General features: G+C 71.4%; 50 protein-coding genes and 1 pseudogene (1 of these 51 only partly in view). 29 read left to right on the top strand and 22 right to left on the bottom strand.

Going from position 1 to position 57152, the window contains the following annotated elements; translation table 11 throughout:
* The 8 genes and pseudogenes from AB0C16_RS02670 to AB0C16_RS02635 form a co-directional block, all read left to right on the top strand.
* Positions 1-532, top strand: partial view of a nitrite/sulfite reductase gene (locus AB0C16_RS02670; RefSeq protein WP_357678119.1) — the 3' end only. 1142 nt of this gene lie to the left of the window's left edge; 532 of the gene's 1674 nt are visible here — the last part of the coding sequence; its start codon lies beyond the left edge, outside the window; its stop codon occupies positions 530-532.
* Complete coding sequence (locus AB0C16_RS02665; protein ID WP_357678117.1) at positions 529-672, top strand: Insertion element protein; 144 nt, start codon at positions 529-531, stop codon at positions 670-672. Before AB0C16_RS02670 ends, AB0C16_RS02665 begins: the two co-directional genes overlap by 4 nt.
* Positions 669-1397, top strand: coding sequence for a phosphoadenylyl-sulfate reductase (locus tag AB0C16_RS02660; RefSeq protein WP_357678115.1), 729 nt, complete (start codon positions 669-671; stop codon positions 1395-1397). The genes AB0C16_RS02665 and AB0C16_RS02660 overlap by 4 nt, the downstream gene beginning before the upstream one ends.
* On the top strand, positions 1379-2230 hold the full coding sequence (locus AB0C16_RS02655; protein ID WP_357678114.1) for a sirohydrochlorin chelatase: 852 nt from the start codon (positions 1379-1381) through the stop codon (positions 2228-2230). The genes AB0C16_RS02660 and AB0C16_RS02655 overlap by 19 nt, the downstream gene beginning before the upstream one ends.
* A gap of 201 nt (positions 2231-2431) precedes the next feature.
* Positions 2432-5679 (top strand): annotated as a pseudogene (locus tag AB0C16_RS02650) (S8 family serine peptidase).
* A 191-nt stretch (positions 5680-5870) separates the two neighbouring features.
* Positions 5871-6479 (top strand): RNA polymerase sigma factor, encoded by a 609-nt coding sequence (locus AB0C16_RS02645; protein WP_357678112.1) that lies wholly within the window; start codon positions 5871-5873, stop codon positions 6477-6479.
* Positions 6472-7605 (top strand): CU044_5270 family protein, encoded by a 1134-nt coding sequence (locus AB0C16_RS02640; protein WP_357678110.1) that lies wholly within the window; start codon positions 6472-6474, stop codon positions 7603-7605. The genes AB0C16_RS02645 and AB0C16_RS02640 overlap by 8 nt, the downstream gene beginning before the upstream one ends.
* 10 nt (positions 7606-7615) lie before the next feature.
* Complete coding sequence (locus AB0C16_RS02635) at positions 7616-8476, top strand: hypothetical protein (RefSeq protein WP_357678108.1); 861 nt, start codon at positions 7616-7618, stop codon at positions 8474-8476.
* Between the two features lie 143 nt (positions 8477-8619).
* On the opposite strand, the gene AB0C16_RS02630 is transcribed toward AB0C16_RS02635, so the two are convergent.
* The 3 genes from AB0C16_RS02630 to AB0C16_RS02620 form a co-directional block, all read right to left on the bottom strand.
* Positions 8620-9345, bottom strand: a complete 726-nt coding sequence (locus tag AB0C16_RS02630; protein WP_357678106.1) for a hypothetical protein — start codon at positions 9343-9345, stop codon at positions 8620-8622.
* Position 9346: 1 nt separating this feature from the next.
* The gene (locus tag AB0C16_RS02625; protein WP_357678102.1) at positions 9347-9850 is read right to left on the bottom strand and encodes a SigE family RNA polymerase sigma factor; all 504 of its coding nucleotides are present in this window, start codon (positions 9848-9850) and stop codon (positions 9347-9349) included.
* A 234-nt stretch (positions 9851-10084) separates the two neighbouring features.
* Positions 10085-10744: a DUF1707 domain-containing protein gene (locus tag AB0C16_RS02620; protein ID WP_357678100.1), complete on the bottom strand. Its 660-nt coding sequence runs from the start codon at positions 10742-10744 to the stop codon at positions 10085-10087.
* A 146-nt stretch (positions 10745-10890) separates the two neighbouring features.
* Here AB0C16_RS02620 and AB0C16_RS02615 point away from each other — a divergent pair, with 146 nt between their 5' ends.
* Complete coding sequence (locus AB0C16_RS02615; protein ID WP_357678098.1) at positions 10891-12240, top strand: ankyrin repeat domain-containing protein; 1350 nt, start codon at positions 10891-10893, stop codon at positions 12238-12240.
* A 31-nt stretch (positions 12241-12271) separates the two neighbouring features.
* Here AB0C16_RS02615 and AB0C16_RS02610 read toward each other — a convergent pair whose 3' ends face one another.
* The 3 genes from AB0C16_RS02610 to AB0C16_RS02600 form a co-directional block, all read right to left on the bottom strand.
* Positions 12272-12607: a hypothetical protein gene (locus AB0C16_RS02610; RefSeq protein WP_357678096.1), complete on the bottom strand. Its 336-nt coding sequence runs from the start codon at positions 12605-12607 to the stop codon at positions 12272-12274.
* 82 nt (positions 12608-12689) lie between these two features.
* A complete protein-coding gene (locus tag AB0C16_RS02605) occupies positions 12690-13865 on the bottom strand; it encodes an ATP-dependent DNA ligase (RefSeq protein WP_357678094.1) in 1176 nt (391 codons plus the stop codon).
* A complete protein-coding gene (locus AB0C16_RS02600) occupies positions 13858-14583 on the bottom strand; it encodes a pyrimidine reductase family protein (RefSeq protein WP_357678093.1) in 726 nt (241 codons plus the stop codon). The genes AB0C16_RS02605 and AB0C16_RS02600 overlap by 8 nt, the downstream gene beginning before the upstream one ends.
* A 146-nt stretch (positions 14584-14729) precedes the next feature.
* On the opposite strand from AB0C16_RS02600, the gene AB0C16_RS02595 reads away from it, so the two are divergent.
* Positions 14730-15134: a hypothetical protein gene (locus AB0C16_RS02595; RefSeq protein ID WP_357678091.1), complete on the top strand. Its 405-nt coding sequence runs from the start codon at positions 14730-14732 to the stop codon at positions 15132-15134.
* A 6-nt stretch (positions 15135-15140) separates the two neighbouring features.
* Here the strand turns inward: AB0C16_RS02595 and glgX are convergent, their stop codons facing one another.
* Together glgX and AB0C16_RS02585 are read right to left on the bottom strand one after the other, a co-directional pair.
* A complete protein-coding gene (glgX, locus tag AB0C16_RS02590; RefSeq protein WP_357678089.1) occupies positions 15141-17264 on the bottom strand; it encodes a glycogen debranching protein GlgX in 2124 nt (707 codons plus the stop codon).
* A gap of 33 nt (positions 17265-17297) precedes the next feature.
* Entirely contained in the window at positions 17298-17723 is a 426-nt protein-coding gene (locus AB0C16_RS02585) for an OsmC family peroxiredoxin (RefSeq protein ID WP_357678087.1), read from the bottom strand.
* Between the two features lie 156 nt (positions 17724-17879).
* Between AB0C16_RS02585 and AB0C16_RS02580 the strand changes: the two genes are divergently transcribed.
* Both AB0C16_RS02580 and AB0C16_RS02575 read left to right on the top strand, forming a co-directional pair.
* Positions 17880-18431: a sigma-70 family RNA polymerase sigma factor gene (locus AB0C16_RS02580; RefSeq protein WP_357678085.1), complete on the top strand. Its 552-nt coding sequence runs from the start codon at positions 17880-17882 to the stop codon at positions 18429-18431.
* The gene (locus tag AB0C16_RS02575) at positions 18431-19375 is read left to right on the top strand and encodes a maleylpyruvate isomerase family mycothiol-dependent enzyme (RefSeq protein WP_357678231.1); all 945 of its coding nucleotides are present in this window, start codon (positions 18431-18433) and stop codon (positions 19373-19375) included. Before AB0C16_RS02580 ends, AB0C16_RS02575 begins: the two co-directional genes overlap by 1 nt.
* 469 nt (positions 19376-19844) lie before the next feature.
* Here AB0C16_RS02575 and pgeF read toward each other — a convergent pair whose 3' ends face one another.
* The gene (gene pgeF / locus AB0C16_RS02570) at positions 19845-20552 is read right to left on the bottom strand and encodes a peptidoglycan editing factor PgeF (protein WP_357678083.1); all 708 of its coding nucleotides are present in this window, start codon (positions 20550-20552) and stop codon (positions 19845-19847) included.
* A gap of 160 nt (positions 20553-20712) precedes the next feature.
* Between pgeF and AB0C16_RS02565 the strand changes: the two genes are divergently transcribed.
* Together AB0C16_RS02565 and AB0C16_RS02560 are read left to right on the top strand one after the other, a co-directional pair.
* Entirely contained in the window at positions 20713-21645 is a 933-nt protein-coding gene (locus AB0C16_RS02565) for an HNH endonuclease (RefSeq protein ID WP_357678081.1), read from the top strand.
* 513 nt (positions 21646-22158) lie between these two features.
* On the top strand, positions 22159-23562 hold the full coding sequence (locus tag AB0C16_RS02560) for a hypothetical protein (RefSeq protein ID WP_357678079.1): 1404 nt from the start codon (positions 22159-22161) through the stop codon (positions 23560-23562).
* A 421-nt stretch (positions 23563-23983) separates the two neighbouring features.
* Here the strand turns inward: AB0C16_RS02560 and AB0C16_RS02555 are convergent, their stop codons facing one another.
* On the bottom strand, positions 23984-24973 hold the full coding sequence (locus AB0C16_RS02555; RefSeq protein WP_357678078.1) for a hypothetical protein: 990 nt from the start codon (positions 24971-24973) through the stop codon (positions 23984-23986).
* A 406-nt stretch (positions 24974-25379) separates the two neighbouring features.
* Here AB0C16_RS02555 and AB0C16_RS02550 point away from each other — a divergent pair, with 406 nt between their 5' ends.
* From AB0C16_RS02550 to AB0C16_RS02540, 3 genes are all read left to right on the top strand, one after another.
* Positions 25380-25490, top strand: a complete 111-nt coding sequence (locus AB0C16_RS02550; protein ID WP_357678076.1) for a TipAS antibiotic-recognition domain-containing protein — start codon at positions 25380-25382, stop codon at positions 25488-25490.
* Positions 25491-25661: 171 nt separating this feature from the next.
* A complete protein-coding gene (locus AB0C16_RS02545; RefSeq protein ID WP_357678074.1) occupies positions 25662-26552 on the top strand; it encodes a tetratricopeptide repeat protein in 891 nt (296 codons plus the stop codon).
* A gap of 70 nt (positions 26553-26622) precedes the next feature.
* Positions 26623-28686 (top strand): acyl-CoA dehydrogenase, encoded by a 2064-nt coding sequence (locus AB0C16_RS02540; RefSeq protein WP_357678073.1) that lies wholly within the window; start codon positions 26623-26625, stop codon positions 28684-28686.
* A 377-nt stretch (positions 28687-29063) separates the two neighbouring features.
* Here the strand turns inward: AB0C16_RS02540 and ligD are convergent, their stop codons facing one another.
* Complete coding sequence (gene ligD / locus AB0C16_RS02535; protein WP_357678071.1) at positions 29064-30074, bottom strand: non-homologous end-joining DNA ligase; 1011 nt, start codon at positions 30072-30074, stop codon at positions 29064-29066.
* A gap of 329 nt (positions 30075-30403) precedes the next feature.
* Between ligD and msrB the strand changes: the two genes are divergently transcribed.
* The gene (gene msrB / locus AB0C16_RS02530) at positions 30404-30805 is read left to right on the top strand and encodes a peptide-methionine (R)-S-oxide reductase MsrB (protein WP_357678069.1); all 402 of its coding nucleotides are present in this window, start codon (positions 30404-30406) and stop codon (positions 30803-30805) included.
* A gap of 380 nt (positions 30806-31185) precedes the next feature.
* On the opposite strand, the gene hemQ is transcribed toward msrB, so the two are convergent.
* Positions 31186-31887 carry a hydrogen peroxide-dependent heme synthase gene (hemQ, locus tag AB0C16_RS02525; protein WP_357678067.1) on the bottom strand — a complete coding sequence of 234 codons (702 nt, stop codon included), beginning with the start codon at positions 31885-31887 and terminating at the stop codon, positions 31186-31188.
* 4 nt (positions 31888-31891) lie between these two features.
* Positions 31892-33283 carry a protoporphyrinogen oxidase gene (hemG, locus tag AB0C16_RS02520; RefSeq protein ID WP_357678229.1) on the bottom strand — a complete coding sequence of 464 codons (1392 nt, stop codon included), beginning with the start codon at positions 33281-33283 and terminating at the stop codon, positions 31892-31894.
* Between the two features lie 134 nt (positions 33284-33417).
* On the opposite strand from hemG, the gene AB0C16_RS02515 reads away from it, so the two are divergent.
* On the top strand, positions 33418-34428 hold the full coding sequence (locus tag AB0C16_RS02515) for a DUF4349 domain-containing protein (protein ID WP_357678065.1): 1011 nt from the start codon (positions 33418-33420) through the stop codon (positions 34426-34428).
* Here the strand turns inward: AB0C16_RS02515 and hemE are convergent.
* On the bottom strand, positions 34416-35438 hold the full coding sequence (hemE, locus tag AB0C16_RS02510) for a uroporphyrinogen decarboxylase (protein ID WP_357678063.1): 1023 nt from the start codon (positions 35436-35438) through the stop codon (positions 34416-34418). The genes AB0C16_RS02515 and hemE overlap by 13 nt on opposite strands.
* Before the next feature lie 586 nt (positions 35439-36024).
* On the opposite strand from hemE, the gene AB0C16_RS02505 reads away from it, so the two are divergent.
* From AB0C16_RS02505 to AB0C16_RS02485, 5 genes are all read left to right on the top strand, one after another.
* A complete protein-coding gene (locus AB0C16_RS02505; RefSeq protein WP_357678061.1) occupies positions 36025-36621 on the top strand; it encodes a DUF3000 domain-containing protein in 597 nt (198 codons plus the stop codon).
* Between the two features lie 45 nt (positions 36622-36666).
* On the top strand, positions 36667-37893 hold the full coding sequence (locus tag AB0C16_RS02500; protein ID WP_357678059.1) for a ribonuclease D: 1227 nt from the start codon (positions 36667-36669) through the stop codon (positions 37891-37893).
* Positions 37894-37982: 89 nt separating this feature from the next.
* Complete coding sequence (locus tag AB0C16_RS02495) at positions 37983-39128, top strand: Gfo/Idh/MocA family oxidoreductase (RefSeq protein ID WP_357678057.1); 1146 nt, start codon at positions 37983-37985, stop codon at positions 39126-39128.
* Entirely contained in the window at positions 39125-40288 is a 1164-nt protein-coding gene (locus AB0C16_RS02490) for a dihydrodipicolinate synthase family protein (protein ID WP_357678055.1), read from the top strand. The genes AB0C16_RS02495 and AB0C16_RS02490 overlap by 4 nt, the downstream gene beginning before the upstream one ends.
* Positions 40285-41202, top strand: coding sequence for a sugar phosphate isomerase/epimerase (locus AB0C16_RS02485; protein WP_357678053.1), 918 nt, complete (start codon positions 40285-40287; stop codon positions 41200-41202). Before AB0C16_RS02490 ends, AB0C16_RS02485 begins: the two co-directional genes overlap by 4 nt.
* 203 nt (positions 41203-41405) lie before the next feature.
* On the opposite strand, the gene AB0C16_RS02480 is transcribed toward AB0C16_RS02485, so the two are convergent.
* The 5 genes from AB0C16_RS02480 to AB0C16_RS02460 all read right to left on the bottom strand — a co-directional run bounded on the left by AB0C16_RS02480 (position 41406) and on the right by AB0C16_RS02460 (position 47564).
* Entirely contained in the window at positions 41406-44015 is a 2610-nt protein-coding gene (locus tag AB0C16_RS02480; RefSeq protein ID WP_357678051.1) for a PEP/pyruvate-binding domain-containing protein, read from the bottom strand.
* An 80-nt stretch (positions 44016-44095) separates the two neighbouring features.
* Positions 44096-45019 (bottom strand): alkaline phosphatase family protein, encoded by a 924-nt coding sequence (locus AB0C16_RS02475; protein WP_357678049.1) that lies wholly within the window; start codon positions 45017-45019, stop codon positions 44096-44098.
* Complete coding sequence (locus AB0C16_RS02470; protein ID WP_357678047.1) at positions 45016-45798, bottom strand: sugar phosphate isomerase/epimerase family protein; 783 nt, start codon at positions 45796-45798, stop codon at positions 45016-45018. Before AB0C16_RS02470 ends, AB0C16_RS02475 begins: the two co-directional genes overlap by 4 nt.
* Positions 45799-45814: 16 nt before the next feature.
* Entirely contained in the window at positions 45815-46807 is a 993-nt protein-coding gene (locus AB0C16_RS02465) for a LacI family DNA-binding transcriptional regulator (protein ID WP_357678045.1), read from the bottom strand.
* 112 nt (positions 46808-46919) lie between these two features.
* Positions 46920-47564, bottom strand: a complete 645-nt coding sequence (locus tag AB0C16_RS02460; RefSeq protein ID WP_357678043.1) for a hypothetical protein — start codon at positions 47562-47564, stop codon at positions 46920-46922.
* Between the two features lie 18 nt (positions 47565-47582).
* Between AB0C16_RS02460 and AB0C16_RS02455 the strand changes: the two genes are divergently transcribed.
* Positions 47583-47885, top strand: coding sequence for a hypothetical protein (locus AB0C16_RS02455; RefSeq protein WP_357678041.1), 303 nt, complete (start codon positions 47583-47585; stop codon positions 47883-47885).
* A gap of 109 nt (positions 47886-47994) precedes the next feature.
* Here the strand turns inward: AB0C16_RS02455 and AB0C16_RS02450 are convergent, their stop codons facing one another.
* Positions 47995-48552, bottom strand: coding sequence for a TetR/AcrR family transcriptional regulator (locus tag AB0C16_RS02450; RefSeq protein ID WP_357678039.1), 558 nt, complete (start codon positions 48550-48552; stop codon positions 47995-47997).
* Between the two features lie 83 nt (positions 48553-48635).
* On the opposite strand from AB0C16_RS02450, the gene AB0C16_RS02445 reads away from it, so the two are divergent.
* From AB0C16_RS02445 to AB0C16_RS02430, 4 genes are all read left to right on the top strand, one after another.
* The gene (locus AB0C16_RS02445) at positions 48636-49367 is read left to right on the top strand and encodes an SDR family oxidoreductase (protein WP_357678037.1); all 732 of its coding nucleotides are present in this window, start codon (positions 48636-48638) and stop codon (positions 49365-49367) included.
* Between the two features lie 306 nt (positions 49368-49673).
* Entirely contained in the window at positions 49674-50837 is a 1164-nt protein-coding gene (locus AB0C16_RS02440; protein WP_357678228.1) for an acetyl-CoA C-acyltransferase, read from the top strand.
* Between the two features lie 29 nt (positions 50838-50866).
* Entirely contained in the window at positions 50867-52963 is a 2097-nt protein-coding gene (locus AB0C16_RS02435; RefSeq protein WP_357678226.1) for a 3-hydroxyacyl-CoA dehydrogenase NAD-binding domain-containing protein, read from the top strand.
* A 135-nt stretch (positions 52964-53098) separates the two neighbouring features.
* Positions 53099-53509, top strand: coding sequence for an SSI family serine proteinase inhibitor (locus AB0C16_RS02430; RefSeq protein ID WP_357678035.1), 411 nt, complete (start codon positions 53099-53101; stop codon positions 53507-53509).
* A gap of 42 nt (positions 53510-53551) precedes the next feature.
* On the opposite strand, the gene AB0C16_RS02425 is transcribed toward AB0C16_RS02430, so the two are convergent.
* Both AB0C16_RS02425 and dxs read right to left on the bottom strand, forming a co-directional pair.
* Positions 53552-55018, bottom strand: coding sequence for an amino acid permease (locus tag AB0C16_RS02425; RefSeq protein WP_357678033.1), 1467 nt, complete (start codon positions 55016-55018; stop codon positions 53552-53554).
* 186 nt (positions 55019-55204) lie between these two features.
* Entirely contained in the window at positions 55205-57085 is a 1881-nt protein-coding gene (gene dxs / locus AB0C16_RS02420; protein ID WP_357678224.1) for a 1-deoxy-D-xylulose-5-phosphate synthase, read from the bottom strand.
* Positions 57086-57152 lie beyond the last annotated feature (67 nt).

Below are 57152 nucleotides of genomic sequence, written 5' to 3'. Positions count from 1 at the left end.
CACGGTCGAGCAGAAGATGGTCATCCTCGACGTCGCGCCCGACCGGGTCGACTCGCTGGTCGCCGAGCTGGAGGCCCGCGACCTGCAGGTCAACCCGTCCACGTTCCGCCGCCAGACCATGGCCTGCACCGGCATCGAATACTGCAAGCTGGCCATCGTCGAGACCAAGGCCAGTGCCTCCAACCTGATCGACGAGCTGGAGAGGCGGCTGCCCGGCTTCGCCGAGCCGCTCACCATCAACGTCAACGGCTGCCCCAACTCCTGCGCCCGCATCCAGGTCGCCGACATCGGGCTCAAGGGCCAGCTCGTGGTCGACGAGAACGGCGAGCAGGTCGAGGGCTACCAGATCCACCTGGGCGGCTCGCTCGGCGTCAACCCCGGCTTCGGCCGCAAGGTGCGCGGCCTGAAGACGACCGCCACCGCCCTGCCCGACTACGTGGAGCGTGTCGTGACCCACTACGACACCCAGAAGAAGGAAGGCGAGTCCTTCGCCGACTGGGTGCAGCGCGCCGACGAGGCGGATCTCCGATGAGCGCGCGGGCCGTTCCGTTCCACTGCCCCTACTGCGGCGACGAGGACCTGGAGCCGTACGAGGGCGACGGCGGCTGGTACTGCAGGGCCTGCTCCCGCGCCTTCAAACTGAAGTTCCTCGGAATCGGAGTGACGATATGACGCTGGTGGACATCGAAGTCGGTTTAAGAGAGCAGCGTGGCACGCTCGACCTGCAGGACATCGTCGACTCCGCCGCGATCTTTCTTGAGGAAGCCTCTCCCCGCGAGATCATCCGGTGGGCGGCGGCGACGTTCGGCGACCGGCTCTGCCTGACCTCCTCCATGAGCGACGCCCTGCTGATCGACCTGGTCAGCCGGGTCAAGCCGGGCGTGGACGTGCTGTTCATCGACACCGGCTACCACTTCGCCGAGACCGTCGGCACGCGTGACGCGGTCCGCCAGGTCTACGACGTCAACGTGATCGACGTGAAGCCGTCGCGGACGGTCGAGGAGCAGGACCGCGAGCTCGGTCCCCGGCTGTTCGGCCGCAACCCCGACCTGTGCTGCTACCTGCGCAAGGTGGAGCCGCTCAACCGGGCGCTGGAGCCCTACCTGGCGTGGATCTCCGGCATCCGCCGCGACGAGTCGCCCACCCGCGCCGAGACCAAGGTCGTCGAGTGGGACGCCAAGCGGCAGATGGTCAAGGTCAACCCGATCGCGCGGTGGACCCAGGACGACGTCGACAACTACATGGCCGACAACGGGGTGCTGGTCAACCCGTTGCACTACGACAACTATCCCTCGATCGGCTGCGCCCCCTGCACCAGGCAGGTCGCGGACGGCGAGGACCCGCGCAGCGGCCGCTGGGCGGGGCTGGGGAAGGTCGAATGCGGCATTCACCTGTGAACCCCGGCGTGTGGCCCGCCCCGTTGGCAGGCGGGGCGGGCCGTGACGTGCCCCTGGTGGCGGTGGCGCACGGGTCCCGCGACCCGCGTGCCGCCGCCACCGTGGAGGCGCTCCTCGACTCCGTGCGACGGGCGCGGCCCGGGCTGCCGGTCCGGACCGCCTACCTGGACCACGCCACCCCGTCGCTCGCGCAGGCCCTGCACGGGCTCACCGAGGCCGTGGTGCTGCCGCTGCTGCTCACCGAGGCCTACCACTCGCGGGTGGACCTGCCCGCCGCCCTCAACGAGGCGCGGGCCCGCGACCCGCGGCTCAGCGTGCGCCACGGGTCCACGCTGGGGCCGCATCCGCTCCTGTTGCCGGCGCTGGAGCGGCGGCTGGCCGAGGCCGGAGTGCGGCCCGCCGACCCCGGCACCGCCGTCGTGCTGGTCTCCGCCGGTTCGAGCGACGCCCGCGCCAACGCGGTGGTCGCCCGGATGGCCCGGCAGTGGGGCCGCGGCGGCCGCCTGCGCCCCACCGGCCGTCCCTCCGGCGCGCGCTCCGCTCCGGTTCGGGGCGCGGGCTGGTGGGCCGCGACGGCGGCCTACGCCTCTGCGGCGTCGCCCACCCCCGAGGAGGCGGTCGCCGAGCTGCGGCGGGCCGGCGCGCCCCGCGTGGCCGTGGCGCCCTACCTGCTGGCGCCCGGCCACTTCGCCGACAAGGTACGCCGCGACACCCTGGCGGCGGGGGCCGACGTCGTCGCCGACGTGCTGGGCCCGGCGCCCGAGCTGACCGAGATCCTGCTGGAGCGCTACGTCACGGCCACCCGGGTCCGGGCGGGGGCCGCCGCGTCCTGACCGCCGGCGCTCGGAGCGTGTCCGGAGGTGCGACCAGTGCTGCGCGCCTCCCGCCGCACCTCCGTGCGGACGCAGCTGAGCAGGAGGCTGCGAGCCCCCAGGCTCTGTAGCCCATCGGGAGCTTGGATCGATCGCCCCTGAAGGAAATGGGCGGCTTCGGTGGATAACCGTCAGAGTTGTCTCATCGAAGTATGGGTGAACATGAAACGCGAAATCTTATCCCTCATGTCCGCGTCGTTCCTGGTGATGAGTGCGTCCTCAGGTATGGCGAACGCAGCCAATACGTCCCCTCTCGCCGCCGTCGAGGAACACCGTAGGACGCCCTTCATCCCCGCGTCGACCGGCAGGGCCGGCACGGTCACGCTGATCACCGGAGACAGGGTCACGGTGGACGGGCGCGGTCGCGGCGTCATGCTCCAGCGGGGCGAGGGCCGGGAAAAGGTCTCATTCGTCGTCGACCGGTCGGAGGGCCGGCTGCACGTCGTCCCCAGCGATGCCGCGGCGGCCTTGAACGCCGGCACGTTGGATCGCGACCTCTTCGATGTGACCGGGCTGATCGCCGCTGGATACGACAAGAAGGCGGGCGAACTCCCGCTCGTCGTGACCTATCGAGACGGGGATGCGGCGAAGGGCCTCCGGTCAGCGATGGCGAGCGCCGCGACCGTGGTTCGGGACCTGCCCGCGGTCAATGGCCTGGCCGTACGAGCCGGCAGTGAGAAGCGCGCCGCTTTCTGGCGGGAACTCTCGGCGCTGATCCGAAGCACCCGGTCCCCGCAGGTGTGGCTGGATCGGTTGAACAAGCCGTTGCTCACGAACAGCGTCAAACAGGTCGGTGCCCCCACCGCCTGGGAGCGTGGACACACCGGCGACGGGGTGAAGGTCGCCGTCCTGGACTCTGGGATCGACACGACCCATCCCGACCTGGAGGGCAAGGTGGGCGTTCAGGCGAACTTCACCGAGACCTCGGACGGACGTGATGTGAGCGGCCACGGCACGCACGTGGCGGCTACGATCGCCGGCGACGGCCAGCCAGAGGCGTCGCGCCCGGGGCCGTCCTCTTGGACGGCAAGGTGTGCGACGGCTACGGATGCCTGACATCGTCGATTCTGGCGGGAATGCAGTGGGCTGTGGATCACGGCGCCAAGGTGATCAACCTCAGCCTCGGCTCTCCAGACAGGGAAGGACCGGACCTCCTGGAGCAGGCGGTTCAGGACATCAGCGATCGCCATGGCGTACTGGTTGTGGCCGCCGCCGGCAACATTGGCGGCGATCGCGCTCTGAGCTCGCCGGCCACCGCCGACGCCGCACTCGCCGTGGGGGCGGTGAACCGATCAGACGACATGGCACCGTTCTCCAGCCGGGGCCCGCGGGTGGGCGACTCCGCGCTGAAGCCTGAAATCACCGCGCCGGGCACGGATATCGTCGCCGCGCGCAGCAAGGATTCCGGTGGCGACGGCTCGTATGTATCGATGTCGGGCACCTCGATGGCGGCCCCTCATGTCGCCGGAGCGGCCGCGATTCTCGCCGGTCAGCACCCTGACTGGGATGGCCGGATGCTCAAGGCGGCGTTGATGGCCGCTGCCAGACCGAACCCGGATGCGACGGTGTTCACCCAAGGGGCGGGACGGCTGGACGTGGCCAGAGCCTCCACGCAGTCGCTGACCAGTGATCCGGCCGCCGTCAGCTTCGGCCTGCAACCGTGGCCGCATGGTGACCGGCCGGTGGAGCGGCGGATCACCTATCGCAACGACGGAGCCACACCCATGACGCTCGCACTCGCCATCGAGCATGATGCTCACGCGGTGTTCAGGGTGACCCCCTCCTCTCTCGTGGTGCCGCCTGGTGGCGTGGCGCACGCGGTCGTCACGGCGGACGTTTCCACGTTGGCCACGGACAAACCGGCGGGCGGCTACCTGTCCGCCGACGGCGACAACGTGAGCATCAGCACGCCGCTCGGCATAGAGAAGGAGAGCGAGAAGTACCCCCTGACGATCGGGTACGTGGATCGGAGGGGACAGCCGGGCACGGGCAGTACTCAACTGCGGAGGCTCGACGATCCCGCCCAGCGGACACGCGCGATCGTCCTCGACCAAGCGGGCAGCGAGGTCACCGTCCGGTTGGCGAAGGGAGTCTGGGAGGTCAGGACCTATGTGCGCGAAGGCGAGCACACCGCCTACTTGGTCCACCCCGCGCTCGAGGTGAAGGGGGCAGGAACCGTGATCATGGACGCGCGGACCGCCAGGCCCATCAAGGTGGTCGTCCCAGCCTCGGCCAACCCGCAGTGGGTATCGGTGAATTACGGTGGACCACTTACTCAGCACGACAGCGCCGGCGGGGAGCTGATCGCCGAGCGACCGGATCAGATCTCGACAGGACAGGTGGGTTCCAACCTCTTCCCCGGCGAAACAGTGACCAGAATCGATGGGCAGTGGCAGGGAACCGACGGCGTGTACCGCCTGGCCTGGTCACACCGGGGAGGCATGGTCACCGGATTCCAGCGGAACGTTCAACAGCGGCAGCTGGCGACCATCCGCGCCGACTATGCCGCGCATGTCCCAGGAGCACGCGGCATCTGGGTCAGCGATGCGCAGTTGCCGGACCTCCGCCTCGACTCCTTTCCCATGAGCACTCCGGTGTCCCTCCCCTCGACTCATAAGCTCCACGTCAACTCTGATGGCGACATGGGGTGGCGGAAACTCTTCTTCGAGATCATTCCCGGCGGAAAGGCACAGGTCTCCTTCGAAAGTCATGAATCCCGATACGAGCCAGGGCGCCACTACGTCGAACACTGGAACCGGGGCGTGTTCGCCCCCATCCTTTCGCAGGACGAGCGCGACGAGACGGCGAGCGCCTGGCGCGAAGGCAACACGATCACAACAGTAGGCGCTCCCTTGAGCGACAGCGCCGGTCGGATAGGTAGCACGACATACGCCTCAGCGCGCACCACGCTCTTCAGAGACGGTGCCCTCCTCGGCGAGACGGCATCGGCCGACGCTTCGTTCGACGTCCCGGAGGGCGAAGGCTCGTATCGGCTGGTCCTGGAATCAGAGCATCGTCAACCTGCGGCGCTGTCCTCCCGGACCTCGACCGCTTGGACGTTCCGTTCCGCCGGCGTCGACGGAACGGCGAGGCGACTGCCTCTGTCCATCGTCCGCTTCAAGCCCCCTCTTGACTCCGGCAACGCGGCGCCGAGCGGCCGGCCTTACCAGATCCCGGTCAGCGTCGAACGCCTTGCGGGCTCGGATGCGGGCAGGCCGCGCTCCCTCGAACTGCACGTCTCCTTCGACGACGGAGCGAACTGGACACGCGCGAAGGCAGCCGGAGGGCTTATGAGAGTCAGTCATCCCGCCACGGACGGATTCGTGTCGCTGCGCGCCAAAGCGACGGATACGCGCGGGAACACCGTCGAGCAGACCATCATCCGCGCCTACCGGACGCTCGCTCGATGACCCCTCCTGTCGCATGCACGGCGATGCCTCTCTCCGGTCAGTGAGGTGCTCCCGGGACGGCCTCACGGAGGCCGTCCCGGGAGCGAGCCCGCACGACCGCCCGCTTCGGCTTGTCACGTGCCGCCATCCCGTGAAGGGATACGGCGCGAGCGGCGGAGTAAGGCATGTGAACGACAGAAAGGACACTCCGCATGGCCGCTCCACCAACGGTGGGCGATCCCCCGACGCGGGCCGGCGATGACGCTATGGTCATCACCACCTCCGTGCGAGAGCCGGAGCGGTTCGCGATCCTCTACGACCGGTACTTCGAGGAGATCTACTCCTACCTCTCTGTACGGCTTGGGCCGGAGGCCGCCGAGGACCTGGCGGCGGAGACATTCCTCACCGCTTTCCGCAAGCGGCACACCTTCGCCCCAGAGCGAGGCGCCGTACGGCCCTGGCTGTACGGCATCGCGACCAACCTCGTCGCAGGCCGGCGACGCACGCTGGCCCGCATGCTGGCGGCCTTCCGCCGGGCGCCTTCCGCCAGGGAGATCGAGGAGGGGATGGAGGACAGGGTCACCGCCCGCCTGGACGCGGGCCGTGCTCGAGGACCGCTGGGGATGGCGCTGGCCGGTCTGTCCAAGGGCGACAGAGACGTGCTGCTGCTCGTCGCGCTGGCAGGCCTGACTTACGACGAGGTGGCCAAGTCGCTGTGCATTCCATACGGAACGGTCTCCTCCCGGCTCAACCGGGCGCGCAGGAAGGTGCGGGCCGCCCTCGAGAATGTCGACCCCATGAACGGAGACTCAGATGGATGACCTGTCCGCGGTACGGCAGCAGTGCGCCGTACCAGGGCCCTCGGCGGAGACGGTCGCCCGCGGTCGGGCTCGGCTATGGGCGCTGGTCGAGGAGGAGCGCGCCTCGACCGCTCCCAGTAGTAGTCAGGTGGACGGCCGGCGTGCCCAGCCGCGCTCGGCCGGTCGGTCGGCGCAGGGCAAGTGGTGGCCGGCGTTCGGGCTGGGGCTGACTGGGGCGGTGGCGGCCATCACTCTGCTGCTGCCCCAGGCCGCTCAGCCACCCACTCCGCCATCCACGCGGCCGAACCCTCAGCAGATCCTGCTCGCCGCCGCCACCTCGGTCGCCAAGCAGCCGGCCGACGGCGACTGGTGGGGCATCAAGCTGATCAAGGGCCTGAGGATAAGCGAGCCGCGCGGCCGGTACGAACTACAGGTCACCGCGGCCGAGGAGACCTGGATCCAGGTCGCCGAGCAGGACGACTCCCACTGGACCGTACGGCGCTATCACGGTGCCCGGCCCGCCACACCCCAGGACGAGCAGGCATGGCAGGCCGACGGTTCGCCCACAACCTGGAGCTACCAGGATGGCGGTGCGGGCCGTGCGCCATTGCTCGGCGCGGATCCCGAGCGGCTGGCGGCGGCGCCAGGTACGGCCCGCTCGGACGAGTCGGCCGACGTGAACTGGCGCCTGATGCTCGCCGGCAAGCCGCTCACGAGAATGGATGACCTGCCGGAGGACCCCGAGCGGCTCCGTGCTCTGCTGGAGCCGCCCGCCGGTGACACCACCGATCTGCTGAACAACCTTGCCACTCTGATCGTCCACGTACCTGTCAGCCCGAAGGTGCGGGCCGCCGCCTACCAGCTGATGGCTTCGCTCCCCGCTGTCACCGCACAAGGCCAGGTCACCGACCAGCTCGGGCGTACCGGACAGGCGGTTGTGTACCCACGCCCGGATCACCAACGCTCCGGCCGGGAGGTGCGGACGCGACTGATCGTGGACCCCACGACCGGTGCCCCCCTGGCGCTGGAGACGCTCACCCCGGACAGCCTCGAGATCGTCGAGTTCACCGCGGTCGAGTCGACCGTCTGGACCGACCGGAAACCGGACCTGCCCAACCCCCACCCTCTCGATGAGAAGACCCAGTGAGGAACCCGAGATGCGCAAGCCTATGATGATCGCCATTGCCACGCTCGCCCTGACGGCGACGGCGGTGCCCTCCTTCGCCACCACGGACGCCTACGCGCCCGGCTCCGCCGCCGTGACGGCGGAGTCCCAGTACTGGTACGTCAAGACAGTTCAGCTCCGGACGCACGAGCGGCAGGTGGGCGGCAAGGAGAAGTACTGGGTCGTGCAGCAAGAGGCGAACGAGGAGTGGACGGACCGCGAAGGCCGGAGTTGGCGTGCGCACCGGTCGCTCGGTGTCCGACCGAAGAGCGCTGCCGACATGGCGGCATGGAAGCGCGATGGATCACCGCAGCAGTGGAGCTACCGGACCGAGGGCATGCTGGTGAAGCTGTCGGCGACGCCCGGCAAGGCCGTCGTTCGGCCGGTCAAGAACACGGGCTGGTGGCTCGGCGAGCGAAAGCTTTCCTTCCAGGACATCCAGACACTGCCGGCTACCTCGAAGGAGCTGGAAAAGTGGCTGGCGAAAGCGTCCGCCGAAGGAGACGATCCCGTACGACCGGAGAACTTCGATGTCTGGGTGAAGGGCGCCTACACGAGCCTCCTCTACAAGCTGCCCGCGCCCAAACCCGTACGCGCCGCTGCGTACAAGGCGTTGTCCGGCAAGCCGGGAGTCAAGAGCACCAGTCAGGGCCGTGACCTGGTGAGGCTCACATACACAGAGAAGGACGCGAAGAGCCAGGCGACGTTCGGCGTCGACGTGGACACGGCGGCCATGACGGTGAAGCGCACCACGCTCGCCACCATCCACAACGGCCAGCCGCTGCAGGGCAAGTCGTGGACCATGGAACACTCGGCGAGGTGGACCGGCACTCTCCCATCGGCCGCTTCCTGATCGACTCGTGGGCGCAGTTCTGAAGCGCTCCGACTTCGGTGGAGGCTTTGGTGTCCCGGGGACGCGCGGGCCCCCCGGGTCCGGGCGGGCGCCGCCGCGTCGTGACCCCGGCGCGGGGTCACGACGGGGGCCACGACGCGGGGTCAGTCGAGCGGGCAGATCCAGTGCGGGGCCTGGCCCGAGCCAGGATCGACGACGACCTCCTTCTGCTCGCAGCCGGCCGAGAGGGTCTGCACCACCTGGATCGACCAGTCGGCGGGGTACGGTTCCGTCCGGGCGACCACCCCGCCGGCCCACTCTTCGGCCGCCATGTCGTTCCCCGCCGAGGCGGCCGGGATGACGACCGAGACGACCTCGTTCTCGCCGTCACGGGTGGGGAACGCGCCCGCCAGTAGCGCGGACGGCTCCGGGCCCGACGTGCAGCGGCCGTTCGCCACGAGGTCGCCGTTGAGCCAGACCAGGGCGTAGTCGTCCGGCCCGCAGGTGACCCTGAACCCGATCCGGTCGACTCCCGTCCAGAAGGTGAGGCGTTCGCGCGTGCCTCCCCGTTCGTAGGTCCCGGTCACCACGGTGTCGAGGCCGCCGATGACCACGGTCGGGGTGGGCCGCGCCAGGACGCCGGTCCAGACGTCCTGGGGTGACGATCCCGCCTGCCCTACCTGTCCCTGCTGCCCCGGTTGCCCCGGTTGCAGGCCGACCGCGGTCACGACCGCCAGGGCCATGACCACCGCCGAGCCCGCCGCCCGGCCTCGGTGACGGCGGATCCGGCGGACCCGGCCGTCGACGTCGGCGACGGTCACGCCCCTGTGGGGACCGTCCTGGCTGTCCCGTTCGAGCAACTCGCGCAGGTCCTGTTCGGTGACGCCCACCTCAGCCTCCGATCTCTATGGCGGCCCTGGCCGCGGGGTCGAGCCGCAGCTTGGCCAGCGCCCGGCTGGCCTGGCTGCGGACGGTCGGCACCGAACAGCCGAGGATCCCGGCGATCACCGGGTCCGGCAGGTCCTCGAAGTAGCGCAGCACGATCACGGCCCGCTGCTTGGCGGGGAGTGCGACCAGGACGGCCCTGAGGGCGTCACGGGCGCCGATCTCGGAGCCGGTGTCCCCGCCACCGGCCGCCCGGTCGGGAACGTCCTCCGTGGGCACCTCGTCCCGCCAGCGACGCCGCCACCAGGAGGCGTGCGTGTTGGTCAGGATGCGGTAGACGTAGGGGTCGGGGTTGGCGCCCACCCGCCGCCAGGCCAGCCAGGCCTTGGCCAGCGCGGTCTGCACCAGGTCCTCGGCCGTCGCCCAGTCGCGGCAGAGCAGGTAGGCCGTCCGGAGCAGGCGGGCCGAGCGTTGCTCGACGTAGCTCTCGAAGTCGGCACGGTCCCGCATCGGGGGGTCCTCACTGTTCGGTGTCGGTCACCGATCACTACGCCCCAGGAGCCTCCATACGTTGCACCGTGCGGTCCACCATGTGGTGCATCCTGTGGTGCTCCGTGCGGTCGACCGTGCGCCGCGCCCTGCGGTCCATCTTGTGGCACCGTGCGCTCGACCGTGCGCCGCGCCCTGCGGTCCATCCTGTGGCACCGTGCGGTCGACCGTGTGCCGCGCCGTGTGGTGCGGGCGTCAGCCGCGTTCGAGTCGCCGGCGGCCGTCGCGCCAGTCGTCGCCGTGGAGCCGGCGCCAGTGGTCGCGCCAGCCGGCCAGGCCGCGCTTGAGCGGCTGGGCCCGCGAGTCGCCGATCACCTTGATGTCGCCCATCACCGCGTAGGCGTGCACCCTGACGACCGGGACGTTCATGCCCGGCGCCGCTTCGAGCACGTCGACCCGCTTGTCGCCCATGATGGCCATCCCGTCGAGGTCGACGCTGATCCCATCGGGCACGATGATCTTCACGTCGCCCATGACCGAGACGGCCGTGATCTCGACCAGGTCGGTGCGGACCTCCGCCTCGCGCAGGTCGAGCAGCACGTCGCCCATCACGGCGACGGCGCCGAGCTCCTGGTCGATCCGCCAGCTGCCGCGCCGCTTGGTGTCACCCATGATGCCGACGAACCACCGCCGCTTCCTGCCCTCGCGTGGCCGGATCGGCGCGGGCGCCGCCCCGGCGGGCAGGTCCTGGGTGAGCACGGCCAGTTGGGCGTGAGTGGTCGCGGTATAGGCCGCCTCGGTGCGGTCGGTCAGCTCGGCGAGGGTGAGACGGCCGTCCACGGAGGCCACGCGGAGCTGCTCGACCACGGCTTCACGTTCGGCGTCGGAGGCGCGAACGTCACCAGCGTCAGTCATAGTCGCAACATATCGCGTTTCCGGTTGACACGGCTCCCCTCATAGGATGAATAGCCATAATCCGTACAATTCATCTGTCCTTTCGGCACGGCTGACACGCCCCTCCCTGGCCCGGCCGGCGGCCGGATCACGTTAGGGTCCCAGTCATGCATGAGGAACAGCTCTACCGGGCAGCGTTGAACGGCGAGTCGCAGACCGTGAGCGAGCTCATCGCCGCCGGCACCGACCCCAACCAGCCCAGCGAGGGCGAGGATGAGGGGCTGCCGCTGTGCGCCGCCGCCGCCTGGGACCGAGCCGAGGTCGCGACCACGCTGCTGGCCGCCGGAGCCGATGTGAACGCCCGCGAGAACGGCGGCTGGACCGCGCTGCTCTGGGCCGCGGCCAACGGCCACGCCGACGCCGCCAAGGTGCTGATCGAGGCGGGAGCGGGGATCGACGACACCAACGACGACGGTGACACGCCCTTGACGCTCGCCGCCCGGAGAGGCGCGCTGGGCGTGGTGCGGCTGCTGCTGGAGCACGGCGCCGACGCGGAGAAGTACGACGGCGACGGCGACAGCGCGCTCGACATCGCGGTCGACTGGGTGGGCGTGCATCTGGAGACGGCGCTGCTCGACCAGATCGCGCAGGAAGGCTGGGAATACGTCGTCGGCCGGCAGTTCGCCAAGGACGGCACCGAGCTGGTCACGGTCGCGGGCCGCTCCGCCGACGGCTCCGAGTCCGAGCAGGTCCAGGCGCAGCGCGGGCACGCGGCCATCGCCACCCTGCTCGAGGACGTCGCGGGCACCCACACCCCCTTCGAGCAGTTGGTGGCGCGGGCGCTGGCACACCGCGACACCGACGAGGACGCCGAGACCTGGTGGATCGTGGCCGACACGCTGGGCAGGCGGGCCGACGACGAGACCTACGAGGCGCTGGCCAGGCTCTGTGTCAGCGAGGACGCCAGGGAGCGCGAGTTCGGAGTCGACACGATCGCCCAGTTCGGGGTGACCGAGGACGAGCGGCCCTACCTCGACCGGACGCTGCCGCTGCTGCAGAAGATGGCCACCACCGAAGGCAACCCGCAGGTGCTCCGCTCGGTGCTGGCCGCGCTCGGCCACCAGGGCGACCCCCGGGCGCTGCCGCAGGTCCTCGACATCATCGAGCGGCCCGGCCACCGGCGCACGATGACCGACGCCATCGCCCTGGCCGACGTGCTGCCGCCGGACCACGCCGAGGGTCTGGCCCTGCTGATCTCCATGACCGAGGACACCGACGAGGAGGTCCGTGACTGGGCCACGTCCGGTCTGGCCTCGCTGGCCGCCGACACGCCGGAGATCCGCCAGGCCCTGGTCGCCCGTCTGGACGACGCCGACCTGCGCACGGTCGCCGAGGCCACGCGCGGGCTGGCGGAGCGGGGAGACTCCCGGGCCGCCCAGGGGGTCAAGCGGGTGCTGGCCGACAGCGACGACGACTACGCCCGCGAGCTGGTGACGGAGGCTTCCGCCAAGCTCTGACCGGCCTCGGCGGGGGCGGCCAGGCCCTTGCTCAGTCGCGGCCGGTGACGCTGAAGACCACGTTGACCAGGACGATCCCGAACCAGATGACCGGGATCACCCACAGGTCGGCCGAGGTGATGGCCAGGGCGACGGTGGCGAGCGTGCCGAGGCTCAGCGAGACGATCGCCAGGGCCAGCCGCTGGCCCTGGCTCACCGTGCTCCGGCCGGTCGCCTTCTTGCCGGTGACGGCGAGGCGCTCGTCCACTCGCCGATCGACCTCCTTGCCCATCTTGTCGAGGAAGGACTCGACGATCGCGTCCTCGAAGTCGGGGCCGAGGTCGCGGCGCGCGGACACGGCGGCTCGTAACTCATCACCTGTGCTCATAAGACGAGATATAGCGCGATAACCGACTCTGCGCAAAGCCGCGTCCGGGCCGGGACACCGGACGCGCCGGCGGCGAGCGGGCTCAGCGGGCCAGGATGTCGTCGAGGTTGTACGAGATCGGCCGCTCCAGCTGTTCGTACGTGCACGACTCGGGGGTGCGGTCGGGCCGCCAGCGCCGCCACTGAGCGGTGTGGCGGAACCGGTCGCCCTCCATCTGGTCGTAGGCCACCTCGATCACCAGCTCCGGCCGGAGCGGGACGAACGAGAGGTCCTTCTTGGCGTTCCACCGCGAGATCGCGCCGGGCACCCGCTGGCCACCGGTCGCGGGACCGGCCGCGGGCTGGCCGAGGTTGGCCGCCGCCTGCTCGGCCCAGTGGCCCCACGGATGCTCGCCCAGGCCGGCGACGTAGGGCTTGAGCTCCTCCACCAGCTCGGCCCGGCGCGCCATCGGGAACGAGGCCGCCACGCCCACGTGGTGCAGCCTGCCGTCGGCGCCGTAGAGGCCGAGCAGGATCGAGCCCACGATCGGCCCGGTCTTGTGCTCGCGGTAGCCGGCGATGACCACGTCGGCGGTGCGCTCGTGCTTGACCTTGAACATCGTCCGCTTGTCGGGGGCGTAGGGCTGGTCGCCGGGCTTGACGATGATGCCGTCGAGCCCCGCGCCCTCGAACATCTCGAACCACTCGGCCGCCTGCTCGTCGTTCTTGGTCACCGGGGTCAGCCGCACGGAGACGCCGGCCCCGCCGAAGATGCCCTCAAGGCGCGCGCGACGCTCGGCGAACGGGGCCTCCATCAGCGACTCGGAGCCGAGCGCCAGCAGGTCGAAGGCGACGAACGAGGCCGGCGTGCGCTCCGACAGCATCGAGACCCGCGAGGCCGCCGGGTGGATGCGCTGCTGCAGCGCCTCGAAGTCGAGGTGCGAGCCACGCGGCAGCACGATCTCGCCGTCGACCACCACCCGGTCGGGCAGCTCGGCCCTGACCGCCTCGACCAGCTCGGGGAAGTAGCGGGTGAACGGCCGCTCCTTGCGGCTGCCCAGGTAGACCTCGTCGCCGTCGCGGAACACGATGCAGCGGAAGCCGTCCCACTTCGGCTCGTAGAACAGCGTGCCGTCCTGCCGGGGCATCGCCTTGACCGGCTTGGCCAGCATCGGCGGCACGGGCGGCCGCACCGGCAGGTTGGGCACCGGCTCCGGCTCGGCGACGGCCCCGCCGACCGCCTCGGCGACGGCCTCGCTGACGGCCTCGGGCTCAGTCATGACTCAACTCCCTGGTGTAGCGGCAGAAGAGGACGCCTTCCTCCTCCAGCACCTGGCCGAGCTCCAGCCTGACCTGTGCCGTCTCTCCGTTGACGATGCGCGCCGCGTCGCCTCCCACCAGCAGCGGGCTGATCGACAGGCAGAGCTCGTCGAGCAGCCCGGCCGCGGCCAGCTGGGCGTTGACCCGGGGCCCGCCCTCGCACAGCACCTTGGTCAGGCCGCGTTCGTGCAGCTCGGCCACGGCGCGGGCCAGGTCGACCCGGACGTCGCCCGCCACGATCACGTCGGCCACCTCCGCGGCCTGCCTGCGGCGCTGGAGCGGCGCGGCCTCGCAGGTGATGACGATCGTGCGGACGGCGGCCTCGGTGAACAGCGGGCTGCCGAGGTCGAGGTCGAGGCCGCGGGTGAGCACCGCGATGGGCGGGGCGGGTGTCCGGCCGGCGCGCAGCGCCTGCCACGACTCGCGGGGCTTGGCGGGGCCGTAGCCCTCGGTGCGCACGGTGGCGGCGCCGGCGAGGACCACGTCGGCCAGCCCGCGCAGCACCCCGAAGACGCGCCGGTCGCCCCGGCTCGACAGGCCGCCCGACAGCCCCTTCAGCCACGCGGCCCCGTCGGCGCTGGCGACCATGTTGGCGCGCAGCCACGGCCGGCCTGCCGGGTAGGCGTAGGCCTGCGCGATGTCGGGATCATCCTGCATGTCCGGGTAGATGCGACGCACTCCTCTACCTTGGCACACGCCTCCGACAGACTGCCTGCGCAGGTGCCTTTGACCGAAGAGATAGCGCTTTGGTGTATCGGATGGCATACGTGGCGTGATGTACATAACGTGTCCGGCAGGCGTTCGGGGACTCCGGGGAGGTCAGGATGGGTCTGATCACCGCTGCGACGTGGGCGTTCACCGCGCTGATGGGGATCTACCCGCTCTACCTCTGGCTGGCGGGCGGCGGGCTGCGGCGGCAGGCCGCCAAGGTCACGCGCTTCCCGGTGACGCTGCTCGTCTCACATCCCGCTCTGGCGCTGTCGGCGCTGGCCTGCTGGGTGGGCTACCTGCTGACCGGCGACCGGGTCCTGGCCTGGGTCGCGTTCGGGGTGCTGGCGCTGGCCGCGCTGCTGGGGTTCGTGATGTTCACCCGGTGGCTCGGGGCGGGCCGGCACGCCCGGGGCGCCCAGCGGCGCTTCCCCCTCCTCGCCGTCGGGCTGCACGGCCTGGCCGGGGTGGCCACGTTCGTCCTGGTCCTGCTCACCGTGAGCGTGATGCGCGGGACATGAGCGGCGTCAGGACGACAGCGGCTGGCGCAGCACCTGGATCGACCGGGAGGTGACGGCGACCAGGGCGCCGGCGGGCCACTGCTCGTCGGGGAAGACCTCGTCACGCGGCGACTCGTCGTTGGTGTCGAGGACGGGCAGCCAGCCCGGGCCGAACTCCTCGCCCGGCAGCGTGAACGTCATGTCCTCGTGGTGGGCGTTGATCAGCAGCAGGAACGAGTCGTCCACGATGCGCTCGCCCCTCGGCCCCGGCTCGGTGATGGCCAGGCCGTTGAGATAGACCATGAGCGACTTGGCGTAGCCGATGTGCCAGTCTCCGGCCGTCATCTCCGTGCCGCCGGGGGTGAGCCAGACCAGGTCGCGCCGTCCGTCGTCGGGATGGCGGCCGTGGAAGAAGCGGCGGCGCTGGAAGACCGGGTGCTCGCGGCGCAGCTTGGACAGCCCGCGGACGAACTCCAGCAGGGCGGACTCGGTGTGCAGGTGTGACCAGTCGATCCAGGCGATCTCGTTGTCCTGGCAGTAGGCGTTGTTGTTGCCTCGCTGGGTGCGGCCGAGCTCGTCGCCGTGGGAGAGCATCGGGACGCCCTGTGACAGGAAGAGCGTGGTCAGGAAGTTGCGGCGCTGGCGGTGGCGGAGCCGGACGATCTCGGGGTCCTCGACGGGCCCCTCGGCGCCGCAGTTCCAGGACCGGTTGTCGTCGGTGCCGTCGCGGTTGTCCTCGCCGTTGGCCAGGTTGTGCTTGCGGTCGTACGACACGAGGTCGGTGAGGGTGAATCCGTCGTGGCAGGTGACGAAGTTGATGGAGGCGACCGGGCGGCGGCCCGAGGAGGCGTAGAGGTCGGCCGAGCCGGTCAGCCGGGAGGCGAACTCGGGCAGGGCGGAGTGGGTGCCCCGCCAGAAATCTCGCACCGTATCTCGGTATTTGCCGTTCCATTCCGTCCACAGGGGCGGGAAGTTCCCGACCTGGTACCCGCCGGGACCCACGTCCCACGGCTCGGCGATCAGCTTGACCTGCGAGATCACCGGATCCTGCTGGATGAGGTCGAAGAACGTGCTCAGCCGGTCGACGTCGTGCAGCTCCCTGGCCAGCGCCGCAGCCAGGTCGAACCGGAACCCGTCGACGTGCATCTCCAGCACCCAGTAGCGCAGGGAGTCCATGATCAGCTGCAGCGCGTGCGGCGAGCGTACGTTGAAGGAGTTGCCGCAGCCGGTGTAGTCGAGGTAGTAGCGCCGGTCGCCGTCGTGCAGCCGGTAGTAGGCCGCGTTGTCGATGCCCCGGAAGCCCAGCGTCGGCCCCATGTGGTCGCCTTCGGCGGTGTGGTTGTAGACCACGTCGAGGATGACCTCGATGCCCGCCTCGTGCAGCGCCCGCACCATGGCCTTGAACTCCAGCACCTGCTCGCCGCGCGTGCCCGAGCTGGAATAGGCGCCGTGCGGGGCCAGGTAGGCCATCGTGTTGTAGCCCCAGTAGTTGCTCAGCCCTCGCGCCACCAGGAAGTGCTCGGGCATGAAGTGGTGCACCGGCATCAGCTCGACGGCCGTCACCCCGAGCGACAGCAGGTGGTCGATGATCGCCGGATGCCCCACCCCCGCGTAGGTGCCGCGCAGCGTCTCGGGCACCGCCGGATGGCGCATGGTGAGCCCGCGCACGTGCGCCTCGTAGATCACGGTCTCGTGGTAGGGCTTGCGCGGCAGCCGGTCGTTGCCCCACTCGAAGAACGGGTTGACGACCACGTTCTTCGGCATGTACTCGGCACTGTCGGCCGTGCTGAGCCGCGACGGATCGGTGAAGTGGTAGGAGAACAGCGCCTCGTTCCAGGTCAGGTCGCCGTCGATGGCCTTGGCGTAGGGATCGAGCAGCAGCTTGGCCGGATTGCACCGGTGTCCGCGCGATGGCTCGTAGGGGCCGTGGACACGGTAGCCGTAGCGCTGCCCCGGCAGGATGCCCGGCAGATAACCATGCCAGACGAACCCGTCGACCTCGGGCAGCTCGACGCGCTCCTCGGAGCCGTCATCGTGGAACAGGCACAGCTCGACCCGCTCGGCGACCTCGGAGAACAGCGAGAAACAGGTGCCCACGCCATCCCAGGTGGCGCCGAGTGGGTAGGGCTCGCCTGGCCAAACTTCGCGCATGTGACCCGATTGTCGCACGCGATCGCGGTCTTGCTACAGAAGTTGGGCGTTGAGAGTGATCGTCGTCCCCGCGAGCGCCTTGCTCACCGGGCAGTTGGCCTTGGCCGTCTCGGCCGCCTGCTGGAACTGCTCGGCCGTGATGCCGGGCACCTGGCCCTGCACGGACAGGACGATGCCGGTGATGCCCTCACCCGGCTGGAAGGTCACGTCGGCGCTGGTGCGCAGCGACTCGGGCGGTGTGCCGGCGCCGGCGAGCCCGTGGGAGAGAGCCATCGAGAAGCACGAGGAGTGGGCGGCGGCGATGAGCTCCTCGGGAGACGTCTTGCCGTTGGCCGCCTCTGATCTGGACGCCCACGAGACCTCGAACGCGCCGACTCCGGAGGTGTCGAGCGACACCGTGCCCGAGCCGTCGAGCAGGGCGCCTTTCCACTGCGTGGTGGCGGTGCGGATGGTCGCCATGGCGAATCCTCCCTCTGTCGTGGACCTTCGACATTACCGCGACGCTGACAAAGTCCCGCGGCCGAGTCATCCGGCTCAACTTTTCCGGCGAATAGTGTCATGCTCGGGTCGCGGCGCACCCGCCGCCTTGGTCCGGATCACGGGAGTGTGGTGCCAGTGGAGGCACCCTACGACGACCGCCTGCTGCACCAGCGGGTGGTCGGCGGCGACGAGGCCGCGCTCGGGGAGATCTACGATCGGCTCTCCTCGTTGATCTTCGGTCTCTCGCTGCGCGTCACCAGGGACCGGGTGATCGCCGAGGACATCACGCAGGAGGTGTTCCTGGTCTTCTGGGAACGGCCGCTGGCCTACGACGCCGAGCGCGGCACGCTGCGGGCGTGGCTGGCCACGATCGCGCACCGCCGCGCGGTCGACCACGTGCGGGCCGAGGAGCGCCGCCGCGTCACCACGCTGGGCCCCCGGCTCTTCGAGCCGGAGCCGGCCAGGCTGGAGGACACCGTGCTCGCCGCAGACGAGGCCAGGCGGGTGCGGCAGGCAGTGACGGCGCTGCCCGACGGCCTGCGGGAGGCGATCGAGCTGGCCTACTACGGCGGCCGTACCTACCGGCAGGTCGGCGAGGAGCTGGGCGTGCCCGAGGGCACGGCCAAGTCGCGGATCAGGCTGGCGCTGCGCCGCCTGGCCGACGCGCTGGCAGAGGAAGAGGTGTGATGGAGCCCGTCGAGCGTCTCTACCTGGACGCGCTGATGGAGGACCCCGCGGTCCCCGGACACTCGCTGCGCCCGCAGCTGCTGGCCGGGGCCAGGGCCCGGCGCAGGCCCGCGGCCCCGACCGCCGCCTGGGCCGAGCCCTACGCAAGCCGCGTGGCCGCCATGGACGCGCTGCTCGCCTCGGCCGTCGACGACGACTGGTCGCGCGTCATCGTGGAGGGCTGGACCCTGCAGGAGCTCGTCGCCCACCTCGCCGCCAAGGACGGGCTGCTCGCGGCCTCCGTCGGCGCCCCCGTCCTGGGCCCGCCCCTCGGCGCCACCGACGCGCTCGGCCGCACCGCGGACGTGCAGGCGTACGAACGGGCCCGCAGCCCCGAGCAGACCAGGCGTGACTGGCGCGCCCAGGCCGACGCCCTCTGCCGCCACCTGGCCGGCCTCGACCCGGCCACGCCCGCGAGCCTCGACGGCGTGGAGACCGCGGTGCGCGACCAGGTCCTCGGGCGGTGCCTGGAGACCTGGGTGCACGCGGACGACGCGGCCCGTACGGCCCGGGTCCGGCTGCCGCACCCGGTGCCCGAGCACATCCACCCGACGGCCGACCTGTGCGCCCGCCTGCTCCCGTGGACCATGCTGCTGTCGGGCCTCGACGGCTCTGGCCGTGCGGTCCTTCTCACGCTCACCGGGCCCGGCGGGGGCGAATGGCACGTTCCGCTGGGCTTGGAGGATCCCTCGGTCCGGGAGCTCGACGCCTTGCCGGGGTCTGACGCTTTGCGAGGGTCTGACGCTTTGAGGGAGGCTGATGTGCACATCACGGCCGACGTGGTGGAGTTCTGCTTCCTGCTGGGCGGGCGTGGGGACCCGGCCTCCTTCCCCGCCGACCTGTCCGGTGATCTGTCCCTGGCCCACGACATCCTTGCCAGCGCCCCGGCTCTCTCCGGGCCGTGACCTTTTCCGGGTCGCGCCTTTGGTGCCGCGACGCCGGGCGTTCCGGTTCAGTGCTCAAGGCTTGGGCCGCGGTGTGGGCGTTCCGGTTCAGTGCTCAGGGCTTGGGCCGCGGAGGCGGGTGGGCGTTCCGGCCGACCGCGATTGCCCGGGGTCTGGTGAATCTTGCCTTCGGCGTTGTCCGGGCGCGGGGGTATCTGGCACGGTCTTGAGTCGGCCGGAACGCCCACCCGCCTCCGCTTCACGCCACCCCGCCGTCCCACTTCGTCGCCGTAGTGCGGGCTGGGGCCCGTCGCCCTTCTTCTCGCCGATGCTGAAGCTCTTCTGTCCGTCCGGTGTCGTCTTCTCGCCGTAGCTGAAGCCCGAGCTTTCCGGCACAGTGCGGGCTGGGCACCGTAGTCCTGGCAAGGGTTGGGTACGGCAGCGGCGGCCTGCAGGGACCCATGCCATATCGCCTCCGGCTGACAGCGCGTCAGGTGAGCCAGATCAGGCCGGCGAACCGGCCGCCCGGTTGTTCGCGGCGGTGGGAGTAGAGCTCCGCCGACTCGATCGTGCAGCGGGCGTCGTGGCGCACGTCCGCGAGGCCCGCCCCGCGCAGCTGGGCCTCGATCCCGGCGCGCAGGTCGAGGGCCGGGGTGCCCCAGGAGGTTGTGGACCAGGTCTCGGGCACCCGCTCGGCCACTCGTTCGCGCAGCTCGGCGGGCACCTCGTAGCATCGGCCGCACGCGCCGGGGCCGATCAGCGCCACCATCCGGGACGGCGCGGCGCCCTTGGCGGCCATGGCCTCGACCAGCGCCGTCGCCACGCCCGCCTCGGTGCCGGGACGGCCGGAGTGGGCGGCGCCGACCATCCGCGCCGCCGGGTCGGCCACCAGGACCGCCGGGCAGTCGGCGCCGAGGGAGGCGAGGGCCAGGCCCGGCACGGTGGTGAAGACGCCGTCGAGGGGCGGCGGGTCGGCGCCGTACGGCTCGCTCACGTACGCGACGTCGGTGCCGTGAACCTGGCGCATGAACACGACGGCCCGCACGCCCAGCTCCGCGGCGACGCCCGCCCGGTTGGCCCGCACGGCCGCCGGGTCGTCGCCGACCAGCCCGCCGAGGTTGCGCGACCCGTAGGGCGGGGCGCTCACTCCCCCACGGCGATCGGTGATGGCGACGTGCACTCCCGGGGCCAGCTGCATGCCCAGATCCTAAGCCGACCTCGAGGTGCCCCTTTGAGCCGGCCGCCCCCGTACAGGCGCTGAACCTCAGGTCCCGGCCGGTTCACGGAGCAGATGAAGCCGAATCCCGGGCGCCCGGAACCACTGGCGCGGAAAGATCGTCCGGGTACACAATCGATCCGTGAAGGCGTACGTCGGCGTAACTGACGGAGACTGGTACCGGTTCCTCGCCACGCGCCCGGCCCTGACCGAGGCCAACTTCTGGCGGCCCTCCGGCAACAGCGAGTTCAAGGCCCTGCGCCCAGGCGAGCCGTTCCTGTTCAAGACCCATCACCCGCACAACCGCGTCGTCGGCGGAGGGTTCTTCGCCCGCTTCGTCAAGCTGCGCGTCTCCGAGGCATGGGAGATCTTCGGCGAGGCGAACGGCGCCGTCACGCTCGACCAGATGCGCGCCCGCGTCGGCCGCTACCGCAGGGAGCCCATCGCCCCGGCGGACGATCCGGTGATCGGCTGCGTGTTACTCCGCGACACCTGTTTCTTCCCGCCAGACGCGGACGCGGGGCCGCCACCAGCGTTCGCGGCCAATATCGTCCAAGGCAAGGGATACGACCTGGCCCGCCATCCGGATGCCCGGTTCTTCCATGACGTGGTCACCCGACTGCTCGGCGGCAACGTGCACATCGACCTTTCCGAACCATGGCACCTTGACGGGCCGGTCTACGGCGATCCCCGGCTGGTCCCCCAGAGACTGGGGCAGCAGGCGTTCCAGGCCGTGGTCATGGACGCCTACGACCGGCGCTGCGCGATCACCGGCGACAAGATCCGGCCCGTGTTGCAGGCCGCGCACATCCGCCCCGTCCACCGTGGGGGCGAGCACCGCCTGGACAACGGGTTGCTGCTCCGCTCCGACGTGCACACCCTGTACGACCGGGGCTACCTGGCCGTCGACCCCGCGTACAGGCTGAGGGTCAGCACGCGGCTGCGGGAGGAGTTCGGCAACGGCCGCCAGTTCTACGAACGCGCGGGACAGGAGATCGCCCTGCCTCGGCAGCGCCTGGACCGTCCGCACCGCGAAGCCCTGGAGTGGCACCTGGACGAGATCTTCCTAACATGAGCGCGGGCAGGAGATCAGTCCGTCCCTTCCAGCGTCCGCAGGGTCTCTCGGTTTTGATCACGTTCGGATCATCCGCGCCGGGATCGTTGTTCGATGTGGCATTGCCTTCCGTGGCCGGCGCTACCGTGCGCGCCCTCAGTTCGGCGGCCATCGCCGAGACCTGCGACTTGGACAGGCTCGACCAGTTCGGTGAGCGAAACACGCGACCGCATGCCCTACGGGCTAAACCTCCCCCACCCCTGCTCACGGCTTCGTGGGCAGCTCACCGGGAAAGCGTGTCCCAGGCGTTCACCAACTGCATCCGCGCCAGGATCGGCCCGCGGTAGTCGACGTCGACGAGCAGCGTCGGCCTCGCGCATGGCCATCCCCGCAATGGCCGTCTCCAGGAGGTCAAGGACGCACTCCGCGGGCCGCCGCGCGGCCCCGGCGCGGATTGGTGATCATGGCGGCGCGGCGGTCGCTAGGCTACTCCGGCCCCCTACACAGAGCTCGGAAGTTCCCCCAATGCGCGTAATGAAGTTCTTCTGGGCGGCAGCGGTGGCGCTGTCGCTGTGGGAACTGCTGGTCGAGCCCCTGTTCACTGAAACGGTGATGGTCACCTGCGGCAGTGCCGGGCCGCTGGACTGGCCGCAGCCCGTTCCGGCGGCTCAGGTGGCCGACTTCCTCGGTGACTGGCTCGCCCGGCTCCAGCCCGTAGTGCTGGCGCTGACCGCGTTCTGGGCGATCCGGTCGCGCCCCCGGGGCGGTCCCAACGCGAGCCGGGGCAGCTCCTTGCTTCCCGCCACGCTGGGACTGGCGGTCGCCCTGCTCCCCGCCGCGCTGGCCGAGGCCGGGGAGCGGCTGTCTCCTGACATGCCCTTCATCTGGCAGGAATGCCTGCACGCGCAGGCGGCGCCGCCGTCCTTCGTGGCGCCGCGCCTGATCCTGGCCTGGCTGCTCTCCCCCGCCACCATGGTCCTGCTGGCCGGGATCGCGGGCGCGGGAATCCGGCCGCGCCTGACCGATCTGCGCGCCGCCGGACTGGCCGTGGCAGCCGTCGTACTGGCCGCGTTCCTGCCCGCCGCGCTGATCGGGCTGCCGGTCAACGCCGACGGCACCCCGCGTTACGCGGTGGCCGGCGTGGGTCGGCCGCACGTGCTCGACCTGGAGTCCGGTGAGCCGGTGAGCCTGCTGCCCCAGGCGACACGCACCTACGTTCAGTACGATCTCATCGTCCGTGACACCGAACCCGGCCACTACGTTGCGGCGCTCACCAGCCTGTCGGGCCGTTACTTCCGCCTCTACCGGCTGTCCATGAGCGACGACGGCCGGATCACGGTCGGCGAGCGGCTCACCCCCACCCTCGAGGGCACGGTCAACGGCCTGGCCGTCTCCACCGAGGGCCGCATCGCCTACGGGCGGATCACGGACGAAGCCAGCTTCGTGGGCACCCTGGAACGCGAATGGCCGGTCAACGGCTATCGTCTCCAGTGGCTGGACGCCCGGATCCTCGCGCTCCCCGATCACAGCGTCCTGGCCGGCGCCCTGGCCACTCTCGACGTGGGCACGGGCGCGACCGGGGAGGTCACCGCCCCTGCCGAGCACGAGTTCACCCGCCCGATCCTGCCCCTGCCCGGCGGGCGGCAACTGCGCGCGCTCGGCTGGCCGACCCGCACGCTCGTCCTGCATGAGGGGACACGGCTGGTCAGGAAGGTCCTGGCGTTGGACTGCGGCCACATCGAATCGCTGGCGCTCGACCCCACCGGCCGCCACGTGCTGGTCGGCGTCGACCGGGAGGCTTCGGAGATGGACCGGTCACCCCTGACCGGACTACCTCCGTGCGGCGGCGCCCCCTCACAACTGCTGCGCCTCGACCTCGAAACCGGTCACACCCAGGTGGTGCCCGGCGAGCAGGGCCCCTTGGTCCAGGCATGGTGACAGCGAGGGCCATCTTGGGTTGCTGACCTCTTCTCGCAGGTCAGAGCGAGATGATCTTTTCTGACACGTGAGGCACGTTGACCGGCCCTCAAGGAAAGCCACCTCGACTGGCGTGTGCAGGTGCGACTGGAGGTCACGCCGAACGTGATCATGGTGCCGCCCACCCGTGCGGCCCGCATGTGCCGGTCGTCGATGACGACCCACGCGTTCTCACCGACCTGCCACAAGCACTCCTTGCCGATGATCTCGTCCGCCGGCCGCCCGAAGAACGCCTCGAACCACTTCTGCGATGTCGCCCGGTCACGCACGCACACGACGCTGTACAGATCCGCCACAACCGCGCCCCTGCACCGGGTTCCATTCCGAATTCCGACACCCTGCGGTCTCGCTGATCACGTCCCGACCCACAGGCCGACGCGCGTCAGTCCGACCCGCCGGAAGATCCGCCGCCCCCATCGCTGGAGGAGCCGCTGTCCCCACTGCTGGACGATCCACCACTGGAGTACCCACCGCCCGAATATCCGCCACTCGAGTACCCACCGCCCGAGTAACCCCCGTATTCCGAGGCCCCATCCCCTGAACCCCCGCTGGCAGAATCGGCGCTCGACGAGGTGTCGGAGAGCCAGTCGTCCAGGTTGCCGGCAGCCGATTCGAGCAAGCCCTCGGCATCGTCGGCCCCGCTCCTGAGGAAAGCTCGCGCCATCGACTTGGAGGTCCTGTCCACCCAGTACACCCACAGCTGGACGGTCGCATCCCCGTGGCGCCGCCGCGTCTCCGCGAGGGCGGCAGGATCCCACTTGACCCGCCTGACCCCAGAACGGCGTAGGTCGCGAAGCCCTGCCGCGAGCTCATACCCGCTCACGGGCCGCGGAGCGTGTGCGGCCGCCCTGGACGGCGACAGGCTCGTGTCCGGAGTCACGTCGTCCCGATAGGCGACCGCGGTGTAAGGGGAGTAGTCCGCCACGCCATACCGCCATACCTGCTGGGCGGCCACCGTCCTGACGACCTCTTCCTGCCTGCGCCTCTCCGCCGCCAGCCTGAGCCTGATCTCCTCCTGGACGGGCTGGTATGCCTTGACCGCCCGCCGGACCCGTGCGGCATAGCGCGAACCGATCCGACCGGCCCGCCACCATCGCCCCCAGGCCATCGCCTTGTCGCGCTCATCCTGCGCCGCGTAGATCTCCATGCAGCACTCATGAAAGGCCGTGAGCCAGGCCACCCGCTCCTCCTCGGTCCCCGGCACCCACTCCGTCAGATCGTCATCATCACCGGGCATGCCGTCCCTGCCCGCGAAGCCGCGGAAGAGAACCAGATCCCCTTTCCCCCTCAACCCCGTCGGCTCCACAACCGTCTCCACTTTGATCCACTCGGTCACGACGACTTCCCCGTCCGGCTGAAGCTCCCTAACCATGATCTTTTAGCCTTTTCCACTTCAATAGCACAAATCGAATCCATCCATCCAGCCACTCCGTCCCGCCCACCACCAGGAGCAATCCACCCCATGGGCCGGACCGCGCTCGCCGGACTGGCCGTGGGACGGCAAGACCCTCGCGCGGCAGCCGCAGGATGCGGCCGGCGTCCCGGGCTCGGCGGCATCGCCTTGGCGATGTTGTCGGATTCACCACCAGCGACCGCTGGGGGAGCGCGACCGGCTGGATGCGGTGGCGACGGCGGGGAATGATCCGGATGGCCGAGCTCAGGGCCGCCGGCACGCCCGTCGACGACCCCGCGGTTTTCGCCGAGCTCGACGCTCATTACCGGCACATGACCCGATTCTGGACGCCGGCCGCAGTGGAGAGTACGCGCACCTGGGCCGGATGCAGGTCGACGACGAGCGGTTCAGGATGAACTACGAGCGGATCGCCGAGGGTCTGGCGGAGTACATGCGCGACGCCATGGCCGCATACGCGCACGCCCGGTTGAGCTGACCCGGTACGAGCGGCGCATCCCGGAAACAGTGGCCCCGCTGTTTCCGGTCGGCGCTCCGTGACCGCGGGGCCTCGCGCGACAGCGGCCCTGCGCAGCCGTACAAGTCGGTGGACGCGGCACACCCGGCAAAGACGGCTATTATCCAGATTTCGTTCCGATAGATTCCCTCCATGAGCGAAGGGATCTTCCAAAGGCAGGACGGCAGGCCCGTCCTGTCCGAGGCGGCCGCCCAGTCCCGGGCCTCCGTCCTGCGCAGCCGCGCCGAGTCGTACATCGGGCTCTCACGGCACGACGCGGCCATCGCCGACCTCACCGAGTCGATCGCGCTGGTGCCGGACAACGCCCGCGCCTGGCGGCTGCGGGGCGAGAGCCACCGCGTCATCGAGCGGTATGAGGCGGCGCTGTCCGACTTCGACGAGGCGCTCCGCCTGGAGCCGGACAGCGCCTACTCCCTCGGCTCGCGCGGCCAGGTGTACGCCTCGCTCGACCGCCTGGAGGAGGCCATGGCCGACTTCGAGCACGCCCTCACCCTGTCGCCCGACTCGCTCTGGATCCTGGAGGCCAGGGCCGACGCCCTCACCGAGCTCGACCGGACGGAGGAGGCGCTGGCCGAGCACGGCAAGATCATCGAGCTGGACGAGGAGCTGGCCTACTCGTGGCTGGCCCGGGGCGACCTCTACCAGCGGCTGCATCTCTACCCGGAGGCCATCGCCGACTACACCAGGGCGCTGGAGCTGGACCCCGCGTACGTGCGCGCGCTCGGCAGGCGCGGCGAGGCCCTGCGCATGATCGACCGCTACGAGGAGGCGCTGGCCGATCTCAACCGGGCCATCGAGCTGGACCCCGACAACGACCGCGCGCTGGGCAGCCGGGGCGCGGTCCTGAGCGAGCTGGGCGACAACGAATCGGCCCTGAGGGATCTGGACCGGGCCATCGAGCTGGACGAGGAGTACGTCTGGGCCTACCGGGTGCGCGGCGAGATCCACCAGGAGCTGGAACGCCACGAGGAGGCGGTGGCCGACTTCACCCGCGCCCTCCAGTTGGAGTTCGGCGACGCGTAGGGGGTCGCGAGCGGGTTTCATCGGTGATGGGCCCTGGAGATCGACCGAATGATGTTCTAGGTTACGTCGCATGGGTATCGGGCTGACCGAGGAACATCTGGCGCTGGCCGCGTCCGTGCGGGGGCTGGCCGAGCGGACCGTCGAGCACGCGGCGCTGGCCGGGCAGGGTGTGCTGGGGCTGCACCTGCCGGAGGAGTGCGGCGGGCAGGGCTACGGGCTGCTGGAGCTGGCCGTGGCGCTGGAGGCGCTGGGCGAGCGCCGGGCTCCGGGCGCCCACCTACCGACCGTGATCGCCTCGGCGGTGCTCGCGCGGGCTCCCGACGCCGAGACGGGCCCGCTGGCCGGGCTCGCGGACGGCTCGCTGACCGCGGCCGTCGCGCTCGGCGACGCGGCGGGGCCCGCCGGGCCGCTCGCGCTGGGCTCGCCCGGCGCCGACCTCTTCCTGGTGCCCGTGGAGGACGGGCGGTGGGCGCTGCTCGACCGGGACGACGTGGCGGCGGAGCCCGTCGAGGGGGTGGACCTGGATCGGGCGCTGTGCTCGGTGACCGTGCGCGACGTGCCCGCCGGGCGGGTGCTCGGCGAGGCCCCGGTACGCGAGGTGGCCGCCGTGCTGCTGGGCGCCGACGCGTGCGGGGTGGCGGCGTGGGCCGTGGCGACGGCCGCCGGCCACGCCAGGGTGCGGGAGCAGTTCGGGCGGCCGATCGGGCAGTTCCAGGGCGTGAAGCACCGGGTGGCCGCCGCGCTGGTGACGCTGGAGCGGGCTCGCGCGGCCGTCTGGGACGCGGCCAGGGCGCTGGACGAGAGCGCGGCCCGTACCGGATCCGGCGGGGGGACGAGCGGTGACGAGGCGCGGCTGGCGGCGGGGGTGGCGGCGGTGCTCGCGCCCGACGCGGCGGTGCGGTGCGCCGCCGACGCGATCCAGGTGCTCGGCGGCATCGGCTACACGTTCGAGCACGACGCGCACCGCTACTATCGCCGCGCGCTGTCCGACCGGATGCTGGCCGGCGATCCTGGCGCCTGGGCCGGGGAGGTGGCCGGGCTCGCCCTCGCCGGGGTGCGGCGGAGCACCGAGCCCGACCTGCCGGAGGAGGCGGCCACGCTCAGGGACACGATCAGGGCGCAGGCCGAGTCGCTGCGCGCCGAGGATCCGGCGGCCAGGCGCGGGCGGTTCGCGCGAGAGGGGTGGATCATGCCGTATCTGCCCGAGCCGTGGGGCAGGGGCGCGTCGCCCCTGGAGCAGGTGATCATCCACCAGGAGTTTCGCGACCTCAAGCGGCCGAACCTGGGCATCGCGGCCTGGGCGGTGCCGTCCATCGTCGCGCACGGCACGCCGGAGCAGCGAGAACGCTTCCTGCCCGGGACGTTCACCGGCGAGATCGTGTGGTGCCAGCTCTTCAGCGAGCCGGGCGCGGGATCGGACCTGGCGGGGCTGTCCACCAGGGCGACCCGCGTGGAGGGCGGCTGGTCGCTGAGCGGCCAGAAGATCTGGACGTCCCTGGCGCAGTACGCCCACTGGGGGATCTGCCTCGCCCGGACCTCTCCCGGGAAGCCGAAGCACGAGGGGATCAGCTACTTCCTGGTGGACATGTCCTCGCCGGGTGTCACCGTCAGGCCGCTGAAGGAGATCAACGGCGAGGAGGTGTTCAACGAGGTCTTCCTGGACGACGTCTTCGTGCCGGACGACCTGGTGGTCGGCGAGGTGGACGGGGGCTGGCGGGTGGCCCGCGACACGCTGTCGCACGAGCGGGTGGCGCTCGGCGACTCGTGGGGGCCGGGATCCCGGCACACCGACATGATCGAGCTCGTCGGGAGGCTGCCCGGGCTGCGGGAGGCGCGGCGGGAGCAGGCCGGACGCCTGTGGGCCGAGGGGCAGGCCCTGTCGGCGCTGGGCCTGCGCGTGACCCTCGCCCAGTTGTCGGGCGCCGACGCGGGCACCGCCTCCAGCGTGCGCAAGCTGCTCGGCATGCGTCACTCGCAGGCCGTCTCGGAGTTCTGCTGGTCGCTGGCGCCCACGGACCGCCACTGGAACCGGATGATCCTCACCACCCGCGCGTTCACGATCGGCGGCGGCACCACCGAGGTGCAGCTGAACATCATCGCCGAGCGGGCGCTCGGCCTGCCGCGTGATCCGTGACCATCCCTGGGATGGCCCCTTGGGATAGTACGGCGCGGCCAGATGGGCGACCGATCGTCAAGTAATGCGACCGAAGTGACATCGGTGAATCACCGGACGATTGCGGAGAGTGAGCTACGAGTAGACGATCTATCTCCGGACAGGGTGGGATTTCTCTCCTCCGGGCAGACAAATCCCACACCGCTTGGCAGATTTCACAACCCGCCCACAACATGGCGTACACCTCTGCGAGTTACGTTCCAGACAGGTGCCCACACGAGAGGAATACGGACGCCGCACGGCCGGACAGCCCGAGTCTCATCCCGGTCGGAGGGGGCCGGCCGTGCAGTCCACCGCCTCGCTCAGCCGCCCTCCTTCGGCCAGCCGCCCTCTTACGGTCAGCCACCCTCTCCTTCGGGACGCGCCTTGCTCGGCTGAACGCGCTTGGGCTCGCCGGGCATCTTCGGATAGTTCGGGGGATACGGCATGTCCCCGCGATCGTCCGCCGCGTACCAGTCGAGCAGCGTCTCGATCGAGTACGCCTCGTCGTCGATGGCGGCGTGGACGTCTCCCAGCTTGGCGAAGCGGGCCGGGACGGTGCGGATGTCGAAGTCGGCCGGGTCGGCGTCTCCGAGCTCCTCCCAGGTGAGCGGGGTGGAGACGGGCGCCGTCGGCCTGGCCCGCACCGAGTAGGCGCTGGCGATCGTGCGGTCGCGGGCGTTCTGGTTGAAGTCGATGAAGACCCGCTCGCCGCGCTCCTCCTTCCACCAGGCCGTCGTCACCAGGTCGGGCGCCCGCTCCTCGACGGCCCTGGCCAGGGCGATGCCCGCGTGCCGTACCTGGACGAAGTCCCAGCGCGGCTCGATCCGGACCGCGATGTGCACGCCGCGGTTGCCCGAGGTCTTCACGAAACCGGTCATGCCCGCCTCGGCGAGCACCTCGCGGGTCAGGGAGGCCGCCCTGCGGGCCGCGTCGAACTCGAGCCCCGGCTGCGGGTCGAGGTCGACGCGCAGCTCGTCGGGGTGCTCGACGTCGGACGCGCGCACCTGCCAGGGGTGGAAGTCGATGGTGCCCAGGTTGGCGCAGTAGGCGATCGCGGCCACCTCGGTGACCCGCAGCGAGTCGGCCTTGCGCCCGCTGGGGAAGGTGACGGTCACGGTCTCCAGCCAGTCGGGATGCCTGGGCGGCATCCGCTTCTGGTAGATGGCATCGGTGTGGATGCCGTCGGGGTGGCGTTTCAGGTTGGTCGGACGGTCTCTCAGCGCTCTCAGCGCGCCGTCGCCGACGCTCACGTAGTACTCGACGAGCTCGCGCTTGGTGACGCCGATCTCCGGAAAGTAGACCTTGTCGGGATTCGTGACCTTGACGGTCCGCTCCCCCACCTCGAGCTCTATGTACGGCGATGCCATGCCCCCGAACCTACCCGGACGGGCACACGAGCGGGTGGGTCCGCCCCGGAGCCCGCCTCGGTGGCGGGACCGAGGGCTCGACGGGACGGACCTTTTAAGATCACCCGCCATCGTCGCCGTTCCGGGCGCTGGCGCGCCACCCGGCCGGCCTCTGATCGCCTGCGGCGCCAGCACGGGCGTGGGCTGTGCCGCCTCGGCGATCCGGCGAATGATCTCACCCTTAACAGGAGGCGATGACACCCCCTTGCTTACAAAGACGCAAATTCGACCCAGAAAGGATGCTTCCCCCTGCGGAGATCTCTTTTTGCCGCATCTCGTACGCTGGATGCATGGACAAGGTCGTCAAAAGCGAGGCCGAGTGGCGGGTTCAGCTCTCGCCCGAGGAATTCCACGTGCTCAGGGAGGCCGGCACCGAGCGGCCCTTCACCGGGGAGTACGTCGACACCAAGACCGAGGGCGTCTATTCCTGCCGCGCGTGCGGGGCCGAGTTGTTCAGGTCGGATTCGAAGTTCGAGTCTCACTGCGGTTGGCCCAGCTTCTTCGAGCCGTCGGAGTCGGAGGCGGTGCGGCTGATCGACGACCGCGGCCATGGGATGGTCCGCACCGAGGTGCGCTGCGCCCGCTGCGACTCCCACCTGGGCCACGTCTTCCACGGCGAGGGATACCCGACCCCCACCGACGACCGCTACTGCATCAACTCGGTCTCGCTGCGTCTCGAATCCGCCGAGTGAGCCGGACGCGGTGACCCGTCCGGTCAGCGCGGCTCCGGGTGGGTCACCCGGCAGTCGGTGTCGGCGGGGCCGAGGATGTTCGCCAGCACCGGGTTGCCGTTCTCGCCGTGCTTCGCCTGGACGAACAGCACGGGCTCCCGCCCCGGCCGGCGAGCCGTCGGCGCCCGCCAGCACCGCGACCCCGCCCGCCAGCGCCAGCGCGCCGGCCGCCCACACGACGTGGGCCCGCCGCGCCCTCGCGCGCCGCCGACCGGCCGCGTGCCTGCCCTGCCGCGTGGCCACATGATCCCCCTGGAACGTGACATCTCACCCCACGGCGATTGTGGCAAAGACGGAAAGATCAGGTCAGCGGGATGCCGGACCCGGCAGGTTACGGCAGGTTACGGCAGGGCCGCGACGAGCTCCTGGACGGGCTTGCGGGCGCCGGTGTAGAAGGGGATCTCGACGCGGGTGTGCTCGCGGGCCTTGGCGCCGCGCAGGTGACGCATCAGGTCGACGATCCGGTGCAGCTCGTCGGCCTCGAAGGCGAGCATCCACTCGAAGTCGTTGAGCGCGAAGCAGGCCACCGTGTTGGCCCGCACGTCGGGGTAGTCGCGGGCCATCTTGCCGTGCTCGGCGAGCAGCGCCCGGCGCTCGGCGTCGTCGAGGAGATACCACTCCAGCGACCGGACGAACGGGTAGACGCTCACGTACGCCCGGGGCTCCTCCTCGGCCAGGAACGCCGGGATGTGCGACTTGTTGAACTCGGCCGGCCGGTGCAGCGCCATCGCCGACCAGACCGGCGCGGTGTGGCGGCCGAGGCCGGTGCGGCGGAAGCGGGAGTAGACGTCCTGCAGGTCCTCGGGCGTGGGAGCGTGCCACCAGAACATGAAGTCGGCGTCGGCCCGGAACCCGGCCACGTCGTAGACGCCGCGGGTCACGACGTCTTTGAGAGCCGCCTGCTCCAGCAGCTCATCGAGCTCCCCGGCGAGCTCGCCCCGGTCGCCGGGGACGGGCTCGGTCACCTTGAAGACGGACCACATCGTGTAGCGGATCACCTGGTTGAGATCGCGGGCCTTCGGCCGCGCAGCGCCCTCTGTCATGCCTCTATTCTCCTCGCCGCGACAGGTGGTCCAGAATCCGGGCCGCGGCCGTGCGGGCGGTCGCGACGCAGGCGGGGATGCCGAGCCCGTCGTAGGCGGCCCCGCACACCGCGAGCCCCGGCTGCACGGCGATCGCGGCGCGCACCCTGGCCACCCGGTCGAGGTGGCCCACGTTGTACTGCGGCAGGCCGCCGCCCCAGCGGGTGACGCGGGTGTCGACGGGCAGCCCGCGCACGCCCATCACGTCGCCCATCTCGGCCGTGCCCAGCGAGACCAGCTCGGCGTCGTCGCGCTGCAGCAGGTGCTCCTCGCCGACGCGGCCGATCGAGCAGCGCAGCAGCACCAGATCGCCCGCGAGGTGGGGCCACTTGACCGAGCTGAACGTGACGGCCTTGACCGGGCGGCCCTCGACGGGCGGGACGAGGTAGCCGCTGCCCGTGGGCGGCTCGGGGAAGGCGGCGACGGGGTAGGCCAGCGTGACGACGGCCATGCTGGCGTACTCGATGCGGGCCAGCTCGGCCGCGGCCTTGGGCACCTCGGCACCGAGCAGCCGGCCGGCGGCTGGGGCCGGGGTCGCCACGATCACCGCGTCGGCCTCGATGACCTCGGGTCTCGGCACCGGCCCGGTCACGAGCCGCCAGCCGTGCTCGGTCCGGTGCAGCTCGCGGACGGTGACGCCGGTGCGGATCTCGGCCTCCGAGGCCTTGGCCACGGCCTCGGGCAGGCCGCCCATGCCGTCGCGGAGCGTGGTGAAGACGGGGCCGGCGTCTCTGGGGATCTCCTCGACGATCTGCCGGGCGATGGTCAGCAGCGAACGCTCGGACCGGGCGGCGGCGGCCACCCGAGGCATCGTGGCCTCCAGCGACAGCTTGTCGGCGCGGCCCGCGTAGACGCCGCCGAGCAGCGGCTCGACGAGCCGGTCGAGGACCTCGCCGCCCATCCGGGCCCTGATGTAGGCGGCGACGGACACGTCGGTGCGCACCAGGGTGGGCGGCAGGATCTGGTCCATCGGCACCCGTAGCAGGCCGCCCGGAGACAGGATGCCCGACCTGGCCAGCTCGGTCAGGTCGGCCGGCACGCCCATGGCCTGCCTCTTGGGCATCGGCCGCAGCGCGCCCCTGCTGAGGATGGCGGAGCCGGCGCCGCCGGGGCTCATCAGGTCGTCGCCGAGCCCGACCGCCTTGGCCAGCTCCTTGCCCTCGGGCCGCCTGGCCAGCATGGCCTCGGCGCCCGCGTCGACGCTGACTCCGGCGACCTCCGAGGCGAGCAGCTTGCCGCCGACGCGCGGGCCGCCCTCCAGCACCGTGACCCTGATCCGCTCGCCACCGCCCTGGCGGAGGTGCCAGGCCGCGGCCAGCCCCGAGATGCCGCCCCCGATCACGACGACGTGGGCCATGTTCCCTTCCACGGGGTTCACTTTCACGGCTCCTGACGTTACCGCCTCCGGTGCCTGACCGGCCGTTCGGGGCGCGTGATCATACCGTGACGGCTCCCATCAAACCCGCTCGCGTCAGCGTCCGTCATAGGGGCATGAAGAGATTCCGGTACGGCGTGGCGTTGTCGGTCGTCTGCGCCACTCTGCTCGCGTCGGGGTGCGGCGGCTCCGGCTCGATGACCTCCACCTCGGGCGAGGCGGCCCCCGCCGTGGCGCCCGAGTCGGCGTACGCGCGGGACCAGGGGGGGTCGGCCGACCAGGACTCCCCGGCGGCCACCCGCAAGTCCGGCGAGGCGGGCGACAACGTCACCTCCAACGTCAACATCGCCTCCAACGTCAAGGTGACCCAGCAGGAGCGGCAGGTCATCTACGTGGCCAACATGACCGTGCGGGCCAAGGAGGTCACGGCGGCGGCGCTGCGGGCCAAGCAGATCGTCACCTCGGCCGGCGGCTACCTGTCGAAGGAGGAGTCGCACTCCTCCGACGGCGGCGACGGCTCCGCCAGCCTGGAGTTCAAGATCCCGCCCGCCCGCTACCCCGAGGTGCTCACCAGCCTCGGCAAGGACCTGGGCAAGCAGCTCTCGATGAACCAGGGCACCCAGGACGTCACGCTGCAGGTGGCCGACGTCAACAGCCGGCTGAAGTCGGCGCAGCAGGCCCTCGACTCCCTGCGCACGCTGCTGAAGAAGGCCGACACCATCGGCCAGGTGCTGAACGTGGAACGGGAGATCTCCGCCCGCGAGGCCGACCTGGAGTCGCTGCAGGCCCAGCAGAAGGAGCTGGCCAACCAGGTGGGCATGGCCACGCTCACGCTCAACCTGGTCGGGCCCGTCACCGTGGCGCCCGAGCCGTCGGACGAGCCCGAGGGCTTCCTGGGCGGGCTCGCCGCGGGCTGGTCGGCGCTGAAGGACTTCGGGCAGGTGGCGCTGACCGTGCTCGGCGCGGTGCTGCCGTGGCTCATCGTCATCGTGCCCGTGGTGGCGCTCGTGGTCTTCTTCGTACGGCGCGGTCGTAGCCGCAGGACGGCTCCGGCTCCGGCTCCGGCTCCGGCTCCGGCTCCGGCTCCGGCTCCGGCTCCGGCTCCGGCGGAGACTCAGGCCTCGTGAACCAGGTCGGTCAGCCGCCTGAGCTGGTCGGGGTCGGTCGAGGGGAGCACGCCGTGGCCCAGGTTGAACACGTGGCCCTCGGCGGCCCGGCCGCGGCGTAGCACCTCGCGGGCCTTGCGCTCGACGACCTCCCACGGGGCGAGCAGGATGGCCGGGTCGAGGTTGCCCTGCAGGGCCTTGCCGGGGCCCACCCGCCGGGCGGCCTCGTCGAGCGGCACCCGCCAGTCGACGCCCACCACGTCGGCGCCCGCCTCGCCGAGCAGGCCGAGCAGCTCGCCGGTGCCCACGCCGAAGTGGATGCGCGGCACGCCGAGGTCGGCGAGCCCGTCGAAGATGCGGCGCGTGTGGGGCAGCACGAACTCGCGGTAGTCGTCGGGGGCCACCGCGCCCACCCAGGAGTCGAACAGCTGGACGGCCGAGGCGCCCGCCCTGACCTGGATGCGCAGGTGTTCGAGGACGATGCCGCTGAGCCGTTCCATCAGCGTGTGCCACAGCCGCGGCTCGCCGTACATCATGGCCTTGGTGCGGTCGTGGCTCTTGGACGGGCCGCCCTCGATCAGGTAGGACCCCAGCGTGAACGGCGCGCCGGCGAAGCCGATCAGGGGTGTGCCGCCGAGCTCGCCGACCAGCGCCTCGATGGCCTCGGTGACGTAGGTGACGTCGTCGGGCTCGATCGGGCGCAGCACCTCGACGCCGGCGGCGTCGCGGATCGGCTGGGCCACGACGGGGCCGATGCCGGGCTTGATGTCGAGGTCGACGCCGATGGCCTTGAGCGGCACCACGATGTCGCTGAAGAAGATGGCCGCGTCGACGCCGTAGCGGCGGACCGGCTGCAGGGTGATCTCGACGATGAGCTCGGGCGTCGCGCAGGCGGTGAGCATCGGCACGCCCTCGCGCACCTTGAGGTATTCGGGCAGCGAGCGCCCGGCCTGGCGCATGAACCACACGGGGGTGTGCGTGACGGGCCGGCGGCGGCAGGCGTTCAGGAACGCTGAGTCGGCGAGATTCACCCTCCAAGGGTCCCATGGCCTGCTCGTGGTCCGGTATCCGGCGTGAGGTGTCGGAAAAGTAGGCATTGGGCGACCAAAATCATGATCAGATAGCTGGATGGACGTTTACCGGCCGGCCCGGCATCGGCGGCGCACGCGGGTCGAACACACCCCATGGGCGACCAGAAAGCCGGTCTCGACTGGACCAAATGTTCCCCAAGTGACCGCGCGGCATCGATTCAGCATCCACTTTCGGGACACGCCGAGCGCGTTGCGCGGAATTGTCGGCGCGGCGTGCCAACGTCGGAGCCACGATCCGACGAAAGGCCCCGGTGCGATGACCGCGTTGTGGAGTTCCCCAGAGCGCCGCAGAGAGACCTGCGCCTCCTGCGCTGGTGAGCGGCTGTTCGAGCAACCACCGTGCTTCGACGGGCACGAGCCGGGTGAGTGCGCCGAGTGGGCCTGCGTCGAGTGCGGTGACGCCCTGCTCGTCGCGCCGGTCACGTCCACCCGCCGGGTCCGGCAGCTGGTTGCGGCAGCGGTTTGATCGCGAACGATGAGCACCCCCGTGGTCCCCTTCCGCCCGTCTTCGACCTACTCTTCGACTATGACCCTCGGTGACCGACCACCGGTTCCGACCGCGTTCCGGCACGCGGTCGAGAGTCTCCGGCTGGCCGAGGTCAGGCCGGAGATCGAGCTCGAGGATCTTCCCGCCCCGCAGCGGCTGGCCCCCTACTCCGCCGCCGTGGGCGCCTCGGTCTACCGCGACGACGACGAGCTGGCGGTCGGCCGGCTGATCCTGCTCTACGACCCCGACGGCCAGCGCGGCTGGGAGGGCCCGTTCCGCCTGGTGGCCTACGTGCGGGCCGACATGGAGCCGGAGATCACCTCCGACCCGCTGCTCGGACCGGTCGCGTGGAGCTGGCTCACCGAGGCTCTCGAAGCCCACCAGGCCGGATACTCCGCCGCCGGCGGTACCGTGACTAGAGCTGTGTCCGAGGGGTTCGGCAACAAGGCCGACGATCCGGTCACCACCGAGCTCGAGCTGCGGGCGTCCTGGTCCCCCACACACGAGGACCTCTCCGGCCATGTCGCCGCCTGGTGCGACCTGATGTGTGTGGCGGCGGGGATCCCACCGCTCCCGCCCGATGTGGCCACCATGCCCCGCCGACGCGATGATCCGGAGAGTGACCGAACGAAGTGAGGGCACCAGTCAACACAACAACGGCGTCATGAGGGCGGTGGACTCATGACAGAAGAACGCACCGTCGTCCCCCTGCTGGAGCCGCGCGGAGGCATTCCCCCGGTCATCGCCGACGACGCGACCCTGGCCGAGACCGTCGACGCCTTCGCCGCGGGCTCCGGTCCGGTCGCCGTCGACGCCGAGCGCGCCTCCGGCTACCGCTACGGCAACCGCGCCTACCTCGTGCAGCTGCGCCGCGCCGGCGCGGGCACGGCGCTGATCGACCCGATCACCTGCCCCGACCTGTCCCGGCTCGACCGGGCCGTGACCGACGCGGAGATCGTGCTGCACGCCGCGTCCCAGGACCTGCCGTGCCTGCTGGAGGTCGGCTTCCGGCCGCGTGCCATGTTCGACACCGAGCTGGCCGGCCGGCTGCTCGGCTACGAGCGGGTGGGGCTCGGCACCATGGTCGAGACCGTGCTCGGGCTGCGGCTGGAGAAGGGCCACTCGGCCGCCGACTGGTCCACCAGGCCGCTGCCCGAAGACTGGCTGCGCTACGCCGCGCTCGACGTGGAGGTGCTGGTCGAGCTCCGCGACGTGCTGCACGCCGAGCTGGAGGAGAGCGGCAAGCTGGAGTGGGCGCGCGAGGAGTTCGCCGCCGTGCTCGACACACCGCCGGCCACGCCCCGCTCCGACCCGTGGCGGCGCACCTCGGGCATCCACAAGGTGCGCAACGTGCGGGCCCTGGCCATCGTCCGCGAGCTGTGGACGATGCGCGACCGGATCGCCCGCGAGAGCGACCTGGCGCCGGGCCGGGTGCTGCCCGACTCCGCGATCGTCGCCGCCGCCCTCGACGTCCCGCGCACCAAGAAGGCCCTCACCGAGATCTCGGCGTTCACCGGGCGCAGCGCGCGCAGGCACATGAGCGACTGGCTGAGCGCGGTGGGCCGGGCACGCGGCCTGCCCGACAGCGAGTTGCCGCAGCCCAGCACCCCCGGCGACGGGCCGCCACCGGCCAACCGCTGGGCCGACCGTGATCCCGCCGCGGCCAAGCGGCTCGGTGCCGCCCGCGCCGTGGTGGCCGCGCTCGCCGACGAGCACCGCATGCCGACGGAGAACCTCCTGCAGCCCGACGCGGTGCGCCGGCTCACCTGGGAGCCCCCCGGGGAGATCACCGACGAGAGCGTGACCGAGCGGCTGCGCGCGCTCGGCGCCCGCGAGTGGCAGGTCTCGCTCACCGCCCATCCGCTCGCCAAGGCCCTGGCCAGGCTGGAGACCAAGGGCGACCTTTAGGTACGGCCGGTAGGCACGGCCGGCGCACTTGACGCCTCCGGCGGCACAGCCTTACCTTTCCGGAAAGCGCTTTCCTTGAAAGGATCCTCATGAGCGTGCGCACCATCGGCGTCGTCATGAACGGCGTCACCGGACGGATGGGCCATCGCCAGCATCTGGTCAGGTCCGTCCTGGCCATCAACGAGCAGGGCGGTGTCACGCTCTCGGACGGCGAGCGGGTCGAGCTCCGGCCCGTCCTGGTCGGCCGGAATGCCGCCAAGCTCGGCCGCCTCGCCGCCGAGCACGGCATCGCCGGCCACACCACCGAGCTCGACGCCGCGCTCGCCGACGAGGACAACCTGATCTACTTCGACGCCCAGGTCACCTCGGCCAGGGTGAAGGCCGTGCTCAGCGCCATCGAGGCGGGCAAGCACGTCTACACCGAGAAGCCGACGGCCGAGTCGGTCGCCGAGGCGGTGGCGCTCGCCGAGGCCGCGGCGGCCAGAGGCGTCAAGAACGGAGTCGTGCAGGACAAGCTCTTCCTGCCGGGCCTGCTCAAGCTGAAGCGGCTGATCGACGGCGGCTTCTTCGGCCGGATCCTGTCGGTGCGCGGTGAGTTCGGCTACTGGGTGTTCGAGGGCGACTGGCAGGAGGCGCAGCGCCCGTCGTGGAACTACCGCGCCGGCGACGGCGGCGGCATCGTGCTCGACATGTTCCCGCACTGGCACTACGTGATGGAGAACCTGTTCGGCCGGGTCGAGGGGGTCTACGCCAAGGCCACGACGCACATCCCGGCACGCGCCGACGAGCGGGGCACGGCCTACGAGGCCACCGCCGACGACGCCGCGTACGCGATCTTCGAGCTGGAGGGCGGCGTGATCGCCCAGATCAACTCCTCCTGGACGGTCCGCGTCAATCGCGACGAGCTGGTGGAATTCCAGGTGGACGGCACGCACGGCAGCGCGGTCGCGGGGCTGCGCAACTGCCGGATCCAGCACCGGGCCGGCACGCCCAAGCCGGTCTGGAACCCCGACCTCCCGGTCACCGCGCGCTTCCGCGACGAGTGGCAGGAGGTGCCGGACAACGCCGAGTTCGACAACGGTTTCAAGATCCAGTGGGAGCTGTTCGTCCGGCACGTGCTGGAGGACGCGCCCTTCCCCAACGACTTCGCCTCCGGCGCGCGCGGCGTGCAGCTCGCCGAGCTGGGCCTGCGTTCCTCCGCCGAGGGCCGCCGGATCGAGGTGCCGCGGCTGTGATGATCGACCTGCCCGGCGGCGCGTACACGCTGCGCGAGCCCGTGACCTGGCCGGTGCCCGAAACGCCCGCCACCGGCCGCGTCTGCTACGCGGCCGCGCACGTGGTGGCCGACCCGCTCGGCGGCAACACGCCCGGCTCCCCCGCCACCCTCGACTGGGACGCCACCCTCCGCTTCCGCCGCCACCTGTGGTCGTACGGCCTGCGCGTGGCCGACGCCATGGACACCGCGCAGCGCAACATGGGCCTGGACTGGGCCGCGACGAGGGAGCTCATCGAGCGCAGCGCCCGCGAGGCCCGCGACTTCGGCGATCCCGCCACGCTGCTGGCCTGCGGCGCGGGCACCGATCACGCCCCCGGCGCGGCCGGCCTGGCCGCCATCACCGCCGCCTACGCCGAGCAGATCGACACCGTGCAGTCGGCCGGCGCCCAGGTGATCGTGATGGCCTCGCGCGAGCTGGCCCGGGTGGCGAGCGGGCCCGGCGACTACCACCGGGTGTACGGCAAGCTGCTCGGCCTGGCCGAGCGGCCGGTGATCCTGCACTGGCTCGGCGAGATGTTCGACCCGTCGCTGGCCGGATACTGGGGCTCGGCCGACGTGCCGGCGGCCACCGCGTCGTTCCTGGAGCTGATCCACGCCCACGCCCCGATGGTGGACGGGGTGAAGGTGTCGCTGCTGGACGAGGAGCACGAGGTGGGGCTGCGCGCGGCGTTGCCCCACGGGGTGCGGCTCTACACGGGCGACGACTTCAACTACCCGTCGCTGATCAGGTCGGGCTCGCACGCGCTGCTCGGCGTCTTCGACGCGATCGCCCCCGCGGCGGCGGCCGCGCTGCACGCGCTCGACGCCGCCGAGGCGGCGGACGACGAGGCGGGCCGCGACCGGCTGCTGGCCTCCTACGACGAGATCCTGGCGCCGACCGTGCGGCTGTCCCGCAAGCTGTTCGAGCCGCCGACCTACCACTACAAGACCGGCATCGTCTTCCTCGCCTGGCTGAACGGCCACCAGGACGCGTTCGCCATGGTGAACGGCGCCCAGTCGGCCCGCTCGCTGCGTCACCTGGCCAAGGTGTTCCGCCTGGCCGACCAGGCCGGGCTGCTGGCCGACCAGGAGCTGGCCGTGCGCCGGATGAGGGCGCTGCTGGCGGTGAACGGCCTGTGAGCCTGTCGCTCAACCAGTGGACGACCAGGCGATGGTCGGTGGCCGAGGCCGTGGACGGCTGCGTGCGGCACGAGCTGGCGGCCGTGGGCCTGTGGCGCGAGAAGGTGGCCGAGCAGGGGCTGGCCGAGACCGTCAGGCTGGTGCGCGAGGCGGGGCTGCGGGTGTCGTCGCTGTGCCGGGGCGGCTTCCTGACCGGGAGCGGGCCGCCCGGCGAGGAGGACCGTCGCGCCTTCGCGCGGGCTCTCGACGACAACCGGCGGGCCATCGACGAGGCGGCGGAGCTGGCGGCGGCCTGCCTGGTGATGGTGGTGGGCGGTCTTCCCGGCGTGCGGCCGGGCGAACCACTGCCCGCGAGCAGCGTCTCACACGAGCCGGCCGCGGACGGCTCCGCACCCGGCCCGCCCGGCTTCTCACGTGACCTGGCCGGGGCCCGCGAGCGGGTGGCCGAGGCGCTCGAGGTGCTCGCGCCCTACGCCGGCGAGCGGGGCGTCCGGCTGGCGCTGGAGCCGCTGCACCCGATCTACTGCCCGGATCGGGCCGTCCTGTCCACGCTGGGCCAGGCGCTCGACCTGTGCCTGGCCCACCCGCCGGAGCAGGTCGGCGTGGTCGTCGACACCTTCCACGTGTGGTGGGACCCGCGGTTGTTCGACGACCTCGCCCGGGCGGGCGGCCGGATCGCGTCCTACCAGGTGTGCGACTACCTGCACCCGCTGCCCGCCGACGCGCTGCTCGGGCGGGGCATGATGGGTGACGGGGTGATCGACTTCGGGCCGATCACCCGGGCCGTGACCGGGGCGGGCTACACCGGCGACGTGGAGGTGGAGATCTTCAACGCCGACGTCTGGGCCGCCGACCCCGACGAGGTGGTGGCCACGATGAAGGCCCGCTACGCCGCCCTGGTGCCGGTCGGCTGATCACGCCCCTGACGAAGGACGCGGATCGCCGCCGGCAACCCCGCCAGCGCCGCGGTGGCCCGCTCGGCCGGTTTCGTCTCACCGATGCCCCGTACTCTCCCGCGAGGGCGCCCGCGACCCGCTGCACACCTGGCTCCACCACAGGACCGCCGCACTCCACAAGGCTGAACGGGCAGCCGCTCTCGCCCCAGATTCGGCGCCGCTCAGACCTCGGCCGGTTCCTCCTCGACGGTGACGGTGCCCGCCGCGCCGTCGACCGTTGTCCTCTGGCCCGTGGTGATGCGCCGGGTGGCGTCGGGCACGCCGACCACGGCCGGGATGCCGTATTCGCGGGCCACCACCGCGCCGTGCGACATGGCGCCGCCCATCTCCATCACCAGCCCGCCGGCGGTGAGGAACAACGGTGTCCAGCCGGGGTCGGTGGACGGGCAGACCAGGATCTCGCCGGGTTCGAGGTGGGCGCCGACCGGGTCGAGCACCACTCGGGCGGGGCCGGTGACCGTGCCGGCCGAGGCCGCGGAGCCGGTCAGCGCGCCCTCAGCGGCCGGGGCCGACAGCGCCTCCGGCTCGGTGCCGTCGGAGAGCATGACCCGGGGCACGTGCCTGCGGCGGGTCTCCCGCTCGTAGCCGGCCCGCCGCTCTGCGACCAGGTCGTGCAGGTCGCCTCCGGACAGCGCGGCCCGGGCCTCCTCGATGGTCAGGAAGAACACGTCGTCGGCCGAGCCGAGCACGCCGGTGGCCGCCAGGTGCTCGCCGACGGCCAGCAGGCTGCGCCGCAGCCCGGCCAGGACCTGCACCAGGTAGAACTTGGGCAGCTCGCGCAGTCCCGCGTACGTCCTGGTGCGGCGCAGCGCGAAGCGGGTGAGCGCGGCCCGCAGCCGGCCCCGGCGCCGGGCCCGGGCGACGATCGCGGCCATGGCCACGTCCGCCTCGGCGGCTCCCCTGGCGAAGAGCGCGTCGGGGGTGAGGTCGCCGGCGTCCATGCGCAGGTAGTTGGCCAGGACGCCGAGCAGGTGGGCGGGGTCGTCCGACCAGCGCGGCAGGCCGAGGTCGATCTCGGCGACGCCGCGGTGGCCGTAGGTGCCGAGGAAGCGGGCGATGCCCTGCTGGGCTTTCGGCGGCAGCTCGCCCGCGTGGTAGAGGCGCACCAGCTCGCCGACCGGGTGGCGGCGGAAGGGCTCCGGCTCGATGCGGCCGGCCAGGGCCCAGAGCTCCAGGTCCATCTCGGTGGTCGGGTTGTGCGGGAGGCTGCGGAGCACGTCCTGCATCTCGCCGAGGGGCAGGCCGGACAGCCGCGAGGCCAGCCCGAACAGGCCGTAGCCGGTGATCACGATCGGCATGATCGAGATGATCCGCGGGAACGTGCCGCCGAGCACCCGCTCCACGTGGTCGAGGCGCTGCGCGGGCGTCGCCCCGTCGGGCACGCGCAGCCGCCCGTCCAGCCGCTCGCCCACCTCGCGGGTGTAGGCGAGGGCGCGGCCCGGCCTGGTCAGCGCCTGGAACACGCGGGCCGGGGCGTGCACCCGGCGGGCGAAGCGCGTGACACCCCGCAGGACCGGCCGGCGCGCGGTGTGCGTGACCGACAGGCGGGGATCCTCGACGAGCCGCTCCAGCACGGTCGCGGTGCGGGCCTCGCCCACGGTCAGGACGCGGGGCAGGATCACCCGCCCGGCCCGGCTGCGCACGGCCGTGGTGAGGTCGATCCACAGCCGCTGGCCCGAGACCGCCAGGAAGGGCGGCCCGTCGCGCCGGTCGGCCGGGCCGTAGCCGAACAGCCCGGCGGCTCCGGAGGCGAGCAGCCGGAACGCCGAGAGCCCCATCGGCGTGAGCGGGCCCATGACGCCCTGGACGACGTTGACCGAGAAGTAGACCCGCAGGCCGTCGCGCGAGGTCTCGGGAAGCGGGTAGAGCGTGGTGATCGGCCGGGCCTGGGTGAGCCAGAGCGTGCCGTCGCCGCCGATGGCCCACTCGGTGTCCTGCGGCGCGCCGTAGTGGTCCTCGACGCGGACGCCCAGCGCGGCCAGCTCGCGCGCCTGGGCGTCGGTCAGGCACAGGCAGCCGGGTGCCGTCTCGACGCGTTCGGTGCCGCCGCCCGGCAGGGAGTGGACGGCCAGCCGTTTGTCGCCCTCGTGCCGTAGCAGGATCTCGCCGGTGGCCGAGTCGACGACGAACCGGTCGGGGTTGACCGCGCCCGAGACCACGGCCTCGCCCAGCCCCGGGGCGGCGTCGATGACGGCCTCGCGCCTGCGGCCCGTCACCGGGTTGGCGGTGAACATCACCCCGGCCACCCGCGCGTCGACCATCACCTGGACGACGACCGCGAGCCGTACGGAGGCGTGGTCGATGCCGTTCGCGTCGCGGTAGGCGACGGCCCGGTCGGTCCACAGTGAGGCCCAGCAGCGGCGCACGGCGTCGAGCACCGCGTCGGGACCGACGACGTTGAGGTAGGTGTCCTGCTGCCCGGCGAAGCTGGCGAACGGCAGGTCCTCGGCCGTGGCCGAGGAGCGCACCGCGACCGGCACGCCGTCGCCGAGCCGGGCGTGGAACTCCCGCACGGTCTTGGCCACCGCCTCGGGCACGGGCGTCTCCAGGAGTCGTGTCCTGGCAGCCCCGGCCAGCCCGGGCCCGCCCACGGCGATGATCGGGTCGAGCCTCGCCGCCTCGGCGACCTGGCGGTAGGCCTCGGTGGTCAGCACCCAGCCCCCGGGGACCGGAAGCCCGGCCCTGGTCAGCTCGCCGAGGTTGGCCGCCTTGCCGCCCACCTCGGGGAGCATCCCGGCGTGGATCTCGGAGAACTCCAGTGCTGTGTCCATCGGCCGCTCTCCCGTGTTCAGCGTCTCGTCACGAGTCTCACGCTTCGCACGCCAGAATTCAACACATGGTGAAAAATTGCTCAGAACCGTAGCGGCGTGCCGTCGAGATCCCACGCGGGGTCGGGTTCGATGCCCAGGCCGGCCAGAGCCGTGGGGGCCACGTCGACCAGCCTCGGCTCGCCGAGCGACCCCCCGCCCAGATCCTCGCCCAGCCGGCCGGCGATCACGAACACCGTGCGCTCCTCGTCGGAGACGCCGCCGTGACCGCCCTCGTCGACGTGACCGTGGTCGGTCGTGACCAGCACCGTCCAGCGTTCGCGAGGGTAGGACGGCCGCGCGCGGACGGTGTCGAGCAGGCGGCCGAGGTAGGTGTCCTGGAGCAGGAGCGCCTCGGTGTATTCGGGGCAGAGCGGGCCGAGCTCATGGGCCACCTCGTCGGTGTCGCCCAGATAGACGAACGCCAGGTCGGGGCCCTCGCCGGCCAGGTGGGCGGCGGCGGCCTCGGACACCCGCCGGTCACCGGCGTGGAAGGTGATGGCGTAGCCGTCGACCACGAAGCGGGTGTCGAGGGCCGGGCCGAAGGCGCCGTGGTCGGCCAGCGCGGCCCAGGAGAAGAAGGCCGAGGTCACCAGGTCGGGGCGGAGGGACTTGGCCCGGGTTAAGAAGTCCGGATATTTCGCGAACTGGGCTCCGGTGAACCCGTTGTCCACGACGCCATGCTTGTCGGGCCACACCCCGGTCGCGATCGACGACCACCCCGGTCCGGAGTCGGTGCGCGCCCTGATCACCCGGACGTCGTCCTGGATGTCGCCCTCTGACGTGGCGGACTCCGGGACGATCTCGCCCGGCGACTCGGTGCGCGGGGCTCCGGCCTCGCCGTACGGGAGCGTGCTGGTGCCGTACAGGCCCGAGGACATCAGCGCGCCGAGCACCGGCGGGCGCAGGGCGGCGAGGCGGTCGAAGCGCAGGCCGTCCATACCGACGACGAGCACCTTGTCGATCATGCGGATTCCCTCCCGTAACGTCGCACCCAGGCGGCGGCGCCGGGCAGGATCTCCTCGACCGGAGCCACCCCCGGATACCAGGTGCGCTCCCATTCGAGCGAGACCCACCCGTCGTAGCCGGCCTCGCGCAGCAGTGTCCCGCACTCCTCCAGCGGCACCGAACCGGCCCCCATGGGCACGGGCGTGCTGTCGCCGGCCGAGACCGCGTCCTTGATCTGCACGTAGGCGAGCCAGGGGCGGAGCGCGGCGAGCGTGGCGGCGGGCGGCTCGCCGTTGCGCCAGGGATGCAGCAGGTCCCAGAGCGCGCCGGTGGTCTCGGGGACGCCCGCCGCGCCGAGCAGGCTCGCCACGGCCGCGCCGGTGGCCATGCGGTCGTGCGTCTCCACGAGCACCCGTACGCCGAGCTCGGCGGCCGGCGCCGAGACGGCCCTCAGCCTGCGCGCCCCGACGGCCGGGTCGTCGCCGCGCGGGAAGACCCGCACGCCGGGCGCCCCGAGCTGGGCGGCCAGCGCCAGGTCGGCGAGCAGCGCGTCGACGACGGGCTCGTCCGGGCCCGGCTCGCACACCCCGACATAGCCGGCCAGTGCCGCGACCTCCAGACCGGCGTCCGCCACCCGCGCCCGCACCGAGCGCCGCTCGTCGCGGCCGAGCCCCCGGTGCACGCCGGTGTCGGGGTGCAGGCGGAGTTCGAGGCCGTGGCATCCGTGCCCGGCCGCCACCTCGATCGCCCGGTCGAGCCCCTCACCCGGCATGCCGAGCGTGCTGAGCGCCAGCCTCACCGTGCCTCCAAGGTCGTCAGCGGATGTCCCGCACGCTCTCGCGCAGCACGACCTCTCCGGCGACGTGCTCCACCACCGGCGTCTCCCCCGCGCCCAGCGCGAGCTCCAGCGCCCGCGCGCCGAGATCCGTCAACGGCAGGCGCACGGTGGTCAGCGCCGGCACCTGGTCGCGCAGGGTGGCGATGTCGTCGAACCCCGCCACCGAGACGTCCTCCGGCACCCGGACGCCCCGCTCCCGGTAGGCGGCCAGCGCGCCCACGGCCATCACGTCGTTGACCGCGAACACGCAGGTCGCCTCGCCCGTCTCGGCCACCGCCGCGTGGCCGCCGTCGCGGTCGAAGGCGCCGTGGACGACACGCGGCTCGGGCAGCCCGAGCTCCCGGATCGCCGTGACGAACCCGGCGCACCGGTCGCGGGCGGTCATCAGCTGCGGGGGCCCGGCGAGCACGGCGAACCGGGTGTGGCCGAGCCCGGCCAGCGCGCGGGCCAGCGCCGCGGCGCCCTCCCGGTTGGCGGGGGCCACGGTGTCGACGCCCAGCAGGGGCTGGCCCACGCAGGCCACCCGGCCCCCGCCGGCCAGGTAGCGCCGCAGCTCGCCGCGGAGCCGCCCGGTCACCTCGGGATCGTCGACCCGCGACCCGGCCAGCAGCACGGCCCGCACGCGCTGGGCGGCGAGCGTCGCCACGTAGGCGATCTCCTGCTCGGGGTCGCGGTGCGTGGTGCCCACCATGACGAGCAGCCCCTCGCCGGCCGCCGTGCGCATGGCGCCGTCGGCCAGCGCGGCGAAGTAGGGGTCGGTCAGGTCGTGGACGACGATGCCGATGACGTTGCTCGCGCCCCGGGCCAGTGTCTGGGCCGCCAGGTTGGCGCGGTAGCCCAGCTCGCCGGCGGCCCGCTCGACCCGCGCCCGCAGGTCGGCCCCCACCTGGCGGGTGCTGCCGTTGAGCACCCGCGAGGCGGTCGCGAGCGAGACACCCGCCTGCTTGGCGACGTCTTCCAGCGTGACCACGACACCTCCCGGAAAGCGATTTCCCAGTGTGCCCGACCGGCACCCGGGTCCGCATCCTCGCATGCCGCGTCAGTCCGGGGACAGGACACCCCGGAGAACGGGCGCCTCGCCGTCACGTCCAGGGGAACAGGATGTCGAACAGGTTCTTCTTGGTCTCCGTCGGGGCCGGCTCGGGCACCGTCTCGGGCTCCTGCGTCGCCACCCTGGTCGGCTTCTCACCGGCCGGCTCCTCGACGCCCTTCGGCTCCCCCTTCAGGTCGGTGTCAGCCGGCTCCTGGGTGGCCCGCCTGCTCGGACGGACCGTCGGCTCGCCGACGCGGCCGGTGGGCGTGACGCGCGGCGTGGCCGTACGCGTCGGCCGGACCCTCGTGGCGGTCGGCGTCGGCACCACGGTCTCCGACACGGTCGGGTCCGGCGTGACCGACTCCGCGGGCTCGGGCGACGCCTCGTCCGTGTCATCCGGGACGGGGGACTCCGCGGGCGCGCTCACCTCACCGGCGCTCGCGCATCGCGCGCCCGCGCACGGGTCGTCGGACGACACGTCGTTCAGCATCCAGCCGCCCCCGGCGCCGAACACGACGACCGCCGCGGCGCTCACCAGCAGCACCTTGGTACGGCGGCGCACCTCCCGCCGGCCGTCGTCCTCCTCGTCGGCCCCCGTCCACCCGGAGCCCAGGAACCCCCGCCGCGACTCGTCGTACGAGGCCTCATAGCCCTTGTCGAGCGGCAGGTAGCCATCCTCCCCTGACGCCGCCACACCCCCCTCACCTTGACCATGACCATCGAGTTCGCCTCCGGCCTGACCGCCGGCATGATCGCCGACCTCGCCTTCGGCATGACTGCCGACCTCACCTTCGCCAAGCCCTTCGCCAAGCCCTTCGCCAAGCGCTTCGCCCTTGTCCGGCGGAAGAATGTAGGTCTCATTCCCGGTGACCTGGATGGCCGGTTGCTCGTCGGTGTCGTCGGTGCTCCAGCGCGGGGACAGCACATCGCCGGTCATATCGGGGTTCAACGACCTGCCCTGTCCATCCTCATACGGCCTGTCGTTCTCGTCGCGAGCCACGGTGTACCTCTCTAGTACGAATACGGACCGCAACCCTTCATAACAGAATTAACATCACTTTGTCCGGGAATTTCACTCGTTTCGCTAAGATTACGTTCCGTAACATTGGCCCCAAGAGAGGCACTCAGAGGCCGTCGACCAACGCGTCCAGCGCCGCCTTGAGGCGTTCGAGGCTCACCCCGCACGAGCGCGTCCGATAGGCGACCAGCGGCGCGGCGAGCGGCGCCAGCAGCGCGTCGGCCAGGCAGAAGGCGTCGGCGCCCGGCTTCACCTGGGCGATCAGCATGGCCAGATGCCCGTGGTAGGCCGTGTAGGCGCCGCCGAAGCGGGACATCGAGGAGGCGGCGTCCGCCATGAGCAGCAGGTCGAGCTGCGCCACCGTCCGGTCGGCCAGCGCACTCAGGAACGCCCGGACACGCTCCCTCGGCTCGGCGCCCGGCCCGAGGGGCGGCGGCCCCTCGATGAACGCCGACTGGAACTCGCGCTCCCGCTGGTCGATGAGCGCGTAGGCCAGTCCGGACCGGTCTCCGAACCGGCGGTAGAGGGTGCCGACCCCCACCCCGGCCGCCGCGGCTACCTCGGCCATCGACAGCCCCTGCACGCCGCGCTCCGCCACGATGCCGGCCGCCGCGGCGAGGATCTTCGCCCGGTTGCGTGCCGCGTCGGTCCGCTCGCGTTTCACATCCATATCCTCGCACCCGCTTGCAACCGGAATCAGTTCCGTTTATCTTCTAATCGGAACTGATTCCGCTTATTGGAGGATCCATGACACGCAGGGTCGCCCTCGTCACCGGAGGCAGCAGAGGGATCGGCGCCGCCATCGCGCGGCGCCTGGCAGGTGACGGCCTCGACGTGGCCATCACCTACGTGAAAGCGGCCGACCGGGCGGCCGAGGTGGTCAAGGAGATCGAGGCCGCGGGTGGGCGGGGGCTGAGCCTGCGCGCCGAGGCGGCCGACGCCGCGGCGCTGGTCGAAGCCGTCGAGCACACGGCCGGAGAGCTGGGCAGGCTCGACGTGCTGGTCAGCAACGCGGGCATCGCCTCCCCCGGCCCGCTGGACGGCGTGACGCTGGAAGAGGTGGACCACACCCTGGCCGTGCACGCCCGGGCCGCGTTCGTACTGGCCCAGGCCGCCGCCCGGCACCTGCGGGAGGGAGGCAGGATCATCAACATCGGCAGCAACCTGGCCGAGCACGTCCCACACCCCGGCTGGACCGTCTACGCGATGAGCAAGTCGGCGCTGATCGGCCTCACCAAGGGCCTGGCCCGCGACCTGGGGCCGCGCGGCATCACCGTCAACCTGGTCCATCCCGGCTCCACCGACACCGACATGAACCCGGCCGACAGCCCGTGGGCCGACGCCGAGCGCGAGCTCACGGCCCTGGGCCGCTACTGCTCGCCTGAGGACATCGCCGCCACGGTGGCCCATCTGGCCGGAGAGGGCGGACGCAACATCACCGGCGCCTCGTTCGCGGTGGACGCCGGCGTCACCGCCTAGAGAGCCGCGCCCAGCCCGCACGTGGCCGGAAAGCATGGGCTTCAGCTACGGCGATCAGACACCACGAGCCCGCGCAAAGGCTTCAGCATCGGCGGCGGCCACAAGACCGGCGCTCAGCCCGTACTGCGGCGGTCAAGCCAGGACGCCCACCCGCCTCCGCGGACCGAACAGCACAACACCCCACGAACAGCCAGCACCATCAACCAGACCAGCACAAAGTCCGCACCCTAGTTACTGACGAGTAGCATAGGCTCGACAGCTGTCCAGCAACGAGGAGCGAATCCCGTGCCTTCCTCTCGTGACGTCGTGTTCGTCGACGGCGTTCGCACGCCTTTCGGCCGGTCAGGGCCCAAGGGACTGTATGCGGAGACCCGCGCAGACGATCTGGTCGTGCGGGTCATCCGCGAGCTGATCCGGCGCAATCCCGGCCTGCCTCCCGAGCGGGTGGACGAGGTCGCCATCGCCGCGACCACCCAGATCGGCGACCAGGGCCTGACCATCGGCCGCTCGGCCGCGGTGCTGGCCGGGCTGCCCAAGACGGTGCCCGGCTACGCGATCGACCGCATGTGCGCGGGCGCGATGACGGCGGTCACCACGGTCGCGGGCGGCATCGCGTTCGGCGCCTACGACGTGGCGATCGCGGGCGGCGTCGAGCACATGGGCCGCCACCCGATGGGCGAGGGCGTCGACCCCAACCCGAGGTTCCTGTCCGAGAAGCTCGTCGACCCGAGCGCGCTGGTCATGGGCATGACGGCGGAGAACCTGCACGACCGCTACCCCTCGATCACCAAGGATCGCGCGGACGCCTACGCGGCGCTGTCGCAGGAGAAGGTGGCCAAGGCCTACGCCGACGGCAAGATCCAGCCCGACCTGGTGCCGACCGCGATCAGGACGGCCGAGCAGGGCTGGGGCCTGGCGACCGAGGACGAGGGCCCCCGGCCCGGCACCACCGTCGAAGGGCTGAGCGGGCTCAAGACGCCGTTCCGCCCGCACGGCAACGTCACGGCCGGCAACGCCTCCGGCGTCAACGACGGCGCCACGGGTTGCGTCATGGCCGCCCGCGAGGTCGCGGAGGAGCTGGGTCTGGCGCCCAGGATGCGGCTGGTGTCGTACTCCTTCGCGGGGGTCGATCCCGAGGTCATGGGGGTCGGCCCGATCCCGTCCACCGAGCGGGCGCTGCGGCTGGCGGGCCTGGAGATCTCCGACATCGGGCTGTTCGAGATCAACGAGGCGTTCGCCGTACAGGTGCTGGCCTTCCTGGAGCACTTCGGCCTCGCCGACGACGACCCCCGCGTGAACCTTTACGGCGGCGCGATCGCGTTCGGCCACCCGCTGGCCTCCTCGGGCGTGCGGCTGATGACGCAACTGGCGCGCCAGTTCGGCGAGCGCCCGGACGTGCGCTACGGCATCACCACCATGTGCGTCGGCATGGGCATGGGCGGGACCGTCATCTGGGAGAACCTGGCATGAGCGAGCACCACGATTCGGAAGAACTCGGGATGAACAACCTCAACACCTGGCGCACGCTGCTGACCAAGCGCAACACGGACGAGGAGGTCGTCACCAAGGCCCTGGTGCGCGACGTGCGCCTGCCCGGCGGCGCCGGCACGATGGCGCTGATCACGCTCGACAACGGCTTCGACCACACCAAGCCCAACACGTTCGGACCGCTCGGGCTCTTCGCGCTGAACGGGGCGCTGTCGGAGATCGAGGCCCGCACCGACCTGGTCGCGGTGGGCGTCACGGGCAAGCCGTTCATCTTCGCCGTGGGCGCCGACCTCAAGGGCGCGTCCGCCCTGAGCTCGCGCGAGGAGGCGCTGGCGATCGGCGGCCTGGGACACCACGTGTTCCGCCGGCTGGGCGAGCTGCCGATCCCGTCGTTCGCGTTCGTCAACGGCGCGGCCATGGGCGGCGGGCTGGAGATCGCGCTGCACTGCACGTACCGGACGATCTCCTCGGGGGTGCCGGCGGTGGCGCTGCCCGAGTGCTTCCTCGGCCTGGTCCCCGGCTGGGGCGGCACGCAGCTGCTTCCCCGCCTGATCGGCCCGGCCGGGGCGATCAAGCTGATCATCGAGAACCCGCTGGCGCAGAACCGCGTGATCGACGGAGCCCGGGCCTTCGAGCTGGGCGTCGCCGACGCGATGTTCGAGCCGGCCGACTTCCTGGAGGAGTCGCTGCGCTGGGCGGCCCGGGTGCTGCAGGGCGAGGAGACGGTCTCCCGGCCGGACCATGCCGCCGCCGACTGGGACAAGCCGATCGCCGACGCGCGTTTCCTGGTCGACATGAAGCTGCGCGGCGCCTCGCCCGCGCCCTACCGGGCGCTCGACCTCGTCTCCCTGGCCCGTACGTCCTCGCGGGACGAGGGCTTCGCGGCCGAGGACGAGGCGCTGGCCGACCTGCTGATGGGCGACGAGTTGCGGGCCGGGCTCTACTCCTTCGACCTGGTGCAGCGGCGGGCCAAGCGGCCGGCGGGCGCCCCCGACCGGTCGCTGGCCCGTAAGGTCACCAAGGTCGGCGTGGTGGGCGCGGGCCTGATGGCCTCGCAGATGGCGCTGCTGTTCGCCCGCCGCCTGGAGGTGCCGGTCGTGCTGACCGACCTCGACCAGGCCAGGCTGGACAAGGGCGTCGGGTACGCGCACGCCGAGATCGACAAGCTGCTGGCCAGGGGCCGGGTCTCGGCCGACAAGGCCAACCGGCTCAAGGCCCTGGTGACCGGTTCGCTGACCAAGGACGCGTTCGCCGACGCCGATTTCGTCATCGAGGCCGTGTTCGAGGATCTGGCCGTCAAGAAGCAGGTGTTCGCCGAGGTCGAGGCGGTGGTCTCGGCCGAGTGCACGCTGGCGACCAACACCTCGTCGCTCTCGCTGACGGAGATGGGCTCGGATCTGAAGCACCCGGAGCGGCTGGTCGGGTTCCACTTCTTCAACCCGGTGGCCGTGATGCCGCTGCTGGAGATCGTCAAGGGCGGCTCGACGGACGACGCGACGCTGGCCACGGCGTTCGCCGTCGGCAGGTCGCTGAAGAAGTCGTCGGTGCTGGTCAAGGACGCGCCGGCGTTCGTGGTCAACCGGCTGCTCACCCGCTTCATGGGCGAGGTCATCGCCGCGGTCGACGAGGGCACGCCGCTGGAGACGGCCGAGCACGCGCTGGACGATCTCGGGCTGCCGATGACGCCGTTCGCGCTGCTGCAGCTGGTGGGCCCGGCCGTCGGTCTGCACGTGGCCGAGACGCTGCACGAGGCGTTCCCCGACCGCTTCGGCGTGTCGGAGAACATGGCCAAGCTGGTCGCCTCCGGCAAGCCCGGCGTGTACGCGCCGGACTTCTCGCTCGACCCCGAGGCGGTGGCCCTGTTCGCGGGCGGCGCCTCGCCGTCCTCCGCGGCGGAGGTACGGCGGCGCGTGCTGGAGGCGCTGGCCGAGGAGATCCGCGTCATGCTGGACGAGGGCGTCGTCGCCGCCGCCCAGGACATCGACCTGTGCATGATCCTGGGCGCGGGCTGGCCGTTCCACCTGGGCGGCGTCACGCCGTTCCTGGACCGGTCCGGTTTCGCCCGTCCGCGGTTCCTGGAACCCGGCGTGGCGTCGCTGCCCGCCTGATCCGCCGAGGGGACCCGCGTGAGCGGGTCCCCTTTTCATCGTCCTTTGCCCGGCGGCTGATCACGTGGCGTAATCGAGGATCGCTCCAAGGCCGCTGTCGAGCAGCCGGCGGGTACGTCCTGCGCCATGCACATCGTGAACAAGCTGCTACTCACCGCAGCGATCAGCATTCCAGCGCTCGGGGGCGCGGGCGCCGCCTCGGCGTTCGCCACCGTGCCGGCCACGGCCGACCATCACGCCCGGTCGATCCTGACGATCACGGTCACGGAGGAGAACGGGTGGTCGCGGGTCTACCGGCTCACCTGCGACCCCGACGGTGGCAACCATCCCGACCCGGCCGCGGCCTGCGACGCGCTGAGAAGCGTCGGCGGCCACCTCTCGCGGTTGCGCCGGCCGAACCCGATCTGCACCCGGGAGTACGCCCCGACCAAGGTGTCGGTCAAGGGCAGCTGGCGCGGCAGGAACCTGTCCTTCAGCGGCTCCTACCCCAACAGCTGCCTGGCCCGGGCGGCTGTTGGAGCGGTTTACCCGGCACGCCCGATGTGACCGCGTGTGGGGGCGGGAACCGTCCCGCCCCCACGCCCCCGGCTATCGGCCGGCGTCCAGTGTCGCCACCCGGCTGTGGCGGTGGCCGTAGGTGAAGTAGAGGACCGCCCCGATGAGCATCCACACCACGAACCTCAGCCAGGTCTCGACCGGCAGGTTGATCATCAGGTAGAGGCAGGCCAGCACCGACAGGATCGGCAGCAGCGGCACCATCGGCGTGCGGAAGGAGCGCGGCAGGTCGGGCCGGGTGCGGCGGAGGATGATCACCCCGGCCGACACCACCACGAACGCGAACAGGGTGCCGATGTTGACCAGTTCGGCCAGCGCCCCGAGCGAGATGAAGCCGGACAGCAGGGCCGACACCACGCCGATGATCACGGTGAGCCGGGCCGGCGTGCCGAACCTCGGGTGCACCTTGGCCAGCGGGCGCGGCAGCAGCCCGTCGCGGCACATCGCGAACAGCACCCGGCTCTGGCCGAGCATGAGGATCATCACCACGGTGGTGAGGCCGGCGATCGCGCCGATGCTGATGAGCGTGGCCGCCCACGTCTGGCCGACCGCGGTGAAGGCGTCGGCGAGCGGAGCCGCGGTGCTCAGCTCGCGGTAGTTCTGCATGCCCACCACGACCAGCGAGACCGCGACGTACAGGATGGTGCAGATCGTCAGTGACCCGATGATCCCGCGCGGCAGGTCGCGCTGCGGATCGACGGTCTCCTCGGCGGCGGTGGCCACGATGTCGAACCCGATGAACGCGAAGAAGACGATCGCCGCGGCGGAGAAGATGCCGATCACGCCGAAGGCGACGGGCGTGACGCCGAACAGCACCTGGATCAGCGGCGCCTTCAGCCCGGCGACCTGTTCGGTGGGCACCGGGGCGGGGATGAACGGCGTGTAGTTGACCGCCTTGACGAAGAACAGCCCGGCCACGATGACCAGCAGGATCACCGCCACCTTGATGGTCACGATGACCAGGTTGACCCGGGAGGACAGCTTGATGCCGGCCACCAGGATCGCGGTCAGGATCAGCACCACGGCCATCGCGGGCAGGTTCACCACGGCGCCCTCGCCCGCGATCGTCGCGGGCAGCTCGAGGCCGAGCGAGGACAGCAGCGAGGCGAAGTATCCCGACCAGCCGACCGCGACCACCGCGGCGGCCAGGGCCATCTCCAGCATCAGGTCCCAGCCGATGATCCAGGCGGGGAACTCACCGAGGGTGGCGAAGGAGAAGGTGTAGGCGGAGCCGGCGACCGGGATCGTGGAGGCGAGCTCGGCATAGCACAGCGCCGCGAGCCCGCAGACGACCGCCGCGACGATGAAGGACAGGGCCACGGCGGGTCCGGCCGTCTCCTTGGCCACCTGCCCGGTCAGCACGAAGATGCCGGTGCCGACGATCACACCGATGCCGAAGACCGTGAGGTCGACGGCGGTCAGACGCTTGCGCAGCCGATGTTCGGGGGCCTCCGTGTCGCTGATCGACTGCTCGACATTCTTGGTGCGAAGGATGTTCACGATCTCCGACCTTCCCTGACCGCAGGCGGTCATGCACGCTCCCGCCGAGAGGGGATCGTGCCGGGTGGTGATCGTCGCGGTGACCGTCGCGGTGACCGTCGCGGTGACCGTCGCGGTGACCGTCGCGGTGACCGTCGCGGTGACCGGGTCCCCGCCGAGGCGGGGACCCGGTCAGGCGGGGCCCGGTCAGGCGCGGGCGGACGAGCTCTCGATCGGATTGCTCCGCTTCGCGACCGCCTCGGTGATCTCGCGGGCGAGGTCCTGGGCGGTCAGCCCGATGTGGCCGAGGATCGCGGCCCGCTTGGCGTGGTCGAGGAAACGCTGCGGGATGCCGTAGGTGCGCACGGGCACGTCGACGTCGGCGTCGCGCAGCAGCCGGGCCACCGCGTCGCCGACGCCGCCGACGCGGCCGTTGTCCTCGACGACGGCGACCAGTTTGTGGGCGCCCGCCGCGAGCACGAGGGCCTCGTCGAGCGGCTTGACCCAGCGCGGGTCGACCACGGTGGCCGAGATGCCCTGGGCGTCGAGCAGGACCGCGGCGTCCATGCAGACCTGGGCCATCGGGCCGACGCCGACCAGCAGCACGTCGGGGTCGGCGGCGCGCAGCACGTCCATCTCGCCCAGTTTGCCGACGGCCTCGATCGACTCGGCGACGGGGCCTTTGGGGAAGCGCAGCACGGTGGGCCCGTCGGAGACGGTCACGGCCTCGCCGAGCAGCTCGGCGAGGCGCTCGCCGTCGCGCGGCACCGCGATCCGCAGGCCGGGCACGACCTGTAGGATCGACAGATCCCACATGCCGTTGTGGCTGGCGCCGTCGTCGCCGGTGACGCCCGCCCGGTCGAGCACCACGGTGACCGGCAGCCGGTGCAGGGCCACGTCCATGAGCAGCTGGTCGAAGGCGCGGTTGAGGAAGGTCGCGTAGACGGCGACGACCGGGTGCATGCCGCCGAGGGCCAGCCCGGCCGCGCTGGTCAGGGCGTGCTGCTCGGCGATGCCGACGTCGTAGATGCGGTCGGGGTAGGCGTCGGCGAAGGCGGCCAGGCCGGTCGGGTGGAGCATGGCCGCGGTGATCGCGACCAGGTCCTCGCGCTCCTTGCCCAGCCTGACGAGCTCCTCGCTGAACACGTTGGTCCAGATGCGGCCCTTGGGCTTCTCGGCGCCGGTGGCCCGGTCGAACGCGCCGGGCGAGTGGAACTGGTCTTCGTCGTGCTCCTCGGCCGGGGTGTAGCCGCGGCCCTTCTGGGTGAGGGCGTGGACGATGACCGGGCCGCGGAAGTGGCGGGCCTTGCGCAGGGCCGCCTCCATGGCCTGCTCGTCGTGGCCGTCGATCGGGCCGACGTATTTGAGGCCGAGGTCCTCGAACATGGCCTGCGGGGCCAGGACGTCCTTGACGCCCTTCTTGAAGCCGTGGAGCGCGTCGTAGAGGAGGGGAACGTTCCCGATCTTGTCTTTGACGTACTCGAGCAGGTCCTCGTAGCGGCGGGTGACCCGCAGGTTGGACAGGTGGGAGGCGAGCCCGCCGATCGTCGGCGAGTAGGAGCGGCCGTTGTCGTTGACCACGATGACGACCGGCAGGTCCTTGGCGGCGGCGATGTTGTTGAGCGCCTCCCAGGCCATGCCGCCGGTGAGCGCGCCGTCGCCGATCACCGCGACCACCGTGCGGTCGCGCTCGCCGCGCAGCTTGAACGCCTTGGCCAGGCCGTCGGCGTAGGACAGCGCAGTGGAGGCGTGGGAGTTTTCGACGAGGTCGTGCTCGGACTCGGCCTGGCTCGGGTAGCCGGACAGGCCGCCCTCCTGCTTGAGCGCCTCGAAGCCGGGGGCCCGGCCGGTGAGCAGCTTGTGCACGTAGGCCTGGTGGCCGGTGTCCCAGACGACGGGGTCGCGGGGCGAGTCGAAGACCCGGTGGATCGCGATCGTCAGCTCCACGACGCCCAGGTTGGGCCCCAGATGCCCGCCCAGGCGGGCGCACACGTCGACGAGCAGGTCACGGATCTCCCCCGCCAGCCTCGGCAGCTCCTCGACATCGAGCCGTTTTACGTCGTGCGGTCCCTCAACCGAGCCCAGCAACCCGCTCACGGATGCGATCCCCTCTGCTCCTGTACGCCAACGGATCGAGTCTAGTTCGTGGTCGTCA

Origin of the sequence: Nonomuraea sp. NPDC048916, from assembly GCF_040649575.1 — a bacterium.
In the GTDB taxonomy this organism is placed as follows: Bacteria; Actinomycetota; Actinomycetes; order Streptosporangiales; family Streptosporangiaceae; genus Nonomuraea.
This window is presented reverse-complemented; position numbering and strand designations above follow the sequence as displayed.

Bases quoted from the DNA above. Each gene is read 5' to 3' on its own strand.
- AB0C16_RS02665 (WP_357678117.1), top strand. From the start codon at position 529: ATGAGCGCGCGGGCCGTTCCGTTCCACTGCCCCTACTGCGGCGACGAG.
- AB0C16_RS02660 (WP_357678115.1), top strand. From the start codon at position 669: ATGACGCTGGTGGACATCGAAGTCGGTTTAAGAGAGCAGCGTGGCACG.
- AB0C16_RS02655 (WP_357678114.1), top strand. From the start codon at position 1,379: ATGCGGCATTCACCTGTGAACCCCGGCGTGTGGCCCGCCCCGTTGGCA.
- AB0C16_RS02645 (WP_357678112.1), top strand. From the start codon at position 5,871: ATGGCCGCTCCACCAACGGTGGGCGATCCCCCGACGCGGGCCGGCGAT.
- AB0C16_RS02640 (WP_357678110.1), top strand. From the start codon at position 6,472: ATGGATGACCTGTCCGCGGTACGGCAGCAGTGCGCCGTACCAGGGCCC.
- AB0C16_RS02635 (WP_357678108.1), top strand. From the start codon at position 7,616: ATGCGCAAGCCTATGATGATCGCCATTGCCACGCTCGCCCTGACGGCG.
- AB0C16_RS02625 (WP_357678102.1), bottom strand. From the start codon at position 9,850: ATGCGGGACCGTGCCGACTTCGAGAGCTACGTCGAGCAACGCTCGGCC.
- AB0C16_RS02620 (WP_357678100.1), bottom strand. From the start codon at position 10,744: ATGACTGACGCTGGTGACGTTCGCGCCTCCGACGCCGAACGTGAAGCC.
- AB0C16_RS02615 (WP_357678098.1), top strand. From the start codon at position 10,891: ATGCATGAGGAACAGCTCTACCGGGCAGCGTTGAACGGCGAGTCGCAG.
- AB0C16_RS02610 (WP_357678096.1), bottom strand. From the start codon at position 12,607: ATGAGCACAGGTGATGAGTTACGAGCCGCCGTGTCCGCGCGCCGCGAC.
- AB0C16_RS02605 (WP_357678094.1), bottom strand. From the start codon at position 13,865: ATGACTGAGCCCGAGGCCGTCAGCGAGGCCGTCGCCGAGGCGGTCGGC.
- AB0C16_RS02595 (WP_357678091.1), top strand. From the start codon at position 14,730: ATGGGTCTGATCACCGCTGCGACGTGGGCGTTCACCGCGCTGATGGGG.
- glgX (WP_357678089.1), bottom strand. From the start codon at position 17,264: ATGCGCGAAGTTTGGCCAGGCGAGCCCTACCCACTCGGCGCCACCTGG.
- AB0C16_RS02585 (WP_357678087.1), bottom strand. From the start codon at position 17,723: ATGGCGACCATCCGCACCGCCACCACGCAGTGGAAAGGCGCCCTGCTC.
- AB0C16_RS02575 (WP_357678231.1), top strand. From the start codon at position 18,431: ATGGAGCCCGTCGAGCGTCTCTACCTGGACGCGCTGATGGAGGACCCC.
- pgeF (WP_357678083.1), bottom strand. From the start codon at position 20,552: ATGCAGCTGGCCCCGGGAGTGCACGTCGCCATCACCGATCGCCGTGGG.
- AB0C16_RS02560 (WP_357678079.1), top strand. From the start codon at position 22,159: ATGAAGTTCTTCTGGGCGGCAGCGGTGGCGCTGTCGCTGTGGGAACTG.
- AB0C16_RS02555 (WP_357678078.1), bottom strand. From the start codon at position 24,973: ATGGTTAGGGAGCTTCAGCCGGACGGGGAAGTCGTCGTGACCGAGTGG.
- AB0C16_RS02550 (WP_357678076.1), top strand. From the start codon at position 25,380: ATGCAGGTCGACGACGAGCGGTTCAGGATGAACTACGAGCGGATCGCC.
- AB0C16_RS02545 (WP_357678074.1), top strand. From the start codon at position 25,662: ATGAGCGAAGGGATCTTCCAAAGGCAGGACGGCAGGCCCGTCCTGTCC.
- AB0C16_RS02540 (WP_357678073.1), top strand. From the start codon at position 26,623: ATGGGTATCGGGCTGACCGAGGAACATCTGGCGCTGGCCGCGTCCGTG.
- ligD (WP_357678071.1), bottom strand. From the start codon at position 30,074: ATGGCATCGCCGTACATAGAGCTCGAGGTGGGGGAGCGGACCGTCAAG.
- msrB (WP_357678069.1), top strand. From the start codon at position 30,404: ATGGACAAGGTCGTCAAAAGCGAGGCCGAGTGGCGGGTTCAGCTCTCG.
- hemQ (WP_357678067.1), bottom strand. From the start codon at position 31,887: ATGACAGAGGGCGCTGCGCGGCCGAAGGCCCGCGATCTCAACCAGGTG.
- hemG (WP_357678229.1), bottom strand. From the start codon at position 33,283: ATGGCCCACGTCGTCGTGATCGGGGGCGGCATCTCGGGGCTGGCCGCG.
- AB0C16_RS02515 (WP_357678065.1), top strand. From the start codon at position 33,418: ATGAAGAGATTCCGGTACGGCGTGGCGTTGTCGGTCGTCTGCGCCACT.
- AB0C16_RS02505 (WP_357678061.1), top strand. From the start codon at position 36,025: ATGACCCTCGGTGACCGACCACCGGTTCCGACCGCGTTCCGGCACGCG.
- AB0C16_RS02500 (WP_357678059.1), top strand. From the start codon at position 36,667: ATGACAGAAGAACGCACCGTCGTCCCCCTGCTGGAGCCGCGCGGAGGC.
- AB0C16_RS02495 (WP_357678057.1), top strand. From the start codon at position 37,983: ATGAGCGTGCGCACCATCGGCGTCGTCATGAACGGCGTCACCGGACGG.
- AB0C16_RS02480 (WP_357678051.1), bottom strand. From the start codon at position 44,015: ATGGACACAGCACTGGAGTTCTCCGAGATCCACGCCGGGATGCTCCCC.
- AB0C16_RS02475 (WP_357678049.1), bottom strand. From the start codon at position 45,019: ATGATCGACAAGGTGCTCGTCGTCGGTATGGACGGCCTGCGCTTCGAC.
- AB0C16_RS02455 (WP_357678041.1), top strand. From the start codon at position 47,583: ATGACCATCGAGTTCGCCTCCGGCCTGACCGCCGGCATGATCGCCGAC.
- AB0C16_RS02445 (WP_357678037.1), top strand. From the start codon at position 48,636: ATGACACGCAGGGTCGCCCTCGTCACCGGAGGCAGCAGAGGGATCGGC.
- AB0C16_RS02435 (WP_357678226.1), top strand. From the start codon at position 50,867: ATGAACAACCTCAACACCTGGCGCACGCTGCTGACCAAGCGCAACACG.